Consider the following 57,671-nt stretch of genomic DNA (forward strand, 5'->3'; position numbering starts at 1 on the left):
TCGCCATAAAAAAATATCCCCTCCAAGTCTCACTTGAACCCTCATGATAACATGAAGGTTTTTTTAAGTGTCTACTTAAAGGGGATAATACCAATAGGCAGTTTTTTTGTATGCTCTTCTTAGCTGAGCTTGAGACTTCGAGAGAGCTACTAGGGAGTTATGATGTAATCGTAACTGCTGTAAAAGAGATTCAACGAAGTGTATGATATAATATGGACTAAATATATACATCGGAGGTCTGAATTGGATAAAAACATAAAGTGGGGATTAGTCATTTTGGCGATGGGGGCAGGTAGTTTTTTTCTATCGCGAACTTCTTATGATGTGTTGAATGTGATCTATGATGTTGCTGTTATTATAACGATTATCCTTATTTACATTTTGGTTTTTAGGAAGAAAAAATAACAAGAACCTAGGGCAAGAACCTAAAGGGTTCATTAAATGGATGATAAATATAATTAGACGCAGGACGGAAATGATAATAAGAGAGTGAGGTTAGACATGTATCTCATCGCGCTAGTAACACTTGTTATTACAGGCCTAGTAGCCATATCTCATATCGTATTTGATCTCAAGGCGCTGGGCGACGGCATCGCTCTATTAGTGAAAATGTCTAATTTGTTGTTCTGGCTATCCTTATTATTCTTTGTTCATAAAATGCCCACAAAACCAAGGAAAAGAAATCCAAAAAAATCTTAAAATTCGCTTTATTTAGTTAGAGTTAGGGAGTTATATCACCGTCATATGAGCGAGATAGCGTACTTGAATTTGGATTATTGGATTACAAAAGGGTGACGAAGAGATCCTCTGCATAATAAGTATACTAAACACAACAACTAACAGGCTCCACTGTTCATAAACAGGAAGCCTGTTATTTATGTTGTTCAGTTATTCATATAGTAGATATCCGTTCTTGTAGTAAAGTTCCTACTGTCCTACGGATGCATCGTTTTATTCTGAAAAGAAGCAATATCAGCATATTCTTCCTCGAACTTACGGGATATGCGGATGAAGATCGGCAGCAGTTCCCGATACACCCGAACATGCTCCTGATCTGGCTTATGCCGATGTGTCGAGCCAATCATATTGGATACAACGCTGAGAGAATCAATCCTTCCAAGAGCATACAGTCCCAGCACCGCTGCTCCAAGGCAAGAGCTCTCAATGCTCTCGGGAATAATTACATCCTGATCGAAGATATCTGCCATCATCTGACGCCAGAGCTCGGAACGAGCGAATCCGCCAGTGGCTTGAATTTTGGTGGGGCGACCAATCTTCTCTTCTATGGCAAGCATAACCGTATATAGGTTGAAGAGAACGCCTTCTAGTGCAGCGCGAATCATATGTTCCTTCTTGTGATGCAGCGTCAGCCCGAAGAAGGAGCCTCGTGCACTTGGATTCCAGAGCGGTGCGCGTTCACCTGTCATATAAGGATGGAATAGTAACCCCTCCGAACCTGCAGGTACATTTTCCGCAACACGGGTTAGCACTTCATACGGATCAATCCCCAGACGTTTCGCTGTCTCAACTTCAGCAGCGGCAAACTCATCTCGAATCCAGCGGAAGATCACGCCGCCATTATTCACAGGGCCACCAATCACCCATTGATCCTCCGTCAATGCGTAACAGAAGAACCGGCCTTTCGGATCGGTTACCGGTTGATCCACGACAGTGCGGATCGCCCCGCTCGTACCGATAGTTACAGCTACAACCCCAGGATCAATGGCATTTACCCCTAGATTAGATAGCACCCCATCACTAGCTCCAATGACAAACGGTGTGGTCACCGCAATCCCCATTTCTTTAGCATACTCTGGGTGTAGTCCCTGACGGAGCACATGTGTTGTCGGTACGAGATGGGATAGGTGCTTCGGCGTAATGCCCGCCACCTGTAATGCTTCCTCATCCCAATCCAGTTTCTCCAGATTCATAAGCCCAGTCGCTGAAGCCATCGAATGATCAATCACGTATTGGGAGAATAATTTATAGAAAACATATTCTTTCATGGAGATCAATTTGTGTGTCTGTTTAAACAGTTCCGGTTGATCACGAGTGAGCCACATGATTTTAGTCAAAGGCGACATCGGGTGAATGGGTGTTCCTGTTCGAAGATAAATGTCATGACCATTCATATCGGACTGGAGCACTTTCGTCCATTCGGCACTGCGATTATCCGCCCACGTCATGGCTCGCATCAATGGTTTACCGTGTGCATCCACAGGCAGAATGCTGTGCATGGCAGAACTAAATGAGACAAATAGGATCTCATCCGGCTTCACCTCCGCCTTGGAGGTAGCCTGTTTAACCGATGTGATGACGGCTTGGAAAATATCCTCCGCATCCTGCTCTGCGATGGCAGGTGTCGGGGTGTGCAGCGGATAATTCGCACTGCCTTGAGATACAATGGTCCCATTTTGCTCGAACAGAACCGCTTTGGTAGAGGTTGTGCCGATATCTACGCCGATCATATAGGGTGAAGAAGCCATGTTGTCATCCCTCTTTCTCGCATATATAGGTGAAAATGATTGCCTGATTTTTATCTATAGATAAGAATATCAGAGTTGAGGGATGGATCAAAATGTCATACGTATTAATCTTTCACCGCGCCTGCGGCAATATCGGAAATAAACTGACGGCTGATGAATAGGAACATAATGATCAAAGGGATGACAGCAAGCAGTGTCCCTGCAATGACCATGGCATAATCCGTGTTGTACAGACCGTTCAATTGAGAAAGGGCGATCTGCAGTGTGTATTTTCGCTCATCTGTCAGTACGATCAAGGGCCATAGATAATCATTCCATACCCCAATGAAGGTGAAGGCGCCAAGGAAAGCAAAGGCAGGCCGCAAAATGGGCAAAGCCACATTCCAATACAAGCGGAAGAAGTTGCAGCCGTCAATTCGACCAGCATCCAGCAAGTCGTTCGGAATAGACTCCGTCGCATACTGGCGAATCCAGAATATACCGAAGGCATTCACCATGCCCGGAATAATGAGTGCTTTGAAGGAACCGACCCAGCCAAACGTCGCCATGAGCACGAAGGATGGAACCAAGGATAGCTGTGAAGGCACCATCATGGTGGCGATGAGCAGCACGAAAAGCCATTTTTTGCCCGGAAATTCGAACTTCGCAAACGCAAACCCTGCCAAAGAATCAAAAAACAGTACCAATATCGTGACCATTCCAGCTACAAATAACGTATTGAGAAAAGCACCCCAGAAGTCAATCTGCTGCAATACGCGCGTAATATTGCTCCACATCTCGCCCCCGAACCACAGCTTTGGTGGGAAGCTATAAATATCCGACGTTGTCCGTGTAGACATCACGATTAGCCAATAGAACGGGAACATGGAAATGATCATGCCCCCGATGAGTCCGATATACAACACTACCGTTTTGAGAGATCTGGACGTCATGAGCACTACCCCCTTGTCATGGTCACATCAGGATGATTTACCTTGAACGAGCTTCCAGTTCACAATCGAGAATAGAGCGATAATAAGGAACATTCCCCAGCCTACAGCAGCGCCATAGCCAAAGTAATTGTTGATGAACGATTCGCGGTAGAGATAGAGGACAATCGTCATACCGGCAGCGCCTGCACCACCATCGTTGCCTACGAGAATCTGCGGTTCGGTAAATAGCTGCATGCCCCCAATAGTGGAGGTGATCACGGTAAACAGAATGACAGGTCGTAGCATCGGTATAGTGATTCGGAAAAAGGATTGAATTCCAGAAGCTCCATCGATCTTGGCAGCCTCATATAAAGTGTTGGGAATGCTCTGTAGTCCAGCCAGGTAGATGACGGCATTGTATCCTGTCCAGCGCCAGACAACCATGGATGAGATGGCTACCTTAATGCCCCATGGTGCATTTAGCCATTCGACGACTGGAAGTCCGACCGATTGCAACAAATAGTTGAGGAAGCCATAGTTGTTGGCAAATAACGCGCCAAAGATGATAGCGACAGCAACAATAGACGTTACGTTGGGAAGGAAGTAGCCCACCCGGAAGAGGGTTTTGAACTTCACAAACGGTGCATGTAGCAGGAAAGCTATGATTAATGCAAAGAAAAGCATCGGAATTGTCGAGTAGATCCAGATCATGAACGTATTGCCCACCGCTTGCCAGAACTCCACATCGGTCAGCAGATATTTAAAATTGTTCAGCCCGTTATACGTCATGATGCCGATACCATCCCATTTATGGAAGGCCAGGTATAATGAAAAACCAATCGGAAATAAGCCAAAGACAGCAAACAATAGGTAGAATGGAGAGATGGCAATATATAGTGCCCGATGCTGCCAGATGCGTGACAAGAGTGACTTCTCTTGATTCAGATCTGGACGTGCTGCTCCAGGGTCTGGGTTCATTCGCGTCGTTTCGGTTGCGGCCATATCAATTCCTCCTTTGCGGATCACAATGACTTGGGTAAGACGATGATGTACCTTCAACGTTGATCAACGTGGTCAACGGAACCGAGCCGATTTATCGCTGCAATTCTCGTTCAACGCGCTGTACCGTATCTGTCCACACTTGCTGAGGATCACTATTTTGCTTCGCAATGTCATTCAACCGCCGAGTAATGATATTGTGTACCGATGGATAACGCTCCCCGAAGAAAGCATCCGGAACTTGCTGCGCTGAGGCAGCAAATACAGGCCCTGTCGCTTGCCCACCGAAGAAAGGCTCCTCCTCCTTCATAGCTGGTTGATCAAATACCCCCGGTGCCGATGGGAATAAGTTTAACGTTTGATATTGTTCAAGCTGATTTTCAGGGCTTTGCAGCCAGCGAATAAGTTCAAATGCTTCTTGGGGATGCTTACTGGATTTCAAAATAGATAGAAATGAGCCGCCGTTATTCCCATCACCGCCAGGTGCTCGCGTTACACGCCATTGGCCTGAGGTGTCGGGAGCAGCCTCCTGCAACACCTGCTTCATCCACACCGCACCGACAAATGAGGCAATCTCACCATTATTCATTGCTGCATTCCATGTTGGAGTCCAGCCATCTGCATTGGCGAGCAGAGCTTTTTGCTTGAAGGCTACCGCAGTATCCCAGCTTTTACGCACGAGAGGGGAGTCCATGCCGATAAATGAACCATCAGGTCGGAAGTAACGCTCCGTACCTTGGGACAACACTTGGTTGTAAACGCTTCCAATATTATCGGTCAGAAAAACCTTGCCTCCGAATGCATCCTTAATCTTCTCTCCCGCTGTAGCGTAAGCATCCCAGCTATCCAATTGACGAGCAACCTCTTCCGGTTCTGAAGGGAGCCCAGCTTCCTTGAATAGATCAGCTCGATAAAATAGAGCGGTCGGTCCGGTATCCATAGGGAACCCAATCATCTGTCCACTTGGTGTGACGCCTTGTTTCCATTTCCACTCTAAATATTGATCTTCTATCTCACCTGCTCCAAGGTCATACAAATTATAAAAGCGATCTTCACTGGGGAAAAGCTCCATGATCCAATCGTTTAGGGCTACGATATCCGGCTCGCCTGAACGAGCAGCAAGTGTCGTCTTCAGCTTGGCTTTGAAATCACCGCCAATTTTCTGAGCAGTCAGCTCGATATTAGGGAACTTCTCTTTGGCCTTGGCAATCAGCTTGTCGTCGATGGATCGATTCCAATACCATAATGTAAGCGCTACCTTTTTGTTGTTCGCTGAATCGCTTGGTTCCGACCAGATGGAGCATCCGCTCACCAGCAGGACGCAGACCAAGATGACAGCTACCCAGCATGTTCTTTTCCGGCGGATCATGTGCATAACCCCCTTATCGATATGTTCAAGGCATGATGTTACTTTGGACTACAACATAAGTGTATGAGTAGTTTCTAAACTCATACCCAATATTCCTCGAATGAAACAATATTTTGTGACGATATAAGAAGTTATTCGGAAAGTTCATTGCACTTATTTTTATCAGTTACTTTAAATTTAAAAGTTACTTGACACATGATAATTTTTATTCTAAACTAACTTACATAAAGTAACTAATGATGATAACAAAAATATAGATACGTACTGTATAATTTTCTAGTGATCCATTTCGGGATCGGTTACGAATGACTAAATACGACGAGATGGCTTAACAGGAGGAACGACAATGATTAATTCACATATTATAAAGCTACTTGCCCCTAAAATTCAGACTTTTCCGAGTGGAAAAGAATTTATATACCTCGTAGGGCCGATTAAGCTTCCGGTCAACCTGGATGGAGAGACGCAAACATTCCAGTGGTATAGCTGGTTGAAATCCGATCGAGCGATGGAAAGTGGCGAACTGATTGAATCACTTGCCTCGGCAGAGCTTGCAGAGCGCCAACAATCCAGTGTATTGGTGTATGGCGATTTTGCAGAAGCACAAGAAGCCTTGATTCGGATGCATAGCATTTGTCATACAGGCGACATTTTTGGCAGCAAACGTTGTGACTGCGGCTTCCAATTGGAGCAATCTATGAAGATGATCGCTGCTCACGGTGCAGGTGCATTATTCTACCTTGCTAACCATGAAGGTCGCGGTATCGGTCTGTTCAGCAAAGCTATGGCTTATCTGTTACAAGAAGAAGGCTTGGATACGGTCGATGCGAACCTGCAACTTGGATTTACTGACGATTCACGTAATTATGATGATGCCATTGCTGTACTGCGTGCGCTTCGTTCAACACCGGTTACCTTGATCACGAACAATCCTCGTAAGCTTGCTGCACTGCAAGAGGCGGGATTGAACGTAGGGGGACGTGTTCCGCTGTGGGGCGATCGTTCAGCCTTTAACGAAAAGTATCTGCAAACCAAAGTGAGCCGTTCTGGTCACTTGGCTGAAGTAGATACACTGCTTCCGCACGCACAAGCTTAACGTTTACGTTTAGGCTAGTGCCGTTTAGAAATGATCGACAAGGGTTTCGATAATAGAATGCTTATCGTTAGAGCAATGTGAGTTAGATAAACGCTGCTGTCATCACCTCTTCGTGAGGGGACGGCAGCTTTTTTGGGTCTGAACAACCTGCATCGCTTGCCGTTAACAGAGCATGGAATATACAATATAGGCATCTGATTTATGTAGGGGGAGCCGCATGCCTTTTCAGGGACAGCGTATTTTGCCAGCTGCCAAGAGTATGAAGCAATTTGAAGCAATGATTGAAGGTCCGTATCGATATGGAGTAATGTTAGATACCCATATTGCGCAGCTTCAGAGCTTGCTGGATGAAGCACGGCGGCGAGACAAGCAAATATTGCTGCATGCTGATCTGATCCAGGGACTCAAAAACGATGAATACGCTGCAGAGTATCTATGCCAGCACTTTCGCCCAGCAGGGCTGATCTCAACACGAGCAAGTGTGATACAGAAAGCAAAGCAAAAAGGAATTACGGCCATTCAGCGAATATTTTTGCTCGATACCAATGCTTTGGAGAAGAGCTATCATTTGCTGACGAAGACTCAGCCAGATTTTATAGAGGTGCTGCCCGGCATTATTCCGCATATTATTACGGAGGTATCTGATCGAACAGGCATACCGATCATTGCAGGTGGATTAATTCGTTCGGCTCACGAGGTGGAGCTTGCACTACAAGCCGGAGCAACAGCCGTTACGACATCCAATACGGACTTGATCCGTCATTTTGGGGAATCGCTTACATAGTCATTAAACAGGAGGTTGTTTCGATGGAAAAATATATTATGGCGCTGGATCAGGGGACAACAAGTTCCCGAGCCATTTTGTTTAACCACAGCGGAGAGATTGTGCATAGTGCTCAGCAGGAGTTTCCGCAATATTTTCCTAAGCCCGGGTGGGTCGAGCAAAATGCGAATGAAATCTGGAGTTCAATCCTAGCAGTTATGGCATCATGCCTCGCAGAGAGTGGAATCAAACCAGCCCAGATTGCTGGAATTGGAATCACGAATCAACGCGAAACGGTCGTTGTATGGGACAAAGAAACGGGACGTCCGATCTATAACGCAGTTGTGTGGCAGTCCATACAGACAGCTGAGATCTGTGATGAGCTAAAAACGAAGGGGTTAGGCGATCTTTTCCATCGCAAAACAGGTCTGCTCATTAATCCATATTTCTCGGGAACTAAAGTGAAGTGGATTCTGGATCATGTGCCTGGTGCACGGGAGCGTGCGGAACGGGGAGAATTGCTGTTTGGCACGATTGATAGTTGGCTGATCTGGAAACTTAGCGGAGGCACACACATCACCGATGTGTCCAACGCTTCACGTACACTCATGTACAATATTTATGAATTACAATGGGATGAGGAAATATTGGATATTCTAGATATCCCTAAGGTGATGTTGCCGGAAGTACGCGGATCATCCGAAGTGTATGCATACACGACAGAATATCATTTCTTCGGTCATAAGATTCCCATTGCAGGTGCGGCAGGTGACCAACAGGCAGCGTTATTCGGTCAGGGCTGCTACACCAAGGGCAGTATGAAAAACACTTATGGCACAGGCTGCTTCATGTTGATGAATACAGGTGAGGAGCCTGTGCAATCTGACCATGGGCTTATTACAACGATTGCCTGGGGGATTAATGGTAAGGTGGAGTATGCCTTAGAGGGGAGCATATTTGTTGCAGGCTCAGCAGTGCAATGGTTGCGAGATGGGCTTAGAATGCTTCGTTCATCTCGAGATAGTGAAGATTATGCTGTGCGTGTTCCATCGACGGATGGTGTATACATGGTGCCTGCCTTTGTGGGGTTAGGTAGTCCTTACTGGGATAGTGAAGTGAAGGGAGCCGTATTTGGTCTGACACGTGGGACGACGAAGGAGCATTTTATCCGGGCTACGCTTGAAGCACTGGCCTACCAGACCAGAGACGTGCTTGCTGCAATGGAGACCGATTCAGGAATTATAGTAAATGAGCTGCGAGTAGATGGCGGAGCGGCAGCCAATGATTTCTTAATGCAGTTCCAAAGTGATATTCTGGGCATTCCTGTCGAACGTCCTACAGTGAATGAAACGACTGCGTTAGGTGCGGCCTATTTGGCAGGGCTTGCTGTCGGTTATTGGAATAGCACGGAGGAATTGAAGGATCATGAGAATACGGAGCGAGAATTCCAACCGGTGATGGTACCTGAGCAACGAAATGAGCTATATGCAGGTTGGCAGCGTGCAGTAGCGGCAGCAATGGCTTTTAAATAAGTGGCAGTAGGGAAAAAATACATTTGCACTTTGTCATTAAACATATGGAATAACTTCTATTTTCTAGTGGAAAATGATGCATAAATTACAGGGGATATCTTCCTGTGTAACGAAAACCATATACCCACAATTAGGAAAAGATAAGCCTTAGTGGATCAGATTGAAAATCCATCCTTGTCATTATGAAAAATTTAAAATTTTTTTGAATAATGTGTCATTTCAGGACTTCACGCCATTCAAAATGTGTGATAGGATTGGGTTACAAGTTAAAAAATGATGTCTGGAGATCGGGAGAGACCACGTACCGCTCAGCAATTGCTGTAGCGAATGACGTGGTCTTTTTTTTGTTCTTATGCGGCTAAAATATAGGGAATGAATGGGAGTGTAACAGATGACGGCTTCTTTCTCAGCAATAAATCGTACGGAATATTTGCAAGACATGGCGAATGCACAATTTGACATCTTGGTCATTGGAGGTGGCATCACGGGGGCAGGTATTGCACTAGATGCAGCTTCTCGTGGATTGAAGACAGCCGTTGTGGAAATGCAGGATTTTGCTGCGGGAACCTCTAGTCGCTCCACCAAGCTGGTTCATGGCGGTCTACGGTATTTGAAGCAGTTTGAAGTGAAGATGGTCGCTGAGGTAGGTCGTGAGCGAGCCGTCGTTTATGAAAATGGACCCCATGTGACCACACCGGAACCGATGTTGTTGCCGATCTATACGGCAGGTACTTTCGGTCGGTTCAGCACCTCCCTTGGATTGATGGTGTATGACCGATTGGCTGGGGTGAAGTATAGCGAACGGCGCAAGATGTTAAATGCCGGGGCAACAGCAGACATGGAGCCTTTATTGCGTAAAGAGGGACTGCTGGGCAGCGGACTTTACGTTGAATATCGCACAGATGATGCAAGGCTGACCATCGAGGTAATGAAGGAAGCGGTACGTTATGGGGCACAGGCTGTGAACTATGTGAAGGCAGACGGATTCATGAAAGAAAACGGTCAGATCATCGGCATCCAAGCGACGGATCAGATTCATGGCCAGACCTATCAGCTTCGGGCAAGCAAGGTCATCAATGCTTCTGGGCCATGGGTGGATGAGCTGCGTAAGACGGATGGTTCACGTGAAGGCAAGACATTGCAGATGACCAAAGGCATTCACTTAGTGTTCGACAGTTCACGATTTCCGTTAAGGCAGGCGGTTTATTTTGATACACCTGACGGACGGATGGTATTCGCGGTTCCACGAGATGGCAAAACTTATGTCGGCACAACAGACACTGTTTATACGGATGATCCGGCACATCCATTGATTTCTGAATCTGACCGAGACTACGTCATCCATGCGATCAACGGTATGTTCCCTCAGATGAGCATTCGTGCAGAGGATGTAGAATCTGGCTGGGCAGGGGTGCGCCCGCTAATCCATGAAGAAGGTAAAGATCCCTCTGAAATTTCTCGTAAAGACGAGGTTTGGGTATCGGCTTCAGGGCTAATTACGATTGCTGGAGGCAAATTAACGGGATATCGTAAAATGGCTGAAATGGTCGTAGATTTGGCTGCCCGACAGTTGGAGAAGGAAACAGGTCAATCGATTAAGGTATGCTTGACCAAAAAGATGCCGATCTCCGGAGGCAATGTGGGTGGATCTGCTGGTTTCGAGTCCTATGCAGAACGTAAGATTAAGGATGGTGTTGCACTTGGGTTAGAGCGTCGTGCGGCTGAACGGCTGGCACGTACCTATGGCTCGAATGTGGATGCTCTCTATGATCGGATGCCCGATCCACGAACGAAAGCCGAGTGGCATGGGTTACCACCGGAGCTGTTGTTAATGCTCAAGTATGCAATAGAAGAAGAAATGACTGTGACTCCTGCCGATTTCTTCGTAAGGAGAACGGGAGATTTATTTTTCCGTATTAACGAGGTCCGAGAGTGGAAGACCACTGTTATTCGTTATATGAGCCAACGTTTATTGTGGACAGATGAACAGACGGAAGCATATAGGCAGGAACTGGACCGCTTGCTGCTGGAGGCATCTGGCAAAAAGTAAGGCAGGATTTCGACACTGGGGGTCGAATGGAACATGTAAGCGCGTAATTTAGAAAGGGGCTACATCCATGACATTGCAGATCGGAATCATTGGAACAGGCTGGTTCAGTAAGGTTCATGCAGATATTCTGGCAAGAATGGAAGGTGTACGTGTCGCTGCGGTTCTTGGCACAACACAAGAGAAAGCGGAGGCCATGGCTTCCGTATATGATGCTGCTGGTTATGGTGAGCTAGAGCATATGTTAGATGGGGAAAAGCTAGATGCTGTCTACATCTGTGTGCCTCCAATGTCTCATGGTTCAATAGAAGCTGAACTGATCCGTCGTAACATCCCATTCCTAGTAGAGAAACCACTCAGCACAGGCATGGATATCCCGAAACAAATCTTGTCACAGGTACAAAATACGGGATTACTAACTTCTGTAGGCTATCACTTCAGGTACCAGGAGGCAGCTCAGGTACTACGGGAAGCGATCCAAGAGCAGACAGTCGGTATGGCGCTTGGACGCTGGATGGGCGGTATGCCTGGCGTGGCTTGGTGGCGTAGACAAGAGGGCTCTGGAGGACAATTCGTAGAACAGACGACACATATTGTGGATTTATTACGCTATTGCGCGGGTGAGGTGACTGAGGTGTATGCTGTTGCCGCTCAGCGTGTTATGCATGAGAAGCATGACCATGTTACGGTATCGGATGTAGCTAATGTATCCATCAAGTTGCAGAGTGGTGCGATTGCCAGTATTGCGAATACTTGCTTACTGCCCGATGGTGAGGGCGGTGCAGGGTTGCAATTTTACACAGAAGCAGGTGTGTGGGATTGGACACCGGAACGTCTTCTGCTTCCGAGTGCGGCTCGTCATGCCATGGCTGGACAGGAAATTCCAGCAGGGCATAATCCATATGAACGGGAAAATGAAGCATTCATCCATGCTCTTCGCACAGGGGATCGTTCACGCATTCTTTCCGATTATGCAGATGCATGTCGCACCCAAGAGATTACGACTGCAGCATTAGCGTCAGCTGAGTCTGGCTTGCCTGTGCAATTACAACCTTTGAAGGAGCTTTCTCATTAAAGCGCAGGTAGAACTCGTTAAAGTGTAATTCATATTCTTTGATTATTAATTAAGTTACATCTGTGAATATAAAGGTAATGAAAGACGCCTGACAGCGGAAGTGATCCGAGGATCTAGCCGCAGTCAGGCGTCTTTGTGTTACACATATTCATTCAGCCAATCACTAAGCAAACTCAATAACGATAATTGCTTTAACGGAAAAGCTGGCTTATCCCGCTGGATGATGTTAACGTTTCAACCATTCAGAAGACCATCCGTAAATCTGGTCGATTACGGGCTCAATGGCTCTGCCTTTAGGTGTCAGCTCGTATTCAACCCGAGGAGGAATTTCAGGAAACATATGCCTTGTGACAATGCCTTCCGTCTCCATCTCTTTCAGACGCTCGGACAATAGTCGTCCGCTAATAGCCATCTCCGCTTCAAGCTCCGTAAACCGTTTAGGCCCAGATAAGAGTTGATACATGATCAACAGCACCCACTTCTTACCGATAATATCCATGGCTTGGGTGATCAGACAGGGACTTGGCGACTTCACTTTTCTCAATTTCAACGTGTTCACCTCGATTCAAGGAAGATAGATGACATAGTTCATGTATATAAAGAATTGGCTCTCTGCCACTCTAACCAAAATAAAGGACAATCAAGTCAACGCAAGTTACTACTAATAATACTGTAACATACCTTTTGTACGTATTATACACTATTTATCAAAAAATTACTTGATTAAATAATCTTATTATTATATACTAACTTCATAAAAGTAAGTTAATGATTTTTAGTCTGTATTGTATGTATACATATAATTATGCTGTGATGTATCACCTTTAGCTGAAGCGAAAGATAGAGTTACCTCGGTAACCTTTACATAGAATGAAGACGAAGAGATCTTTAGATTGAAGTACGATTAGTACAACATACAACATGACATATTAAAACGGAGGAACATACATATGAAAATTTTAGGTTACATTTTATTGGTTGTGCTTGCAGGTATATTTGTAATGACAGGGTATAACAAGGTTGTGGGTGCGGATATGATGGTACAGACCTTTGATAGCTTCTCTTATCCAAAATGGACCATGTATCTGATCGGTGGCGTTGAGCTTCTGAGTGCCGTAGGACTGTTAATTCCACGTATTCGGGTTCTGGCTGCCGGCTTGCTGACGTTTATACTGATCGGGGCTGTAGGGAGCCACTTGATCTATGGGCAATATGGAGCTATTCCTTTCCCAGCGGTGCTGCTGGTAGCTAATATTGTTGTTCTGATTGTGAGTCTGCGTCAGATGGAAGATACGGATATTGAAGCGGTACAGGCGTAACCTTCGGTTGCAATTGTGCAATGATTATGTGCAATAAGTTAAGAGGATCACTGTTCATACGACGGGATCCTCTTTTTTGTGCGCGCAAAAAAAAAGAACCCACAGTAATCAACGGGTTCTCTTGCAGCGGGCTTTCGAAATCGGAAGGTCTCCAAACAATATTAATAAATATGCATTATATTTAGTGCAGAATCAAAAAAATATACAACCTCTTATAGCAGTTTCTTGAGCTGAGAGACGCGCCCTTGGCTAATGCCTAACTTCTCGGCAATTTGCTGTTGGGCTAAACCTGGATTCTGTTCAACAATTTCCTTCATTTGTTGCAGCATACGTGCCGTTTTTGGACGAAGATCCGGGTATTCGGTTCCTGTAGCTGCTTGGCCTTCTTCCCATTCCGAAGATGAGTTAGTAGCGGGTTTGCCAGCAGGACGCTCCACGGGTGCAGGAGCCTGTTTAGTCTGAGGTACGAACCAGTCGGGAGTGTCATCTGGGTGCTTTAATTGAATTGCACAAGTCCGGCAGATGAATTGCTCTTTGAAATACATTTCCGTATCCACGTCACCGCAAAAAATACACAATGTTGATTTGTACTTTCTCAAAATCAACTCTTTCCCTTCAATGAAAAACTCGAGAGGATCGCCGATATGGATTTCCATCGTATCCCGCATTTCTTTGGGAAGGACAATTCGTCCAAGGCGGTCCAGAGATCTCTTCATTCCGGTTCTTTTCATCGCATCTCCCCCGCAATATTAGCAATTAAAACCTGTCCTTATTGTAAGGAAGAAAGGGCTTTAATACAACAATAATATTTCAAAAAATAGGGATAATTCCATCTATTATGGGAAAATAAGACTGGAAAGAATAGGCGCAACGGCTAAAGTGAACAATGCGGCCAGCACCATGGAGATACTTGATATGGTTCCAGTCAACGAACTAAGCTCAAATGCCTTCGAGGTTCCCGTTCCATGGGCACCGGTTCCAAGGAGTGTTCCACGAGCAATTTCTCCATCAATGCGAAGCATTTTAACAATGGAAGGTCCCATAATCGCGCCAAGCAGCCCTGTGATAATCACAAATACGGCGGTCACTGCCGGAATTCCACCAATGGTAGCCGAGACATTCATGGCAATCGGTGTGGTGATGGATCTTGGGATAAGGCTATGCACCAGCCCGGGATCAAGACGCATCCATTTGGCGAGCAGAGCAGAAGAGAGAACGGCAACGACAGAGCCTGTCATGACACTGAAGACAATCTCAGAAATATGTTTTTTGAGAATATGGAAAAAGGTATAGAGCGGAACCGCAAAGGCAACCGTTGCAGGCTGTAATAATAAACTGAGCCACTTACCACCACTACTGTAGGCGGCATAATCTGTGCCGGTTGCAAGCAGTACACCAACGACGAGAAGAGGCGTAATGAGCAGTGGAGACAGATAAACTTTGGGCAGGCTGCGATACATTCGTTTGGCAACCCAGTAAATTCCGACAGTTAACAGCAAGCAGAGGAATCCAATCATCCCGTGTGACGCTCCTTTCGTTTAGCAATTCGAGTGGCAACGAGGCCTGTGCAGACCATGACCAGAAATGTGCTAAGCAGTACGATAAATAAAATTTGCAATCCATCATGCTCTAACATAGGCATGTAATTCATAATTCCAACGGCGGAAGGTATGAAGAACAAAAGTAGCTCACCCAGCAACCAGGCGGCTCCGACCTCGATCCAGCGCAGTTTCACAACTCCGGTCTGAAGCAGCAGGAAGAGGACAACCATACCAAGGATTGAGCCGGGTATAGGCAGATGGAGAGCACCAGCAAGCTGGTTCATGAGCAGTGAGAAGGCCATCAAGATGGCAACTTGGAGAATACCGAGGCCCCATTTCTTCACATGAATCCCTCCTTATATGATCAACGTGGGTGCATTCGTATTCTTATGAAAATAAATGAAACATGACTTGATATCACAAATTTTACATTGCATTCTTTCATGAGTAAAATGCATATTAAGAATGTTTTCTATTCCATTTATCTATGAGAGGCTGGAATCAGACGATGGATATCCGCCATTTGCAATATTTTCTTGAGGTTGCTCGGCAACAGAGCTTCACCAAAGCCGCTGAAGTCTTGTTCATTACACAACCGACAATTAGTAAAACGGTCAAAAGCTTAGAAGATGAATTAGGTGTAACCCTGCTGGATCGCTATGGCAAAAAGGTTCAACTGACAGATGCGGGTCATGTTTTTTTCCGTCAGGCCGTGGAGATTGAGAAGTCGTTCCGCAGTCTATCGTCCGAATTAGACGATCTGATGAACCTGAAGAAGGGACATTTGCGGATTGGACTACCGCCGATGGTTGGATCCAGCTTTTTCCCGATGATTATTGGTGAATTCCACAAAGCATATCCGCAAGTAAGTATTCAATTATTCGAAGACGGAGCGAAAAAGGTTGAGGCTGACGTAATAAGCGGTGCACTTGATATCGGGGTGGCTGTATTGCCTACGATGGATGAGGTTTTGGATCATTTTGTGTTTGTGAAAGAGAAGCTGAATCTGTTGGTGCATCCTACACACCCACTTGCGGGTCAACCATCGGTTGCACTTCGTGAACTGGAACAGGACGCATTTGTGTTGTTCCGAGAGGATTTTGCGTTACATGATCGCATTATTGCCGCTTGTCAGGATGCGGGCTTTCAGCCACGGGTTGTCTATGAAAGCTCCCAGTGGGATCTACTCAGTGCGATGGTGGCAGCCAACCTGGGCGTAGCACTGCTGCCTGAGACCATCTGCCGAGAGGTCGATCATATGCGTGTTCGAATCATCCCCGTGACGGAGCCTGTGATCCCATGGCAGCTTGGCATGATCTGGCGGAAGGATCGGTATCTTTCTTTTGCCACGAGGGAGTGGATTGGGTTCACAAAGTCTATGCTGAATAAGTAGGGCGCTCGTACAAATCAAAATAGAAATTAGGGCATTTCGTTGTTACAATGAGAGCAGAATAGAATCCAAATCATAATACCCTCAGCAGCGTCAATTAAGGCTAGCTATAGATCAAAGTGGTTCAGTTTGTTTATAGCTAGGTGCATCACACTTATGTTGATACGTTATGAAATGGATTTAACTAATCTTGGAGGTGGCGTCATGAAACTGCGGGTATCCGCTGTACAGTATCAATTACAGACCATTGGCTCGTTTGAGCAGTTCGCTGCACAGGCAGAGCATTACATACGGACAGCTGACGAATTCGGAACCGAATTTGTGCTGTTTCCCGAATTTTTCACCACCCAATTAATGTCCATTGGGGACGAACAAGGAAATGCATTAACGATTGAGGATCTACCAAGCTTTACAGAGCAATATGAGCAACTGTTCACGTCGCTCGCTGCCAAATATGGCATGCATCTGATCGGCGGAACACACGTTATCCGTCGTGAAGGTAAGCTATATAACACGGCTCACATGTTCTATCCAGATGGTCGTATCGCCCGCCAGGCGAAGATTCATATTACGCCAACAGAAGTGGAAGAGTGGAATATGGCTGCTGGAGATGGACTTGAAGTGTTCGACACGGATAAAGGTCGCATTGCGATGCTAACCTGTTACGATATCGAATTCCCAGAGATCGTGCGTATGGCTAAGGCGAAGGGTGCCGATGTGATTTTCTGTCCTTCCTGCACGGACGATCGTCATGGATTCTACCGTGTGCGTTATACAAGTCATGCTCGTGCGGTAGAGAACCAAGTCTATGTGGTGCTGACTGGAACGGTGGGTAATCTGCCAACGGTAGACTTCATGCGTGCCAACTATGGACAAGCTGCAATCATTACACCGAACGATGTACCTTTCCCACCACGCGGCATTCTGGCTGAAGGTGAGATCAATAACGATATGATCGTAACCGCTGATCTGGATCTTGATTTGCTGTATGAGGTACGTGAGCGTGGCTCAGTAACCACGTGGCGTGACCGCCGTACAGATCTGTACACCGATTGGGAATAGATTGAACTGCCTGAGAGGAGGAATCGGTCAGCATGTATAACAAAGAAATACGAATCACCGGCCCGGATCGCCAGCGTAAGCCGGTGAGAGCGGTCATTCGTACTTATGCGGAAGCGGACTTTGATGAATTGATCCGTATTCAGGCAGAGAGCTTCCCTCCACCCTACCCGGAGGAGCTGCTCTGGAACCATGAACAACTGGCGAGTCATGTTGCGCATTATGCGGACGGAGCCATCTGTATTGAAGTGGATGGAGAACTTGCAGGATCCATGACGTCACTTCGAATGCAATGGAACCCGGCTCAACCAGTTAATCATTCGTGGACTGAAGTAACAGATGATGGTTATATCCGTAATCATCAGCCCGATGGTAATACGTTGTACATCGTGGATCTGTGCGTTCGTCCCAAGTATCGCAAATGGGGGCTTGCCCAGTTAATGATGCAGGCGATGTATCAATTGGTTATTCATCAAGGGATGGAGCGACTGCTCGGTGCTGGTAGAATGCCGGGATACCATCTCGTGGCAGAGCAGATGTCTGCTGAGCAATATTTGGAGCAAGTCGTTGCAGGGGAACTGCATGATCCCGTGATATCTTTCCTGCTCCGTTGTGGACGGATGCCGGTAGGTGTCACTGCTAACTATCTGGATGATGAAGAGTCCTGTGATTACGCCGCATTAATGGAATGGAGCAACCCATTTATAGAGGTTGTTTAAAAAGTCCGCTTTTGATTACAAAGGGTGCCTGAGGGCATCTATATTAAGGAGGCAAACTATCATATGGAATTTACACGTATAACATCGATCAAAGACCCATTGTTCGCTCAGATGCACAAGCTGATGCAAGAGATTTTCCCGGCGGAGGAAGTGTTGGATTTCCCGCTCTGGGAAGAGCCACTGGAAGATCCGGGCATTCGGGTGTTCGTTGCTGTTCATGAAGGCAATGTAGTTGGCGCTACAGAATACCGCTACTACGAGGATTGGAATGTGGCCATGACTGATTTTACGATTATCGGCCGTGAAGGGTTGGGTATCGGCAGTTTCCTTGCACGCCATCGTGAGCGTGATCTGAAGAGTCTCGCAGCGGCGAATGGCAAGGAGCTATTCGGTATGTTCGCTGAAATTTACAATCCTTATCTAGATCAGGATCATGAGTTTGGTGGCATTAAACCGATGAATCCGTATGTTCGCCGTGAGGTGCTGTCACACCTGGGTTACCAACGATTGGACTTCCCTTACGTTCATCCTTCTTGGCAAGGCGATGGCGAAGCTGTAGGCGGACTCGATCTATGCTTCATGCCAAGTGATGAGAACCAGGGTGAACTGCCAGCGAACTTAGTGGCTGATTTCTTAAATCGTTACTATGCGGTATTGCCGAACAAACCGAAGGAATGGCTGGAAATGGTGGACAAACTGTCTGCACGTACAACCGTTCCATTGTTGCCTTTGTAATTGTAATGAGTTGAATAACCTGAGCCCTGACTTTATCGGGTTCGGGTTATTTTTCACTTTTCAAAAGAACATCATTCATTCCCCGCTGTAATCTATAATACGTTTGAATAATAGATAACAAATACGAAGAAGCGCTCTGGCTTTGCTCTATAAAATAAAAAAGCAACCCATCCCCCATGAACGGAGGGAGGGTCACTTATACATAAGCTCTGTATCAAAACTGTTTAGTTATTGCGCTGCATGATGCTCGGGTAACTGGATCAGATAACTATTGGATAAATGCATAAGCTGTAGTGCGCGGTCATATTGATCCTTGGTTACATATCCGGCAGAAGATGCAGAGGATAACTCGTTAGAGCTGGATGAGCCACTTAGCGTGGTCGAAGCTTCATCCGTTCGATGATGGGACGCTTCTTCGCTCGGAATATTCCATTGAGGTGCATCATGTCTACCTGCGTTTGCAAGGGAATAGTGTACCCCATCCCCATACCCTGTAGCCGGAACGAATAAGGAAGTATCATTCAGGACAGAACCGGAAGGCAGGTAATATCGCTCTGGCAGCAGATTTCCTCCTTCTCGAAGCAGATCTTGTCCAAAATGAAGCTGATCTTGCAGAGATACGCCAGTAAGTCCCGCAATCGTTGGCAAAATATCCACTTGTCCCCCAAGCTGTTTGAGCTGCATAGCAGGGGTGATACCAGGTGCATTAACGATGAGCGGAATATTAATCATGTCCACAGAAGTATAGGCTCGTCCATAGATTTCTTCCATTAACACTTCGTCCTCTGGATCTAAGGAATAGATGGGAAGTCCCAGGTGATCTCCATAGACCACGAGCAGACTATGATCCCACAGTCCACGTTCCTTGAGCCCATTAATAAATTCCCCAACCGCTTGGTCAGCATAATGCTGGGAGATCAGATAATCGCCAGGCAGCGTATCTTGATATCTTGCGGGCAATGTTATACCAATCTTGCTGTCTGGCAAATGATAGGGATGGTGCGCCGACATGGAAATAATATGAGCGTAATAGGGTGAGCCAGTGGACTGCATAGCCTCCAGTTGATCCAGCGTCTTGTCATATAACACATCATCTGAAGCAGAGAAGGCAATGGTATCATTCGTACCGAAGGTTTTAATATCATAATAGTTGTCGAAGCCTAGAGCCTGATAGAGCTGATCTCGATTCCAGAAACGGACGTCGTTGGTGTGAAAAGTAGCCGTTTGATACCCACTTGCAGACATGAGTTTGGGTAGGCTGGGTAGTGCTTTGTCTGCATACACCGTAGCTGCTGCACCATTGGGAGGGATGTAGAACGACGTGTTCACCACGAATTCTGCATCTGACGTATTCCCTTGCCCCACTTGTTGATAGAAATTTGGAAAATACATGCTATCCCTTACCAACTGGTTGAGATGGGGCGTGATCTCTTGTCCATCCACTTGAAGTCCAATCAGGAAATTCTGAAACGATTCCAGCTGCAGCATGATTACATTACGGCCTTGGGCTGCTCCTGATAGATTGATCGCCGGCAAGTCGGTTGTCTGCTTCAGTTGCTCAATTCGATCTTGAGTAATCTGGTTGATGGGCACAGGCTGATCTGGACGATCTGCCAGAATGGTAAAGGCTTCGTAGCCGAGAATGCCCATCTGTTCTGCTTGAGTAATCTCACTCATGCTCGCCCGGTTAGGATAAATGTTAAGCATGCCTATGACGAGTGACATGACTAGAATAACGGACGCAATCCGCCTTCTTGTTTTTCGCTCCACCAGCTTCTCAGCGGGATGTTCCGGTTTACCGAATTTCATACGACGACGGATTAACAAGCCACCAATAAAATAACGATATCTGTGAAAATAAAGAGATAATATGGATCAAGAAGAGAGAACATGCTGCTCTTAACAGATGTAACTTGGTTCACCTGTGCCAGGGCATGATAGTTGACGATGACACCGTAATATTTGTAATACATAATAGCGGCGAAGAAGATGCCTGACAGCAGTAGATTAAGCCCGAGGTATAACCACATTCGCCGTTTGGCTGCAAACCATTCAATCAGACAGAAGCAAGCCCAGATCATGGGTAGTTCCGTAAGCAAGGGTTTCCACAGTGGGATATCATCGAAGATGACGATCCAGGCGAGCGAGCTTTTGAGGATCATAATCAGGGTAAACCATATAAACGGTCCCTTTAGAAACCGGGTGAGTGAACTGCGTGACAAACGTACCGCCTTCCCTTCCGAAGTTTCGTTTAACCAGTATTATCCTATCTTGAGGGTTCCTGTGTCAAAAAAAGGATCTGGTCTACATAACCCGAAAAAACCCCATCCGAATAGGATGAGGTCATCAGGACAATGTGCGTAATATATATCTGGTTCTAGTTACGTTATGGTATAGGTGGTCACAAAGGAAGGTCGCGGAAACATGTTAGGCTTCTGGGCAGTGAGCCCTTCGCTTGTGCTCCGGTTACGATGGGCATGGCTATAGGCTTGAGACTCCTGCCAACCTTTGAAATGCGCTTCGGATTGCCAGAGCGTAAGCACAACATATGTGTCATCTTTAAGTGGACGAAGCACACGAATACCGACAAAACCAGGCTCTTCTTCTACCTTGCGCGCACGGTTTTTGAATCGTTCCTCGAAGTCGCCGCGTCCGTCTTCGGTTACAGGGATATTATTCAGCACAGCAAATCCACCGCCTGTCCAGCTTCCTGCGGCATCAAACGCCTCATAGGCTGCAACGTGATCATCAGATTCGATGTTCACCATTCGTTCGGATGACTCCAGCGCGATTCGAACCTCATCTTCACTGCGCAGCGTGAGGTGTGGATATGCAGCGAGAGCATCTGGGATCGGGGAAGGAACCAAATAAATGTACATCGTAACGGCCTCCTTATTATAGGGCTTGTACCAACACGCCCTAGTCATATCTTCCACAACATAGCACATCGAAACAGGACGAGTCCAATGATGGGATAGACGGGGACGTGTCTATTTATGATAAAGTATAGAGAATACTATGAGAACGGGTGATCGTATGACAACTACTATTCGAATATCGGTGCGTCCTTTGGTGGAATATGTGTATCGTAGTGGCAGTATCCGGCCAGGATTCCGCACCAATGCATCCATGCAGGAAGGAACAAGAATTCACCAGCGAGTTCAGAAGGGGTACACCGAGGAGGACCAGAAAGAAGTGGTGCTAGAGGCAGAACTTCAACATGGTGACCTGACTTATATTGTTGAAGGACGCTGTGATGGCATCATCCGCCTTGAGGGGCAACTAACGGTGGATGAGATCAAGTCTACGGCTGGCCCTCTGGATGAGCTGGGTGAAGGTCTTCCGGTGCATTGGGCACAGGCGATCATGTACGCTTATATGTATGCAAGGGTGAATGATGAGCCGAGAATGCAGGTGCAATTAACATATGTGCACACAGTGAATAGCGAAGAGAGACGATTAAGGCGCATGATGGAGCGACATGAGCTTGAGCAATTTGCGGCAGAGGTTATCGCTGGCTACGCTCCTTATGCAGAGATGATTGCTGCGTATGAAGAGAAGCGTGATGTTAGTGTACGAGCGCTGGGATTCCCTTTTCAGAAATACCGGGAAGGACAACGAAAGTTAGCAGGAGCCGTGTACCAGACGATCCGTGAGGGCAAGGGATTGATGGCGAAGGCACCCACGGGCATTGGCAAAACGATGTCGGTGCTTTTTCCTGCGGTCAAAGCCATTGGAGAGGGCGAGGCGGAAAGGCTGTTCTACCTGACGGCAAGAACGACAACAAGGGCAACCGCTGAAGAAGCCTTTGTACGAATGCAGGCTCAAGGGTTAAACATGCACGTCATAAGCCTGACCGCCAAGGACAAAATTTGCTTCAAGGAAGAAGAGTCCTGTGATGCAGGGCAGTGTAGCATGTGCGAGGGCTACTATGATCGTATCAATGGAGCAGTACTGGACATGCTGGAACATGAGACGTTAATGACGCGCCGTGTCATTGAGCAGTATGCTCGCAAGCATCGCGTCTGTCCGTTTGAATTCTCACTCGACGCAGCCTATGCTGCTGATGCAGTCATCTGTGATTACAATTATATTTTTGACCCACGGATCTCGCTGAAACGCATACTGGAGGAACAGAAGCGTAGAACCGTCGTTCTGGTGGATGAGGCGCACAATCTGGTGGATCGTGGCCGGAATATGTTCTCGGCTGAGCTGGTGAAGTCTGTTTTTCTTGAACTAAAAAGAGAATTCAAAGAATTAGCCAGCAGTGTTCCTGCGGCAAAAGCCATCTCTGACCGTGCCGGTGGTGTGGATACGTACCTTCTAACCATCCGCAAGAATGGCGGAGATGAGGATAAATTGTATAACCAAGAAATGCCTGAAGAGCTTATTGAATTGCTCGAAACATTTGTGATGGCTGCCGAGCAGTGTCTCCTGGAGGGAGGATCGGGGCATGCTGAGATAGATGAATTGCTGCTGGATGGCTATTTCACCGCTCAAAATTTCCTGCGCATCGCCAAGTTGTATGATGAACGGTTCATGACTTATGCAGAATGTGAGCGCAGTGAAGTGCGAATTAAGCTATTCTGTCTGGATCCGTCCGCTCTGCTTCGTCAGACGGCGAAAGGTTTCCGCAGCGTCGTCCATTTCTCAGCAACGCTATCTCCGATGAGCTATTACCGGGATATGCTGGGAGCGGAGGAAGAGGACTATACGTTACAGGTGCCTTCCCCATTCTCTCGCGAACAGTTGGACGTTCGCCTCATGCCATTGTCTGTCCGTTATAAGGATCGAGAAGCTTCTCGTCTTGCCATTGCGCAGCTACTTGATCAACTTGTCGCTGAGCGTCCACGTCATAATCTGTTGGTCTTTTTCCCTTCCTATCCGTACATGCGTGAAGTGCATGAAACGTATATGCGAGTGTTTGCCGGGAGCCAGGTGGATGCTGTCATGCAGGAACAAGGCATGAGTGAAGCGGAGCGGGATCAGTTCTTGAACGCGTTCCAACCAAATCCGGAGCGAACTCGACTGGGCTTTGCTGTTCTTGGCGGCGTATTTGCCGAAGGTGTGGATTTACCTGGTGATCGACTGAACGGCGTTGTGGTGGTCGGTGCAGGGTTGCCGCAGATTGGTCTAGAGAACAATGTGCTTAAGGACTATTTTGATCGCACAGGGCGAAGAGGGTTCAACTATGCTTATATTTTCCCAGGTATGAACAAAGTGCTGCAAGCAGGCGGCAGGCTCATTCGTACCGAGCAAGACCACGGCATACTGGTATTGATCGACGACCGGTTCACTCAGGAACCGTATCATTCGCTGTTGCCGGAGGAGTGGAGAGACTACACGTTGATTCATCCGAATAAGGCCAGGTAAGCTGAGATGAAACAAAATCAAGAGGCAACACTGACCATTACATGCGCTCTGTCATAGCATGGTTAGCGTATATATTTTTCTGCTTGCGTGATTGAATAGGGGGTCTAGCGGGTTATTACTTGGTTAGCAACCGAACGAACTACGGGATACGTATACACTCCGAGGTCCGCTTCGTAAGCATTAAAGGAGGTCTGTTTGTAATGAAAAGAAACCATACGATGATGCAGTTTTTTGAATGGCATCTTAGCGCAGACGGAAACCACTGGAAGCGATTGGCCGAGATGGCACCTGAGCTAAAGGCCATAGGAATTGACTCGGTGTGGGTACCCCCTGTAACCAAAGCAGTGTCGGCCGAGGATACTGGATACGGCGTTTACGATCTATACGATCTGGGCGAATTCGATCAAAAGGGCAGTGTACGCACGAAGTATGGCACCAAGCAAGAACTGGTGGAGGCGATTGCCGAGTGCCAGAAGAATGGGATTGCCGTCTACGTTGATCTAGTGATGAATCATAAAGCAGGCGCGGACGAGACAGAAGTATTCTCAGTCGTTGAGGTCGATCCGAATGATCGGTTGAAGGAGATATCTAAGCCTTTTGAGATCGAGGGTTGGACCAAGTTTAATTTTCCGGGGCGGGGAGACCAGTACTCCTCCTTTAAATGGAACTATACGCATTTCAATGGAACGGACTTTGATGCAAGACAAGAACGCACAGGTGTATTCCGTATTGCCGAAGAGGGCAAGAATTGGAATGAAAATGTCGACGATGAGTTTGGCAACTACGATTACCTCATGTTCGCCAACATCGACTATAATCATCCGGAAGTCAAAGACGAAATGATCGAGTGGGGCAAATGGCTGATTGATACGTTGCAATGTGGCGGGTTTCGCCTGGATGCGATCAAACACATCAATCATGAGTTCATCAAAGCGTTCGCTGCCGAGATGATTCGGAAACGGGGTCAGGATTTCTACATTGTAGGCGAGTTCTGGAACTCCAATCTGGATGCTTGTCGGGAATTCTTGGATACGGTGGATTATCAGATCGATCTATTCGATGTGTCCCTTCACTATAAATTACATGAGGCTTCTCTGGCGGGAAGAGATTTCGATCTCTCCAAAATATTCGAAGATACATTAGTACACACACATCCTACGCATGCTGTGACATTTGTAGATAACCATGATTCCCAGCCGCATGAGGCACTTGAATCCTGGGTTGGGGATTGGTTCAAACCAAGCGCATATGCACTGACGCTACTGCGTCGTGACGGGTACCCGGTAGTCTTTTACGGAGATTATTACGGCATCGGTGGCCCTGAACCTGTTGAAGGGAAAAAAGAGATCTTGGACATTTTGCTCTATGCACGCTGTCATAAGGCGTATGGCGAGCAGGAAGACTACTTCGACCATGCCAATACGATCGGTTGGGTAAGGCGTGGCGCGGAGGAGTTCGAGGGCTCTGGCTGTGCTGTGGTGATCTCCAACGGAGACGATGGTGAGAAGCGTATGTTCATTGGTGAACATCGGGCTGGTGAGGTCTGGACGGATCTTACGCATAGCCGCGAGGAAACTGTAACGATTGAGGAAGATGGCTGGGCGACGTTCCATGTGAACGGTGGAAGTGTAGCGGTATGGGCTCTGCCAGACGAGGAACACACCCCAACGTCATCCTAGTTGTTAGTATTGTAATAGCTTTACTTTTGGATTATAGCTCAAGTGTAGAAGGGGGTTGCGCGTTAGTCTGAATGGCTGGCGTGGAAGCCCTTTTTGTGCTGGGTACGTGTGAGCTAGAGAAGAAAAGAGGAGTTATCAAGATCGAGAATAGGAACAGGATAGGAGAAGGTATAGGAAGGGGTCATACGCATAAAAAGTAACCCATCCTTATCTATTTGTGATAACCTTAATTGGTATTATAATCCAAAAGTATAAATGGATTAAATTTTTCGATGGTCGTTCGATCGGCTTAAGTTATATATAAATGAACACCAATTGAAGAAGCGAGGTGGAATGACATTGAGTAGGCCAATATGGACAATATTATGCATGATTATGCTCATACTTTGCTTAACTGCATGTACCTCTGAGTCGGCGATGGGCCAGGTGAAACGCACCGACTCCTATACACTAAATAGTGAAAGGAGAGATCTCGAAGAGCGCATCAAGAACAATCGAGATTCCTTTCAGCAGACTATACCTGAGAAATACAAGCTGACAGCGACCGTTAATGTCAGTCATGAGGCGGATGGAGATCGGATCACCTATGATGTTCTTATGAATGATGTGCAGACTCCACTTGCCAACGTCATTCAATCTTTCACGCTTGCACCTGCTATGATGAAGGTGATTGATGCACCGGATCTGCTTAACAGTAATACAGCGAACGATTATGAGACCAACCTAGAACCGAACAATGAACCGCTCGGATTAAGCTTAGGTCGGAGTTATGTTTTGAAGCCTAAGACAGATATCAGTCGGAGCGCCCTTACTGACTATCAGAATATGTACATTAAAATTTCGTATGGCTCAGATGACGAACGAACGGAAGATTATTTTTATATCCAAGCAGAACCATCCACCGAGACCCAGGCATACATAGAGTCACTCTCTAATGAATAAGAAGAGACACTTGTCTCGCTCCAGTATAGCATTGGAATGGAAGACAAGTGTCGTGTCGGTGTAGCATGTATTTAAATAAGCAGGCTGGCATGTTGACGTATAGAGAAAGTAAGTTTGCGGAAAAACGCAATCGTCTATCCTTATCTACGTATCAAGCTCGAAAGATTCCAGTGTACCCGCCATTCGTAGGTCATGCTGTTGATTGAATTCAGCTCGCTTATCGGCATTTGCGTATTCATCGTGATAATGCATGAGCACAGTTTTTGCTCTAACGTGAGCAGGCAATTGTTCCAGATCGTTCAATGAGGTATGTGATTTGATAACGAGGTCGTGCATATGGCATTCATGGAATATAAGCTGTACATCCTCGGCAATCTCTTCTACACGTTTCTGATCAAGTGTGCTATCTGCACTGTAGTAGAAATAAGGTTTAGCCATCAGCCCATTGCTGACCATCCCCGGTACATGCTTCGTACGGAAAGTTTCAAACGTAACATCGCCCAGCTCGAACGTTCCTCCATCGGGTAGTGGAACCACATCGTAATAATCACTCATCGTACGTTCTCCATCTGTCGTATAACGCATACCAGGAGAGAGAATGCTCCACAGCGGATCGACTAGCTCTTCATGGATAAACAGACGTGGCTTCCGGTCACCTACAATCTGAGCATAGTACCCAAGCATCTGTACTCCGTTAATATGGTCTTCGTGTAGATGCGTAATGAAGACGTTATGTATATCTGTCATCGGCAAGCCGTATTGCTTCAATGCCTTCGCGTTCGATTCTGGAAAATCGATCACGAGATGGGTGTCATCGAATTCAGCCAATGCACTGTTATGGTGTTGGTCTACACTGAACATGTCTCCTGTACCGAGAAATGTAATTTTCATGTCTTCATCTCCTTACATGTGATCTTCAGATCAGCATAATTGTGATTAAAACCAGTATACCTTGTTCAACCGGATATGCCTAAATCAACCTTTTTTGATAACGCTATCATTTTATATTGAACTTTGGTGTCAAACAGTGTAGCGTACAAGGTGGGAAGTGAACCCATATGAACGTAAACTCACCTAAAGGGAGCGTGCATGATGAATGAAATCTTTTCTGGATGAACAATTTCTGCTGCACAACGAAACGGCGGTAAGGTTATATGAGGACTACGTCAAAGACATGCCGATTATTGACTATCATTGCCACCTCAGTCCTCAGGAGATTTATGAGAATAAGACTTTTGGCAACATCACAGAAGCCTGGTTATATGGAGATCATTACAAATGGCGTCTCATGCGCGCAAACGGAATTGAAGAGCAATATATTACCGGCGGCGAGGGTGTTACGGATTATGATCGTTTTCTGGCATATGCCAAAACCGTACCGATGATGATTGGCAACCCATTGTATGCTTGGTCTCATCTGGAGCTACAGCGCTATTTTGGTGTCTACGAAGTGTTGAACGAGAAGAGTGCCCCATCCGTCTGGGAAAAGGTAAATGCGAAGCTGAACAGTGAAGGGTTTGGTGCACGAGACTTAATCACGAAGTCCAATGTAACGGTGGTTTGTACAACGGATGATCCGTGTGACTCCTTGGAATACCATCTCAAGATTAAGGAGATCGAAGGATTCGAAACGGCTGTGTTACCATCCTTCCGTCCTGACAAAGGTCTGGAGTTAAATCGGGATACGTTTACCGAATGGGTGGGCAAGCTATCTCAGGCTTCAGACACCACAATTGAAGACTATGATTCCTTCCTTGCCGCACTAGAATCCCGAGTGGAATTCTTCCATTCTGTTGGCGGCCGTGTGTCTGACCATGCGCTCGATTATGTTCCATTTGGCGAAGCAACACGTGAAGAGGCAGGCGCGATATTTGCCAAAGCACTTGCGGGTCAGAAAGTCACTCGTGAAGAAGAAGATAAGTACAAGACGATGACGCTAACCTTCCTAGGGAAGCTGTATGCCGATCGGGGCTGGGTGATGCAGTTCCATATCAATGCTGCCCGCAACAATAACAGCCGGATGTTTGCAAAGCTGGGACCAGATACCGGATATGATTCCGTGAATGATACACCACTTTCTTCAGCGGTGATCGGTCTACTGGATGCGCTTGAGCAAGAGCAGGCACTGCCCAAAACGATACTGTATTCTCTGAACCCACGTGATAATGAAGTGCTCGCTGCAATTATGGGCAGCTTCCAAGGTGGAGGTATTCCAGGTAAAATCCAGCTTGGTGCAGCTTGGTGGTTCAATGATACCAAGGATGGCATGTTAGCTCAGATGAGAGCACTTGCGAACGTGGGCTTAATCAGCCGCTTTGTCGGCATGTTGACCGATTCTCGTAGCTTCTTATCCTACACTCGGCATGAATATTTCCGCCGCTTAGTATGTAATCTAGTCGGTGAGTGGGCTGAGCAGGGCGAGGCTCCGCAAGATATGGAGCTATTAGGTGAGATTGTACAAGGCATTGCCTACAACAATGCTAAGACGTATTTCCCGTTCTCCCCTGCATTGCAAACTGCTTCGGCTTCCCAGAGCTAATTTGAACACATACGATTAACGCAATCAATCAAAATTACATTTCCCAACCACGGCGATCTTTTGCCGTGGTTTTTTGGTGTTTTGGAACAAAATAGAACGGTATTGACTTTCATATTTGTCGGAAATATAATTAGGTGACCTAATTAATTGGTTATCTATTTAATTGTATTCCTATATAATAGGTATACTACGGTAATTGAATTCAACAGGCATATCGCCTTATAAGGAGGAAGACCATATGGCTGGCATAGATCCGGTCGCTCAGAAGCTTTTATATTCCATCATGCAGTTTAATAAAGGCAAATGGAGACAACATAAACCGCATGGGCGCAATCACAATGAAATTATGGTGCTGGGTTGTCTGCTTCACGGCATGCACCCGGGAGAACGGCTGAATTGGCAGGATAATCCGCCTGATTTCAATCACTCCTTCGAATCCAATCATCCTGGACTGAAGGTTTCGGAGATCAGTGCTTTGCTACGCGTGAAGTCACCAACCATTACACCCGTCATACGGGGACTCGAGGATGAAGGGTTAGTTGAACGTACGATGGATCCAGAGGATCGACGTGCAGTGCGCATTACGATTACTGAGGCAGGCCGGGCAATCATTCGGGCTGCTCATGAAGAGCGCATGGAAATTTTCAACAAGCTTGTCGAGCATCTTGGCGAGGAAGACAGCCTTCAGTTAGCAGCGTTGCTTACGAAGGTGTACACCTTCTTTGATAGCAAAGTTCCCCAGGAATCAGAAGCAAACGCACAAGGAGATGATACGCCATGATGAAACTGTTTCGTATGCTGAAGCCATACCAAATCTCCGTCTATTTCATTCTAGGTCTGGTACTGATGCAGTCTCTGGCTGAACTATACCTGCCTACCCTGATGGGAGACATCGTGAATAAAGGGATCATTAGGGGAGACATTCCTTATATCTGGAAAATTGGCGGCTTTATGCTACTCATCGCTATTGCCGGAACCGCCTGTTCCATTATTGCCAGTTACCTATCTTCACGCACGGCAGGTGGGTTTGCCAAACAACTTCGTAGCAGAGTGTTCCGCCATGTAGAGAATTTCTCCCTGCAAGAGTTCGATAAGATGGGTACAGCTTCGCTCATCACCAGAACCACGAATGATATTACACAGGTTCAGAACGTGTTGACGATGATGCTGCGTATGATGATTATGGCTCCATTGATGTGTATCGGTGGTATTGTCATGGCGATATCCCAGGATGCTAAACTATCTACCATTTTCCTCGTTGTGCTTCCTGTGTTGGGTGGTGCAATTGCACTGATTGGTTCAAAGGGACTGCCACTATTCAAACAAATTCAGAAGAAGCTTGATCGACTCAATCTGGTGTTACGTGAGCAACTAACGGGTATTCGGGTTGTTCGATCTTTCAATCGTGGAGCACATGAGCGTGCTCGCTTTAATGGAGCCAATACCGATCTAAGAGATGTCTCCATTAAGGTCAATGTGCTTATGGCAACACTGATGCCTGTCATGATGCTTGTCATGAATTTCTCGATGATCGCCATTCTATATTTCGGTGGTATGCGGATTGATAGCGAGAATATGAATATCGGTTCACTGATTGCGTTTATCCAGTATGCGATGCAGATTATGTTCTCTCTCATTATGGTTTCCATGATCTTTGTCATGATTCCAAGAGCATCAGCTTCAGCAGAGAGGATCAACGAAGTGCTTGATATGCAGCCAGATCTGAGTGATCCGACGCAGCCACGTAAGATGAATGCACTTCAAGGAACGATTGAATTCGATAATGTTACTTTCCGTTATCCAGGTGCGGAGAATGCTGCGTTGTCCAATATCTCTTTTACGGCTCGTCCTGGCGAGACCACGGCAATTATCGGTGGTACGGGTTCAGGTAAATCAACATTACTCAGCCTTATTCCTCGATTCTATGACGTTACCGAAGGTACTGTGCGAGTGAATGGGACGGATGTGCGTCAACTGAAACAGGAGAATTTACGAGCAGTTATTGGATTTGTACCGCAAAAGGCAGTGCTGTTTACCGGAACCATTGCAGAGAATATCCGTCATGGTAAGGATGATGCCACGATGGAGGAAGTAGTGCATGCGGCTCAAACGGCGCAGGCAGAGAACTTCATTTCCGAGATGAAAGATGGCTATGACAGTATGATTGCACAAGGTGGTAATAACGTTTCAGGTGGACAAAAGCAACGTTTGTCCATTGCACGCGCATTAGTGCGTCGTCCTGAGGTGTATATTTTCGACGATAGCTTCTCTGCACTTGATTTCAAAACAGATGCTAAGCTCAGAGCTGCACTGAAATCAGAAACGACCGAAGCAGCAGTGCTAATCGTCGCTCAACGGGTGAGCACCGTTATGGATGCGGATCGGATTCTTGTCATGGATGAAGGTCGAATTGTTGGTTCAGGAACACACCAAGAGCTGCTCGCGAACAACGAAGTGTATCGTGAAATTGTATCGTCCCAGCTTACAGAGGAGGAGATCGCATGAGTGAACGTACAGAACGCAAGGCACCTAAATCCGGTGTGCCTGGCCCTCCTGGTGGCGGTATGGGAATGCGTCCCCCAGTGGAGAAAGCGAAGGATTTCAAAGGTACACTTCGTCGGTTGGTTCGCTATCTGCATCCACACCGTTTCCGGCTCCTAGGGGTTCTTATTGCAGCTATTTTAAGTACCGTCTTCAGTATTATCAGTCCAAAAATCATGGCAGAAGGTACAAATATATTAAGTGAAGGCGCTATTGCCATTTATCAGGGTGTACAAGGCGCAGGTGTTGATTTTCCTGCATTAATCAAAGTGTTGTATCTGCTTGTGGGGTTATATCTGTTCAGTGCTGCATTTATGTATGTACAGCAGTATTTAATGGCTGGCGTGGCACAACGTGTTGTGTATGACATGCGTGAGCAGATCAGTGCGAAGGTCGGACGCTTGCCTCTCAAATATTTTGATTCCCGTACTCACGGGGAGACGTTAAGCCGGGCAACGAACGATGTCGATAACATTAGTAATACGTTACAGCAAAGTTTGGCGCAGTTTATTACCTCTGTCGTTACGATTGTTGGGGTCATCATTATGATGCTCACCATCAGTCCGTGGATGACATTAATTACTCTTTTGACTCTGCCGCTGAGTGTAGTTGTGGTGGTTGCTGTAGCTTCCCGTTCACAAAAGCATTTTGCTGGACAACAGAAATCACTCGGTGAGTTGAATGGTCATGTAGAGGAAATGTATACAGGACATAAGGTCGTCAAAGCATTTGGTCGTGAAAACCAATCTGTCGAACAATTCGAAAAGGTGAATGAAGAACTGTATGAATCAGGCTGGAAAGCCCAGTTTATCTCGGGGATAATTATGCCGCTAATGTCGTTTGTCGGTAACTTAGGTTATGTTCTGATCTGTGTGGTCGGCGGGATCTTTGTTACACGAGGCGCAATTACCATCGGGGATATTCTTGCCTTCACGCAATATTCGCGCCAATTCACACAGCCGATTAACCAGATTGCCAACATCTCGAACATTATTCAATCCACCATTGCTTCGGCAGAGCGGGTATTCGAATTGTTGGATGAAGAAGAAGAGGTGCCTGAGTCAAACAAACCTGTGGCATTACAGCAACCAGAAGGTGCTGTAGCTTTCCAAGGTGTGAATTTTGGATACAAAGACGATGAGTTACTCATCCGTAATATGAACATTAATGTGAAACCAGGTCAGACGGTCGCTATTGTTGGGCCAACGGGTGCAGGTAAAACGACATTGATTAACTTGCTCATGCGTTTCTATGAAATACAGGACGGGCAGATTAAGATTGATGGTGTGAACATTCAAGATATGGAGCGCAGCAAGCTGCGTAGCTTTTTTGGGATGGTGCTTCAAGACACATGGTTGTTCAACGGAACCATCCGTGACAACATTGCTTATGGACGTGAAGGAGCAACGAGTGAGGAAGTATATGAGGCTGCAAGAGCCGCGCATGCTGATCATTTCATTCGAACTCTGCCCGATGGGTATGATACGGTGTTGAATGAGGAAGCATCGAACATCTCCCAAGGACAGAAGCAATTACTCACGATCGCTAGAGCGATTCTGGCTAATCCGGCAATCCTCATCTTGGATGAGGCAACAAGTAGTGTCGATACACGGACAGAAGTGTTCATCCAGAAAGCAATGAATGATCTGATGCAGGATCGCACCAGCTTCGTTATTGCCCATCGATTGTCCACCATTCGTGGTGCGGATCTCATCCTCGTGATGGATCACGGGAATGTTATCGAGCAGGGTAACCATGAGGAGTTAATGGATCGACAGGGCTTCTATGCGGATCTGTATAATAGCCAGTTCACGGAGCAGCAGCCGCAGGCGATCTAAGAGAGTTAAGTTAGATCGTTGATATCCAATGAAACACTCTAAACAAACAAGACTGAGCATTCCTAGTGGGAGCTCAGTCTTGTTTTGCTTTTTATGCAACTTATAATGTGTTCTAAAGCTCCATTCAACCTGAAACATACACATACATACATGAATTCGTTGGTCAGACTATTGATATACTAGTCTTGATTGGCTTTGCCCGTAACTGCGCTATTCTTAGCACTGTTCTCTTCCGTGTCCTTTTTGGAGTCATCTAATGGAAGAATAGCTTCATCCTTATCCGATGTACTCAGCGCAGAAGGGGGCATTTCCCCCGGAATGGCTTCGCGTTGTTCAATCATACGTTTAACGACCTCATAGCAGTCATCGACGTGTTTGTTCCCAACATAGCGCATTCCTGTATAGCTGAGCGTTGCAGCCAGTCCTTGACCGGCGAGCGGCACAAATTTGGCGACCGATTTGGTAGCTACACGTATGCCAATGCGCTTCAGGACTTGGACGACCAGTTCTTTGGTAACCATTCGTCCAATCACTTTGGAGCCGATGGACATCACGAATCCGTAGATCATGGATTTGGTCTCTGGATCCATGCCTTCAAGCTGTTTTTGTGATAACCCGAATTTATTGTTAATGGCAGGCAAGAGCTGCATGAGCATTCCTACATCGGCGAGCACATCTGTACCAGGCAACGGAACGAGTGTTGTGCCGAAGGAAGCGGTGGCTCTTTTTCGAACCATGGTGCGGCATTCTTTGCGAACTTGCTCCAATTGTTCCAATGTTGCTGGAATCATAGCAATCCCTCCATTCGTTTATGGTATACATATAACCGTTTTGCACGAGTTTGAATGGTACTTCTATCACTGTAAATTATAGTAATGCAATGAAATATCTTATTTCCAATAAGTTGCGGAACAAGCATTGTTCTCATACATGAGCATAGCAAAAAAAGTAGTGCTTATCCATTGCAGATAAGAGTTCTCCATTTTGCACACACACGATAATCAGTGTATAGCTGAAGTTACACTTTTCATCTCAACGGGTAAAGGGTTAACAAGTCGATACATATCCTAGAATGGGGGAAACAGCGATGGAGTTTAACAAAGCCTTGTTAATTCATCATCAGCACGCGGGGAAGGCTAGCCGGGTTGATTCATTAGGCATTGTATCAGGCATACTGGCTCCAGCGGTTCGGGAGCTTATTATTATTCGAACGGATGAGCCTGGTGAGGGTGAGCGTCTATGCCGAGAGCGCGGGGAAGAGTTCGATGTTGTGTTTATTCTTGGGGGTGACGGTACGGTTCACGAATGCGTGAATGGATTGGCGGATCTTCAACAACCCCCACTTGTGGGCATACTACCAGGAGGCACTTGTAACGACTTCGCCCGATCTCTGGGCATTTCACCAGATGTGGTAACAGCCGCACGGGAGATGTTGAGAGGACGCCAGATGTCTATTGATCTGGGACGAGCTAATGATCGAATATTCACTAACTTTTATGGTATCGGACTAATCAGTGATACATCACAAAATATAAATGATCAATTAAAAGGTGCACTCGGCAAGATTAGTTACTTCATCAGCACCTTACAAACGATAAGTCATGCAGAGCCATTCCGCTATCAATTGGAGGCAGACGGGGAGAAGATGCAGGGTGAAGCGGTTATGATCTATATTGCGAACGGGCGTTTTCTAGGCACCAACGCGTTGCCCTTTGCACTCAACTCTCTCCAAGACCGTAAACTGGATGTACTCATTATCCATGATACAGGTATCCCTTTGCTAAGGGAGATCTTAACCCATAAGCCAGAGGGAGAATGGCAGCCTCAGCATGAGAGCATCAGTTATTTCAAGGCAGCCAGCTTGAAGCTGGAGACTGCAATGCCTATGCTTGCGGATACCGATGGCGAATTATATATGAAGACACCCGCCGAACTGTCGGTGTTGGCGGGTCATCTGACTTTTCTGACCGGAGATGAGTATTAATATCCCGGTTTCTTTCTTTTGCACATTATGGGGGCTAATCTAAGCTTGATCTGCGCAGTATCTTTCTCGGTATTCATCTTCCAGCATGCTCATGCGTATTGCATCATGATACTGATGGTTGTAGAACAGCACGTCTCGGCTGATTCCTTCGCGCAGGAACCCCAGCTTTTCATACGTCCGAATGGCACGTTCGTTGAAGGCGTACACCTCAAGCTCAATCCGGTGCAGATTGCATATGCCAAAACCATAATCAAGCATAAGCAGCATAGCTTCGCTACCATAACCTTTACCTTGATGTTTTGCGTTGTCGATGGCAATTCGAAGATGTGCGCTACGATTTTTGCTATGCATGTCCATCAGGACGATGTCACCGATGACTTGATCCGTTTCTTGTAAAGCGATCAACAACATGAGCCTGGAATCATCCTGGGCTGTATTCTCTACATAACGTTCGACTTGTGCACGTGTAAAACTATTCTGTGTTCCGGTGAGCCGACGAGCCTCACTGTTGAATAAGCCCGGGAAATAGGTATCTACATCGCTCTGCTCGAATGGACGTAGATAGACACGCTCACTCTCTAGAAGACGTGGGATATATGTAGATGTTTGAGTTGATTGGGTGGACTGGGACATGGTTATTCCTCCTATTTGTGAAATCGCTCCTCTGATTATAGTCTAGTACTGTATACTGCAAAATGTGCAGTTATTAAAATTCGAGCAGGACAGATGAGGGATGAGGTGTATGAAATCATGAAGCAAATGCCGACGTTGGAGGAGGATACGAGTAGACCCGTCTACGTTCAACTCTCGGATCATATCAAACGGGAGATTATGCGCGGTGAATTGGCTGAGGATGCCAAACTACCTTCCATTCGTAAACTGGCCGAAATGCTGGGAATCAGTTCGACTCCAGTGGAATGGGCATATCAGCAATTGATTGCAGAAGGATATGTGTACAGCCAGCCACGTAGAGGCTTTCGTGTACGAGCTTTGATGGATGGTTACGGGGCGATTCAGCTTCCAATGGATAACAAGCTGCATCATAGGATCATGCCGGAGCAGCCCCAGTATCCGGATACGGATCAGTCTGCAATTCGCCCAATCAAGAATATGGCGTATGACTTTCATATGTCGCGTAATGACTTTAGTCTATTTCCGTATGCCAAGTGGCAGCAATATACGAATCGAATCTGGCGCGAAGAGGCGGATGAGTTGTTGTTTTATGGTGATCCCCAAGGAGAATCGGGGTTACGATGTGAGATTGCCAACTATCTTGGACAGTTCAGAGGTGTGAGATGTTCACCAGAACAGATTGTGGTGGGTGCGGAGCAGCATTTGTTAATGACGTTGCTTGTACAAACGTTACTTAAGCTTAAGCTGGGTAGTGTGCATTCGATCGGAGTTGAACGTCCTGGTTATCGCTTGCTGCCGGGTACATTCCGTCATTACGGTTATCAGGTTGTGCCCATTCCACTTGATGAGGAAGGCCTGGATCTCACAGCATTGGAACGTGCGGGAGTGAAGCTAGTGGGTGTGTCGCCCTCCCATCAATTCCCGATGGGCATGACGATGCCCATTGCGAGAAGATTAGCATTGCTGGATTGGGCGGAGCGTGAACAAGCATACATCATTGAGGATGATTATGACGGCGAGTTTCGATACCATGGACGTCCGATTCCATCGATGCAAGGATTGCGCGAAGATAGTCGTGTGATCTATATGGGTGGTTTCTCCCAAGTGCTTGCCCCTGCCTTATGTGTGCACTACATGGTGCTTCCAATGGAATTAATGTGTAGCTTCCGAGAGATGTACCGAGACGTCCTGTTTGAACAGTCGACTTCACGGTTCATCCAGCGGACGTTAGAAGTATTCATGCGTGAAGGGGAGCTTGGCAAGCATATCCGCAAAATGCGAAACCTCTACAAACGAAAACATGATCTTCTCGTTCAATCCATACGCAGACATTTTGGCGAGCAAGCTGAGATTAGCGGACAGAATGCGGGCTTTCATCTGGTATTGCGCATTACGTCATCTCAAACAGCCACTACGTTGGTACGTGCAGCGGCTGACAAGGGTGTACAAGTGAGTTCCACAGAGTATCTATGGGGAGAAGCTGGCAGTCCGAAGGATAGCAAAAAGGAATTTATCATTGGTTTTGCTGGCATGGATGTAGCCAAGATCGATATGGGTATTGAAGCTCTCGCGAAGGCGTGGGATTGTTCTCGCTCATACTAGTCCTCTTGAAGAACAGCACCATTCAGAAATAGAGCAACCAATTGCTGCGCAAGCTCTGCAATATTTGCATGCATGTTGCGTACATCTTCCCGATTCGCAAGCATAAGCAGGGACGTAAATGCATGAGCGAGCAGCATGGAGTTGGCAGGGCGTAGGTAACCATGATCCATTTCTCGCTGAAAATGTACAGCCAGCACCTCATAGATTTGTATCTCCGCCCCGCGGATCTGGGCGAGTTGTTCTTCGTTCAGATACGTTTCGGCTTCGCGCATCATCGTTTCCGTATCAATATGAAATTGCTCCATCTTCACCTCGGCTACATTCTCAAGCCGTTGCCGCAGCGATCCGGGCTCATCTAGCCGACGTGCGGTCTGCTGCATCGCCATAGCCATCATACGTGTGATGGCTGTCGTGAACAGCTCCGGTTTGCTGGAGAAGTGGTAATAGATAGATGCTTTGGTTACCTGACATTGGGACGCGATCTGTTGCAGGGATATAGGTTCATATCCATGTTCCATAAATAGCTTGGATGCCGTCATCAGAATTTTCGACTGAGTTGATGCTTGATCAGAGCCAGCTTTTGGTCTGCCTGGTGAACGGGAATTACGTTGTTTAGAATTCATTGTGTATACCTCTTTTTACGTAAATTGTTACTGTTTAAAATTGTTCATAAATTAAGTATTGCAAAATTAACCTTCCGGTATATATAATTAATTCGATTATACAATGACCCACGGTTCATTTCTATAATAAGTTCTTTTTAGATTGAGCTAATATTTACACCAGAACGGAGAGGACAGAAATAATTGAAGAAGCGAAGCTACAAGCTTTCTGTAAGAAAGCTACATGGGAAGCATAAGCTCGCCTGTATCACGGGATTTTTCCCTTTTGAGAAGGGAATCAAAAAAATCTGGGGATAACAGCGATCGGAACATTATTCTGTCATCGAAGTGGCTAGTGTAAATAGTTTAGATCAATCTATATATATCAGGATAGGGAGATGAAAAGACAATGCAAGAAGGTTCGGGATACGGCCGCTGGGTTGCTGGCAAACGGAGTAAGTGGGTAACACTTCTGGTATGGATCATCATAGCGGTAGTACTCGGTCTAGTTTGGCCGGCTGTGAATGATCGGGAAACGAATAATGCTCAGGATCTGAGCGATTCCAAACCATCTGTTCAAGCTGCTGCAGTAGCTCAGAGAGAATTCCCTGGCGGGGAAGGCTTGCCAGCATTGATTGTATGGCATCAGGCTGGTGGACTCACGGATGAACATATTAAGCAGATTCAAGCGCTGACAGAGCGACTGGATCAAGACCCTGTGGAAGAGCAGCAAGCGGTCGTACCGCTATATCAGTTGCCACCACAGGCAATTCAAGGGCAACTGTCCGAAGATGGTAGCACGCTTGTTATGCCGCTCTTCTTCAACGAAGGAGCCGATGCGGAGCAGCTGGAGAAGGGCATCGATGCACTGAAGGAGAAAACGGAAGAAATCTTCGGAGTGAACCCGTTTGAAGTTGCGGTTGATGATACAAGTTCACTCAGCGCACGCGTTACAGGGCCAGTTGGTATATCGATTGATGCCAGCGGATTATTCTCTTCTGCTGACGTATCGCTGCTCATTGCAACAGTCATACTCGTACTTGTGTTGTTGTTACTGATATATCGTTCCCCGGTACTTGCGATTATTCCAATTATCGCAGTAGGGTTCGCATATATGGTGACCAGTCCGATTCTGGGATTCATGGCAGATCAGGGATGGATCACTGTTGATGCGCAGTCTATTTCAATTATGACGGTACTCTTATTCGGAGCGGGAACGGATTACTGCCTGTTCATGATCTCTAGATTCCGTCAAATTCTCTACCATGAGCCGGACAAAAAGAAAGCTCTTTTCCAGGCAATCACGGGTTCATCCGGTGCCATTGCCATGAGTGGTTTCACTGTTGTTGCGGCCTTGCTTGTACTGTTACTTGCTGAATATGGGGCATATCACCGTTTTGCCGTACCATTCAGTTTGTCCATCTTCATCATGTTTATTGCAAGTCTAACGCTGGTTCCAGCCCTACTCGCTATCTTCGGTCGTGGGTCGTTCTACCCGTTCATACCGCGTACACATGAGATGGAAGTAGAACGTGCTAAGAAAAAAGGCAAACCAGCTCCAGCTCCACGCAAAGTGAAAGAAAGCTGGATCGGGCGTACAGTTGTTACGAAGCCATGGACTGTGCTGGCAGTAACTCTGGTACTCCTGGGTGGACTAGCGGTGTTCTCTACACAGATTAAATTCACATATGACTTGTTATCTTCCTTCCCGGAAGATGTTCCTTCTCGCGAAGGCTTCACCGTTATTGGAGAACAGTTCTCCCAAGGTGAATTGGCTCCAGTGAAAGTTATCATTGATGCTGAGGGTCAAGAGACGGATCTTCAATCCAAACTTGAAGCACTCGATTATGTAAGCAAAGTTGGCGATGCCCAGCAGGGTGCGGAAAATGCGAACATTACAGCCTATGATGTAGAGTTCAATCTGAATCCGTACTCCATGGAAGCCATGCAGCACATTCCTGATTTGCGAGCTACTGCTGAGCAGGCATTGACAGATGCGGGAATATCGAACGCCGACACGCACGTATGGATTGATGGCCAGACGGCTGAGCAATATGACATTGAAGTAGCTGGAGAGCGCGATGCTAAGATCATTATTCCAGTGGTCATCGGCATGATTACATTGTTATTGCTGTTGTACCTGCGTTCTGTAGTCGCTACAGCATATCTGATTGCAACTGTCGTTCTATCCTTTTTCTCAGCATTGGGACTGGGTTGGCTTATTATCCATTACGGTCTTGGCGCCGATGCCATTCAGGGAGCAATTCCACTGTATTCCTTCGTATTCCTTGTGGCACTAGGTGAAGACTACAACATCTTCATGATCTCAAGCATCTGGCAGAAACGCAAAACGATGCCGCTTCGCCAAGCCATTAAGGAAGGTGTAAGCGAGACAGGATCGGTCATCACCTCTGCAGGTCTGATCTTGGCAGGAACGTTTGCGGTACTCGCAACACTGCCGATCCAGGTATTAGTGCAGTTCGGGATTATTACGGCTGTAGGCGTTATGCTGGATACGTTCCTGGTGCGTCCATTCATGGTACCGGCAATTACAACATTGCTTGGCAAATGGGCGTTCTGGCCAGGCAAGTATGTTCCGATTGCGGAGAAACAGGAAGAGAAGCAGGTCTAGTCTCTCTATCCTATGATTCGGTTATATAGCATGGATGGCGGTTACGATCTAACCGCTGTCCATGTTTTTTTGAAATGATAAATAGGTTTTGTCCAGTTTCTATCACGGAATCTGTGATGGAATGGTGGAACTGTCAAATATGCGGTAGATCTAAGGGCGAGTAGTCTTCTCTTTGGGCAGGAAGGTTTACGTACACACAAGTTTTGGGACATAATAGAGTGAACGTTGGTCTAGAATGGGCCGAATGTAATCAACATCAATGAGACAACCAGGGGAAGGATGAAAGCTAGCATGACGAATCAACTTAATGTGTATTTTAACCATGACGGCGGTGTGGATGACCTCGTATCGCTGTTCATGCTTCTGCAGATGGACAATGTGAATGTGACCGGGGTATCTGTTATTCCGGCAGATGGATATCTGGAGCCGGCAACGGACGCCAGCCGCAAAATCATCGATCGTTTTGGAACATATTCCGTAGAAGTGTCCAAGTCGAATTCAAGAGGGAAAAACCCATTCCCGGCAGCATGGAGATTGCACTCCTTCTATGTAGATGCACTTCCAGTATTGAACGAGTCGGGCAAAATGGAAGCTCCATTGTCCGCCCTTCCTGCACATAAGCACTTGATTGAGAAGGTTCGCAATACAGAAGGCAAAACATTGCTTCTGTTCACTGGGCCGTTAACTGATCTTGCACGTGCGCTGGATGAAGCACCAGATATCGAAGAGAAAATCGACAAGCTGGTGTGGATGGGCGGTACGTTTGAAAAGGGTAACGTCGAAGAGCCAGAACATGACGGTACAGCAGAATGGAACGTATTCTGGGATCCAGAAGCAGCATATCGTGTGTGGGAAAGCGGTATTCAGATTGATCTAGTTGCACTCGAAAGCACGAACAAAGTGCCTCTCACTCCAGCAGTTCGTAACCGCTGGGCAGCAGAGCGTCGCTTCGAGGGTGTGGACTTCTTGGGTAACTGTTATGCAGGTTGTCCTCCACTGGTGTACAGTGAGACGAACTCCACGTATTATCTGTGGGATGTACTGACAACAGCTTCCGTAGGTCGCGAGGATATCGTGAAGAAGAAAACGGTGAACTGTATCGTGATCCCAGACGGACCCAGCCAAGGTCGTACTGTAGAGCAGGCAGATGGACGTCCCGTACAATTGGTGTACGATACGGATCCAGAAGCATTCTTCACATATATGACGGATCTGGGTAAAAAAGCTGCTCCGCAGCGTTATTAATCCAGTCAGCCGATAGGCTAGACTTGATCTAGACGTAATAAGCCGCTTCACTGAGAGGAGAACATTCCTATCTCTGCGAAGCGGCTTATTTGCATTCAGGCACCGGCTTCTAAGTGATGTCTAAGTGAACCACCAAGTGGCGTACCAAGTGAAACTTACCGGATACACATCTACATCGTTCCTCCGCCTTGGCGAATCGAGGCTGGGATCTTTTCTGGTCCTTGATTGATATATTTTTGGATAAAAGCACCTACCTTCGCATCATCAAACGTGGCAAGTTTCATTGTCTTCGTCCAGGCGGTCACAATGACCTCGCTGCCTTCGGGAATGTCCTTGTTAGGAACGGCAAGAATTCCTGCCCCTGCTTCACGAAACTTGGTCAGGTACTTCAGATGCTCTTTGAGCTCGTCGCTCGCATTTTCACGATAATAAATAATGATATCCCCATGCTCTAGATTGTGCACCAGATAAGGATAACCAGGGAAGTTGGTATAGAAACCAAACTTGATATCATGTGGATTATGAGGCCCAGAGGTCGGAATGGTCATCTCATAGTTAATTGGGTCTTCCGTATGGCTAGCCCCATAATAAGGGTCATCCGTCACATCAATGGTGGCATTGGCGTTCAGATCAGCAATATTGTATTTGTTGAATGCGCCCTGCATGAAGAAGAGAGCGATTACCACGATGGATACTCCGAGCATAGCGTGCGCTGTGATCCGAATGGTTCGACTTTTCTTTTTCACAATGGCTCGCTCAGCCTTCTTCATATGGGCGACGATGGAGCCTTGCGTGCGTGAAGCCCAGACGTAGGCGACGATAGACAACAACAGAATGACTGCGCCGATGATGAGCCACAGGTAGGATGTACCCGCCTCGTGATTCATCTGCATGTGATCCATATGTGGATCCATAAATATCCTCTTCTTTCTTCGTTAAAATAAAATCATTAGCCATTAACACTACAATATGTAGTGTTAATGGCGTTACACATGCTATTTCCGATCCATTACACAAGGAAGTATCGCAGATTAGATGTGAGAACGAAAGGTGGATGGGCATCCTCCTTAGCTGTCCAATACGTAAATAAAACCATATCTAATTTACACTACACATTATAGTGTAAGCATATGAATCGTGCAATCTTTGTGCGAGATACATGACATGTTTTTCAAAGTGAATTCAAGTTTCAAGTTCATCCTATGTCCTGTTCCACAGTATAGTTGCTCTATAGCTTATAACAAAAAGGCTCTCGTTGCCTAAGCAAGAGAACCTTTCGGAATGTCATATTGATGATCAATTACTTCGAGTTGACGACTACATACGCCAAAACGATGAGTAGAACAGGCTCAGGATGCTAAGCAATGTCTCCAAGAGCAAACGATATACGACATAGACTAGCACGATGTTCGCAATGAGCACCGTATAGATGCTGTCGATTGCAGCTTTGGAACGATTCAATGGATATTGGAACACAACCGCATTCATGCCTACAATGACAATGATATAAGCAATCGCGACAAAATACAGTGAGAAGGAGAAGGAAATGATCGTGAACACGTTCGCCAGAACGAGTGCAGCCACTGCAGGAACCAATAATGCGCCGTACTGGGCTACGAGTATTTTGGGACGGAACGTAAGCTTCTCTACTTTCAAAATGATATACATTAAGGCTACTGCAATAATTAGCATGATGGCTGTAAGCAAGAGAGGTCTGATGAACCCACTTACGAATATGCCGGGAATTTCCATAGAGCTAAAGGCAATTAAGAAGTATGTAGAGGATAAAACTGCGATTAAAGCCATAGTCAACCATCCATTGAATGAATGCTGTTCACCAACGCTCTTCATCGCTTGGTAAGGACGAACAAGAACGCTAAGGAAATAAGATGCATATTGTTTGCTTACTTCTTTGGCTTGCTGAACTTTCTCATTTTGCATCATGTTGTTCCATTGATTGTTCTGTGGATCACCGGACGCCTGATTTTCGGTAGTCTGCGCTTGTTCTTGCGGTTGCCGAATTGGCATGGGTGTTGATGTGTTCGAGCTGGAATCCTGAGGTGCATGATTAGGAGAGTCTTGTTTACTGGACCAACGCGTATATTCGGACTCCGATGCAGCAGCAGATTCGTGATCTGGTGAAGTGCCAGCAGGGGAAGAAGTCGAAGCAACCTCGGTTAGGTTCGATCCGCACCTCTCGCAAAAGCTAGCATTTCCATTTTCATGATTACATACTGGGCATTTCATGATATAAGCCTCCATTTCATTTATTTAGACATTTTGTCTTATTTTAAGGGTTAATGTGGAAGTTTGTCCATGACTTCCATTGAATTCTACAAGGGATTTATGAAAATGAAGTTTGTATTTATGATCATATTTAGCTCTGACTCTGTTTATGTCCGTCGTAAGTATAATGGTTCTTTTCTGTAGCGAATGTAATGGATAGAATACGTAGTATGCGGGCATACTTTTACCACTTCAATCCTTTGTTAAGTCACGTTAAGTACAGATATAAATACGTTTCAATTCATGTAATGTTCGCTTTTATGAGATATTTGTAGGTGAAGTTCATCTTTTGGGTTGCTCAATACAGAACATTTATGTATAATCAGACGTGTTAATACGTTTAATGTACGGTAGTAAATGATGTAGGTGAGTTCATGGAACTGCTGGACAGTAATGAGAGCAAGAAGAAGATGTGCCAATACTATAATGAAATTTCGAAGGAACTATTCGGCTTCGGGACAACTCTCCTGAGAGTAACCGTAGATCAGAATATTGTTACCTTCTTCGCGAAGCACCGACGTTCGCCGCGTTCTGACGCCCTGGAAGGGGAGGCCCCCGGCTTGAAGCTGGAAGTGGACTTCCGCATGTCTGTCTTATATAAGAAGAAATTCAGGGAGAAGTTAGAGCAACACATGGGTTTGCCAATTGAAGCTGTTTTAAGGGATTATGATGCGTCCACGCAATGGGCCATTACCAATGTGATTTTGGAGCAAGCATAGATGGATTACCGGGATATCCCTGTTGATGCATACAATTATTGCGTCTGAGATTCATATGGATTCTGACAATTTCATACGATGGCGTCTGTCTTTGGATTGATTCTGGAGCAGAAACCGATGATGTACCGGCTACGGGTGTCGCTTTCCTTTGTTTACGAAGAAAAGTGTTCTTGTTCACACAAGAATGCTTTTCTTTTTGTTTTTTTAGTTGAATTAGCCATTCATAACACAAATGCTCCGAAAACAGAAAACCTTTCGATCGTCGTTATCCCCCGATTCCTATGAATACTCTTGCTGGAGGCGGAATCTGGTGATAAATACGAACGCTTTGCTTCTTCAGGTCCTTTCTGATTTCTTCGTTAAATGTGTTATCAAACTAATTCAACTTCATAAATTGCGTTATAAATCACACATATCAGGGGGATTAAGATCATGATGAAAAAATGGATTAGTGGTTTGGCGACAGTAGCGATGACTTCGGTATTACTTGCAGGTTGTGGCAGCAGCACGGATGATGCAGCAGGTGGATCAGGTACGGGGGGAACAGCACCAACGAAACTCGTTATCTCCACATGGGGTTTCTCGGAAGACTTCTTCAACCAAGAAGTATTTGGCCCATTTGAAAAAGAGCATAATGTGGATATCGTGCTCGAAGTCGGCAATAACGCAGAACGCTTGAACAAAATCCGTCAGGGTACATCCAGCGTAGATGTGATCTATCTGTCTGACTACTATGCACAGCAAGGAATTGACGAAGGCCTGTTTGAGAAAATTGACCGCTCCAAAATTCCGAACATCAATGATATTTATGAAATTGCCCAAGCTCCACTTGGTGAAGATTACGGCCCTGCGTACACCGTTGGACAATTGGGGATTGCGTATAACCCAGACATGGTTGCCAGAGAAGTTACTTCTTGGAGCGATCTGTGGGATCCCGCTTTTGAAAATAACCTGACGATTCCGAACATTACAGCAACCGCTGGCCCAATGGTATTGGATGCAGCCTCCCGTGTTGCAGGCAATGATACGTTTAATGAAGATGCTGCATTTACGAAGCTGAAAGAGCTTAGCGGGAATGTCGTGAAATTCTACACGCAAACTTCGGAGTATGTGAACATGTTCTCCCAAGAAGAGATTGCAGGCGGACCGATCATGGAGATGTACTTCAAAGATTTGAAAGCAGCTGTGCCTAATGCAAAGTTCGTAACGCCTAGCGAGGGTGCTTATGCCGTTATGAATACAATCAACGTAGTTAAAGGCAGCAAAAACAAAGAACTTGCAGAAGAATTCATCAACTGGCAGCTCAGTCAGGACGTTCAAGCGAAATCAGCTAAAGCTAAAGTGGATTCTCCAGTAAACACAAAAGTAGAACTGAATGCTGAAGAAGCAGAAGGTGTGACTTACGGAGCCGATGTAGTTGAGAAGCTGAACAAGCTGGATATGGAGTTTGTTAACCAACAAGCTAAAGGCTGGACAGATCGTTGGAACCGTGAGATTGCTCAATAATTGTAATAAATAAGCTAAACGTACAAGCAACTATATACCACAGCAAAGGAGTGGAGTGTAGATGAGTAAAGCTTCTAATCCCATCATCTTGGATGTAGATACAGGCATTGATGATGCGCTGGCGATTCTACTGGCTGTCAAAAGTCGGAAGCTAGACATTCTCGGTATTACGACCGTTTGCGGTAATGTATCGCTAGAGCAGGCAACGGAGAATACGTGCAAAATATTAGAGCTGGCAGGTGCGCCTGCCATTCCGGTGATTGCTGGAGCTGCGGGTCCGCTGACCCGGAAGTCTCATTATGAACATCGCGTGCATGGTCAAGACGGATTGGGCGGTGCGCTGCCTGATCCGGCCGTGTCCAAGCAGGCAGACCCAGGATTCGGCCCAGACTTTATCGTGGAGCAGGCTAAATTACATCCTGGTGAACTCACTCTGATTATGACGGCACCACTTACGAATTTGGCACTAGCGCTTATTAAATGTCCGGAGCTACCTTCTTTATTGAAGGAAGTCATCTTCATGGGTGGCGTTGTGCGGGGTCACGGCAACGTGACACCAGTAGCAGAGTACAATACGTACGCCGATCCTGAGGCTGCACGCATCGTCGTGCAGGCAGGAATCGAGAAGCTCACACAAGTCGGATTGGATGTTACACGCCAGACGTTGCTGAATGAAGAAGCTATTGCACGGTTAACTGATCCCGTGCTGCGCGATTATGTAGCACAGAGTACAGCGATTTATATTAAACGGTACGAAGAAATGAATGGTGTACGAGCATGTGCGCTGCATGATCCACTGGCTGTTGGCGTAGCACTCGCTCCGGAACTGGTTGGACGCAAGTCGTATTACGTGGATGTCGAAACCGCAAGCCGTTTGTGCGACGGTCAGATGGTGTGTGATTTCCAAAACCGTTTGGGTGAGCAGCCCAATACCCTCGTCTGCGAAACGGTAGATGCGGAAAGTTTCCTAGAACTGTTTATCAACGCATTAAATTCGTAAATATAGAGGTTGTTCAAAAAATCCGCTTTTGATTACGAAGGATGCCTGTCGGCATCTCGGCGCCCGATATGGGATTCAGCCGAAATAGGTAGATGCTTACGAAGGTTGTTTCCTTTGGAAACAATGTAGTTGCTCACGTAGGTTTGCCTACGCTCCGCTACTTCATTTCTATCTTCATCCCATCTTCTCGGTACTGAAAACCGGATTTTTTGAACTCGTAAATATTTTTATCCAATGAGGAAAGTTAAGTTCAATATTAAAATAAGTTCTTAACTTGATTCCCGCCTTGTGGAGGAGACGAAATCGATTCTGAAGAAGCGAAGCCCTCGCCTAAAAGCTTTCTGTCAGAAAGCTACTTCGGAAGCATACGCTATCCCCGGATTATACCCTTTAACAAAACATCAAAATAAATCTGGGGATAACAGCGATCGGAAGAACGATTCGTATCCGGAACGACTGGTGCGACAAACGTAGAACGTTATTTACGAAATGTACACCAATGAAACGTGGGAATATAACCATTTTAAAAGTCAGGAGTAGAACGATGAAAAAATCAGTAATCTACTGGCTATTGCTGCCGGGATTCATATTTTTGGCGGCATTCATGATCATTCCGATTGTCCTGACGATCGGGTCGACCTTTTTTCAGGAAAACTCCTTCACGTTTGAAGGATACATGCATTTTTTCAGAGACCCTTACTTTTTGAAAATATTGCTTACCACCCTGCAGGTCAGTGTGGTCACCACGATTGTCTGCGTGGTGCTCGGATTTCCGACAGCTTATTATATTTCACGGAAAGCGCCGCGCCGCAAAGGCATTTTGCTGGCACTAGCGATATTCCCACTCTTGACGAGCCCGGTTGTGCGCTCGTTCAGCTGGATGATTATCCTTGGACGTAAAGGGCTGATCAACAACGCACTCGTTGGTCTGGGGATCGTGGACAAGCCGCTGGATATTTTGTACACGCCGGCAGCGATGATGATTGGTCTGACACATCTGTTCTTGCCGCTCATGATTATTTCCTTGGTCGGCGTACTGGAGAACATTGATGGTGACCTACTCAAAGCAGCTCAAAGCTTAGGTGCATCCCGCTTCACTGCGTTCCGCCGAGTTGTCTTCCCACTGGCTGTGCCAGGGCTTGTCATCGGAGCCGTGCTTGTATTTGTCGGCAGTCTGACGGCATATACAACGCCTGCCCTCCTTGGAGGCAAACAGCGGGTAATTGCCACGTTCCTGTATCAAAACGCCATGACTCTCAACGACTGGTATCTGGCCTCAGTTGTTGCCGCGATTATGATTGTGATTACATTTGTCGTGGTCGGTGTCATGAACAAAATGGCCAAAACTTTAAATCCGAAGGGGTAGACATATGCGGGAGAAACATATCGGGCTGGGCCTGTTCAGTCTGCTGGTCTTTATCTTTCTGCTGGGCCCGCTTCTGATCATATCGGTCACTTCGTTTGAACCGGGAACGGTACTCAAATTCCCACCGGAGGGATTCTCCTTCCGCTGGTACGAAAATATTTTTAACACAGGCGGTTTCCTCCGCACATTCCAGACGTCCATCATGATCTCTCTTCTAGGGAACTTGCTGGCACTGGTGCTAGGGATTCCTGCTGCGTATGCACTCAGTCGTTACGACTTCAAAGGCAAGTCGGTATTAAATGCGGTCTTCCTATCGCCGGTATTGATTCCGGGCATCGTGCTTGGTTTTACGTTAATGAAATATCTCATCGTAATCTATCATCTTCCCATGTACCTGGGATTGCTGATTGGACACACGATTATTATGCTTCCGTTTATCATTCGTGTTATTGCTTCAAGTCTGTCGAGCTTTGATTTTGCAGTGGAGGAAGCGGCACTGAGTCTGGGTGCGGGACGTCTAAGAACGTTCTTTCAGGTGGTGCTGCCTAACATTCGCTCCGGTATTCTCGCGGCGGTGCTGATTGCCTTCCTGGAGTCGTTCAACAACGTGGATATTTCCGTGTTCATGACTGGACCGGGTGTGAGTACATTGCCGATTCAGATGCTGACGTACGTGGAGAATTATTTTGACCCAACGATTGCAGCCATTTCCGTGCTGCTGATGGTACTGACAGGACTCTTAATTTTCGTGATCGAACGGATCATGGGCGGATTTTCATACTTTACTAAACGTTAATAGGAGGCGCAGAACGCTATGGCATTGCTGACACTAGACCACGTATCCGTGGCATACGATAAGCAGACAATCCTGAAGGATTTTCAGTTGGAGCTGGAAAAAGGTAAGCTGCTCTCCCTGCTCGGACCGAGCGGTTGCGGCAAAACAACTACGCTGCGCCTCATCGCCGGATTCCTGGAAGCATCACAGGGGAAGTTTATGTTCGGCGGCAAGGATTATACGAAGGTTCCGGTGAACAAGCGGAACTTCGGATTTGTATTTCAGAGTTATGCGCTGTTCCCGCATCTGTCTGTCTATGACAATGTGGCCTTCGGCCTGCGGATGCGCAAGGTGAAGGACAAGGATATCTCCTCACGTGTGATGCGCATCCTTGAAGTGGTTAACTTGATTGGATTCGAGAAACGCTTCCCGACAGAACTGTCCGGTGGACAGCGTCAACGTGTGGCGATTGCCCGCGCACTGGTGATTGAACCGGATCTGCTTCTATTTGATGAACCCCTTAGTAATCTGGATGCTAACCTGCGGCTCAACATGCGGGTCGAGATTCGCCGGATTCAGCAGGAGCTTGGCATCACTACGCTCTATGTGTCTCATGATCAGGAAGAGTGTTTCTCGATTTCCGATCAGGTAGCGATCATGAACAAAGGCGTGGTTGAGCAGCTCGACCGCCCAGAGACGATTTTTAAATATCCGGCAACGGAGTTTGTAGCACGCTTTATCGGATTCCATAACTTTATTGAGTTTGCAGATCGCACGGATGCAGGGGATATGATTACACTGCATGCCGGAGGCCGTACGTTTAATGCTACTGCACATCCGGGTACGGCTCGTGCCGGTGCTCGTAAAGGCGCGATCCGCCCGGATGATCTGATCGTGAGTGGAGAAACATCCGCGGATCTTGCAAATGCATTGCCAGGCATCGTGAAGGTGAGTACGTATCTCGGTCGTAGTTACCAGTATGTCATTGAGACGGAACTTGGCGACTTCACAGCCAACCAAGAGATGGAGACGCCTTATCTTAGCGGACAGCGAGTAAGTCTTATTTTCCCACAGGATAAACTTGTGCTGGTGGAGTAGTCATTGAATGTAATCGACAGCAACAGGAAGTAGAGCAGCAAAGAAGGCATGTTGTGCAGTGAATCCGGTTGGGGCAAGGTGTACCGTAGGTGCGGAACTGTAGCTAGTCGTGCAGTGCAGCACGTTGCAGGTGGACTGCTCATCCGGATCACGCTGAAATGCCTGTGAAGAAGGAGATTATGCCGATGCGTGCAGATCAACTAATTGTGAATGTAAATGTGTATAACAGTTATTATAAAAGATTCGAACAAAATAACGTCGCTGTATTGGACGGTCGATTCCTATATATCGGTTCAGGTGGATCGGAGCTCATTAACGCGGATGAAGTCATCGATGCACGAGGGCGTTATATGATTCCAGGATTGATTGATATTCATCTGCACATTGAGAGTACGATGGTAACGCCAGCTACATTTTCACACGGACTGATCCGCTCTGGGGTGACTTCCATTGTGCCTGAACCACATGAGATGGCTAATGTGTTCGGTCTGGAGGGTGTACAGGAGATGATGGCGGCAAGTCGGGAGACGCTGGTGGACATGTTCTATGCGATTCCAAGCTCTGTGCCGGCGACTCCAATGGAAACAACAGGTGGTTCCATCGAGATCGAAGATATGGATACATTATTGGCAACGGGAGAGATCATCTGTCTGGGTGAGATTATGAACTATGTGGATGTCATTCGCGACCCGGACTGCAAAACCAATCAGATTCTTCGCCACATTCGGAAGAACTACCCCGAGCTTGTTATTGAGGGGCATACACCGAAGCTACTAGGTCTGGATCTACACCGACTCATTTATGCTGGGGTTGATTCGGATCATACACATCAGAGTATTGAGGGATTACAGGCTCGTATTGCTGCGGGGATGTTTATTGAAATCCAAGAGAAATCCATGACACCAGAAGTGATGGAGTATCTGATTCAGCATGATGTGAAGGAGCATTTCTGTTTTGTAACAGATGATGTGATGCCGGACAGTCTGGTGGAGAAAGGGCACTTGGATCATCTTGTGCGAAAAGCGATTCGGATGGGTATGCGTCCAGAAGACGCAATCTACGCAGCCACATTTACTCCTGCAGCTCGGATGAAAATGACGGATCGTGGCATTATTGCACCAGGTAAAGTAGCAGATTACGTGTTAGTGTCCGATCTTGAAAAGGTGCATATTGACCAGGTCTACAAAAAAGGTCGTAAGGCTTACGATGATTACGAATCGTATAAGCAAGAGCGAACAAGTGGGCAGTTCCCGGCTCATTTCTACCAAAGTGTAAAATTGAATCAGCTTGGTGAAGAGGACTTTGCGATTCGTTTATCCGATCCCAAAGTTAGTGGATCAGAAGCAGGTACGGATAGTGTTCTAGATGCTGTTCAGGCAGAAGACACACCGAAGGCGAATGAAGACCATGATGGTGAATCTTCGTACCCATGCCGGGTGATGATGGTGAAGGACGGCTCAACCTTTGTCGAGGAACATATTGCGCAGATACAGGTAGCGGGAGATGAGCTCTTGTGGGAAGAGAGTGAATATGGACAGATTGCCACCTTTGAGCGTTATGGGGTGAACGGTAATCATGCACATGGTCTGATTGGTGGAGATACGATTAAACGCGGTGCCATCGCGACAACGTACTCCCACGATAATCACAACCTTCTCGTCGTTGGACGTAACCGTCAAGATATGATTATCGCAGCTAACAAGGTGATTTCGAGCCAAGGGGGATTCTGCGTCGTTGAGGATGGCAAAGTGCTCAGTCATCTGGAGCTTCCGGTGGGTGGCATTCTGACCGAGGAACCGCTGGCTGTTGTATCCCATCAAGTGAAGGAATTACGGGCTGCAATGTTATCGCTCGGTTATGTGCATTATAATCCGATTATGTCAATTAGCACCCATTCCCTTGCCGTGAGCCCAGCGCTCAAAATTACGGATCACGGGCTGATTGATGTGAACGCAGGTAAGGTTGTACCACTGATCGTGCAATAGGGATTGTTCGAAAATCCGTTTCTAAATATAAAAAAACCAGTGAATCAGCATCGAATATGAAATTCATTTGAAGCTTAGTAACTGGGTTCTGAGGAATATACAAAAAGGTAAGTGCATGGTAGAGAGAATACAGTGTACTTACCTTTTTTGACGTCCATGTATGATAAGATGATATCTATAATTCGGATGTAGAACTCTGAGCGGTTCTCATTTTCCTGAGCTTTATGGCATAGTATACTGATCTTACGGCACTACCCATCATTGGTATGGCAATGAGTACATAGTTGAATGTTGAAGCAGAAGGAAATTGATAAAAAGCATAGACCATCACTACAGTGGCAAATAGCAGAAGACTGCAGTTTAGAATTAGATGGTACACGATGCGCTTATATTCAGTAGGGTATGAGAAAAATTTCATGAGTATACCTCCTTTGTAGGATTCCTGGAAGTCGTTATCTAAGGTATTCATAAAATTTAATTATAACATTCAGCAGGGCGTATTCCCACATTATTCTAATATGTTAATGAATTCGTTCGCTGTTCTGTAACCTTATTATAGAAGGAATATTCTTCCATATATTTATCTTTAATTATAGAGAGACAAGAGAAGGAGTCTTAATAATGACATCTAATCCTAATGCTAAGAAGGCAGTATTTTTCGATGTGGATGATACGTTATATGATCATCTACAACCATTACGCGGGGCGCTTCAGGATATTCTTGGACTGCCGGACGATTTTCCGTACAGCGAGACATATCATCGCTTCCGCTACTATAGCGATTGGTTATCGGAACAGGAGGGATTGTCCGCTGTACCGGAGCCGGCAGCTATGGAACGGATGCGTCGTCGCCGGTTCGAGCTGACGTTGGAAGAGTTCGGCGTGTCACTACAGGCAGGACAAGCAGAAGCATTGCAGCACCAATATCTAAGCTGTCAGTTTCGGATACTACCTTTTGAAGGAGCGTATGATCTGATTCGGAAACTGTCAGCCGAAGGGCATGTTGTGGGCTTGATCACAAACGGACCTGGAGCACACCAACGTACCAAGCTGGAAGCATTAGATGTATTCGGATTGATTCCAGAGGAGCGAATCTTCATCTCGGGCACCATTGGTTATGCCAAACCAGATCGGCGACTATTCGAACATGTAAATGAGTTAACAGGTACATCGGCTTCTAACAGCTACTACATTGGAGATTCATGGCGTAATGATGTCGTAGGTGCAGTAGATGCCGGATGGAGCGTGATCTGGTTCAATCATCGTGAAGCCATGCCTGAATCGGATCACCAACCACATCATGTTGCGCAAACGTATGAGGACATAACAAGAATTCTTTTGTCTGAGATTAAATGATAGATATCATTGCACCTTATCTTTAGATACCATCTAATGAGGTTGGAAAATGAATTGAATGATACACAGCAGTCCAATCGATAGCATACGAGGGGCTGTTTTTTATATGCTCAGAAGATGAAGTTCCCTTCATAGAATCTTCATTTCATAACATAGCCGAAAGCCTAGCCAAGTGAGCAAGCTGGTGTTATAATTAAAACAAGATTTAGATTAAGTCTAAATTAAATAAGTAGCAACGACAACAGTAAGCAACTCAAATTTTCACTACACATGAACTTAAAATAATGAATTCGAGAGGGGATTAATTCCATGAGCACAATGCAAACTAAAACCAACCCATTTGTAACTGAAACAACTGAACTTCACGAGGTACTTAATCGTCAGATCGCAGGCTGGTCTGTACTGTACACGAAATTGCATCATTTCCACTGGTATGTTCAAGGGCCACACTTCTTCACATTACATGCGAAATTCGAAGAACTGTACAACTTGGCTACAGCACACATGGATGAAGCAGCAGAGCGTTTGTTAGCTATTGGTGGACGTCCGGTTGCGACAATGTCAGAGCAGCTACGCTTGTCTCCTATTGAAGAAGCACAAGGACAATTCAACGCAGAGCGTATGGTAGAGGCTGTTGTTGCTGATCTACGCATTATGGTAGATGTGATTAATGAGGGTATTCAAGCAGCAGGTGAAGTGGATGATAAAGCAACCGAAGACATGCTGATTGGTTTCACGGCTGGACTGGACAAAGAGCTATGGATGCTGAATGCTTTTCTGGGTAAATAACGGTTATTTGAAGTCGTGATCCCTACAAGGAATCTCTACAGCGAAATCCTAACTTGTCTCCAATAAACTGCTAAACGGTGCAAGGTTATCCTATAGCCTGACAGCGATGTGTAGAGTCCGTGAACAAAGTGTCTGTTCGCTTACAAATTGAATTTGCTTACCGTATAATGAGGGCATTCAAGATGGATGGAATGGTGGAGTGAACGATGCGGACAGACCTAGGAGAACTGAAGGAAGAAGCAGAATACTTTATATATAGATGTTACGATGAGCTGGGCTATTCGCGTGAAGACGCGGAGACCCGGCTTATTGCTGTCCAACATGAAATTGAGGAAAAGGGCACATACACGCACACTATAGAAGAACTGGAACAAGGGTGCAAAATGGCGTGGCGTAATAGCAATCGCTGTATTGGACGATTATTTTGGGATAGCTTGCGTGTCATTGACGCTCGTCATGCAGATACAGTCGCAACAGCTGCCGATGCCGTGCTACATCATATTCGGGTGGCTTCCAATGGCGGTAAGATTATACCTACGATCACGATTCTTCCTCCAGCTGGACCACAAGGAGCACCTGTACGCATCTGGAATCATCAGCTGATTCGCTATGCTGGGTATGAAACTGCCGAAGGTATCGTAGGTGACCCCGCTTCTCTGGAGCTAACTCGTGCTGCAATGGAGCTTGGATGGCAGGGAGCTGGTACGGCGTATGATGTGCTCCCCATCATTATTCAAGCCCAGGATGGACATCCAGAGTGGTATCCGATACCCGAAGAGGAGATCGTAGAAGTCACTATTGAGCATCCAGAACGTCCTGAAATCGCTGAGCTTGGTATGCGTTGGTACGGTGTACCGATGATTGCTGACATGCGGCTGGAGATTGGGGGAATATCCTATCCGGCCGCACCATTTAACGGTTGGTATATGGGAACGGAGATCGGTGCGCGTAACTTGGCAGATACGTTCCGTTACAACAAGCTACCTGAAGTGGCGAAGGCACTAGGCCTAAGCACGAAAAGTGAGACGACACTGTGGAAAGATCGGGCACTCGTTGAACTGAATGTTGCTGTGTTACATTCGTTCAAGAAAGCTGGCGTAAGCATTGTGGATCACCACACAGCGGCCGCACAGTTTGCTTTATTTGAACAACGGGAAGAAAAAGCTGGACGAGAGCTGACGGGAGATTGGGTATGGCTCATACCGCCAGTATCGCCCGCGACAACGCATATTTTCCATAGCTCATACCGTAATGAGATTGTGAAACCGAACTTTTTTCGTCAAGATCCAGTGATACATCTAACTGGGGCTACTAGTTCTGAGAATGCATTACACAACCAGGATAGACCCGCTAGATCATCTGGGGAAGAGCAGCTACCATCCAATCATTCCCCGAAGTGCCCGTTTGCCCATTAATATGGTGCGAGCGGGTTTTTTTTGTACAATTCATAGAATGACTACCTTTAATGCACACGATAACGGCTGCGCATGACAGCTTGAACTCCAATGGCAGCGGCAATCAACAGCAGATTGAACACAAATACGGCATATAGGGAGCTATACTCGACGAGTAATGCAGCAATGATTGGAGATACGATGGAGCCGATCTCCGCAGCAGACACAATCTTCCCAATCACGTTACTTCGATTCTTTTCCGGGATATGGTCACCGACGTGCGCAAAGAAAGAATCCATGTAACATGCGCCGCCCACGCCTCCAATCAACATGCCCACATATACCCATAGATAAGATGAGGTGCTTAGAAATACAATGACTTCAATACCGATCATCAGCATTCCGAGCATACATAACAATAAGCGATCGCCCATGCGGTCGGACAAATAACCTGCAAAGGGTGCTGCTGCCAGTGTGGAGAGACCTGCAACGGTGAAGGCCAGACTGGTCTGAAGTGGGTTCCACTGCATAATATGAGCCGCGTACAGAGCGAAGTAGGTCAGGAACACGGCATAAGCACTCATCTCAAGAAAGTGAACGGTGGCATAACCGATAAATTGTTGTCTCTGCGATAGTGCCGGGTTATCTGTGTCAGGGAGGTTACTTTGATCAAGATCAGGGTTTATGAATGCAGTAGCATTGGTGGGGATAGGGGGTGGATCTGTAGTAGGAGAGGAAGGGTTATG

The 57,671-nt window shown here is 46.4% G+C and carries 49 protein-coding genes (1 of these 49 running past the window's edge); 31 read left to right on the plus strand and 18 right to left on the minus strand.

The features are described 5' to 3' along the window. Positions 1-935 precede the first annotated feature (935 nt). The 4 genes from gntK to J2T19_RS25835 form a co-directional block, all read right to left on the minus strand. Complete coding sequence (gene gntK, locus J2T19_RS25820; RefSeq protein WP_307221036.1) at positions 936-2,486, minus strand: gluconokinase; 1,551 nt, start codon at positions 2,484-2,486, stop codon at positions 936-938. A 104-nt stretch (positions 2,487-2,590) separates the two neighbouring features. Further along, complete coding sequence (locus J2T19_RS25825) at positions 2,591-3,418, minus strand: carbohydrate ABC transporter permease (RefSeq protein ID WP_307221039.1); 828 nt, start codon at positions 3,416-3,418, stop codon at positions 2,591-2,593. Positions 3,419-3,445: 27 nt separating this feature from the next. Beyond that, the gene (locus J2T19_RS25830) at positions 3,446-4,375 is read right to left on the minus strand and encodes a carbohydrate ABC transporter permease (RefSeq protein ID WP_307221170.1); all 930 of its coding nucleotides are present in this window, start codon (positions 4,373-4,375) and stop codon (positions 3,446-3,448) included. A 115-nt stretch (positions 4,376-4,490) separates the two neighbouring features. After that, positions 4,491-5,765 carry an ABC transporter substrate-binding protein gene (locus J2T19_RS25835; protein ID WP_307221042.1) on the minus strand — a complete coding sequence of 425 codons (1,275 nt, stop codon included), beginning with the start codon at positions 5,763-5,765 and terminating at the stop codon, positions 4,491-4,493. Positions 5,766-6,111: 346 nt separating this feature from the next. On the opposite strand from J2T19_RS25835, the gene J2T19_RS25840 reads away from it, so the two are divergent. From J2T19_RS25840 to J2T19_RS25860, 5 genes are all read left to right on the plus strand, one after another. Next, complete coding sequence (locus J2T19_RS25840) at positions 6,112-6,861, plus strand: GTP cyclohydrolase II (RefSeq protein WP_307221045.1); 750 nt, start codon at positions 6,112-6,114, stop codon at positions 6,859-6,861. A gap of 217 nt (positions 6,862-7,078) precedes the next feature. Further along, a complete protein-coding gene (locus J2T19_RS25845; RefSeq protein WP_307221048.1) occupies positions 7,079-7,645 on the plus strand; it encodes a glycerol-3-phosphate responsive antiterminator in 567 nt (188 codons plus the stop codon). 23 nt (positions 7,646-7,668) lie between these two features. Beyond that, positions 7,669-9,156 carry a glycerol kinase GlpK gene (gene glpK / locus J2T19_RS25850; protein WP_307221051.1) on the plus strand — a complete coding sequence of 496 codons (1,488 nt, stop codon included), beginning with the start codon at positions 7,669-7,671 and terminating at the stop codon, positions 9,154-9,156. Between the two features lie 391 nt (positions 9,157-9,547). Next, positions 9,548-11,206, plus strand: a complete 1,659-nt coding sequence (locus J2T19_RS25855; RefSeq protein ID WP_307221054.1) for a glycerol-3-phosphate dehydrogenase/oxidase — start codon at positions 9,548-9,550, stop codon at positions 11,204-11,206. 67 nt (positions 11,207-11,273) lie between these two features. Further along, entirely contained in the window at positions 11,274-12,278 is a 1,005-nt protein-coding gene (locus tag J2T19_RS25860; protein WP_307221056.1) for a Gfo/Idh/MocA family protein, read from the plus strand. Positions 12,279-12,504: 226 nt separating this feature from the next. On the opposite strand, the gene J2T19_RS25865 is transcribed toward J2T19_RS25860, so the two are convergent. After that, the gene (locus J2T19_RS25865) at positions 12,505-12,777 is read right to left on the minus strand and encodes a winged helix-turn-helix transcriptional regulator (RefSeq protein ID WP_307221174.1); all 273 of its coding nucleotides are present in this window, start codon (positions 12,775-12,777) and stop codon (positions 12,505-12,507) included. Positions 12,778-13,228: 451 nt separating this feature from the next. Between J2T19_RS25865 and J2T19_RS25870 the strand changes: the two genes are divergently transcribed. After that, positions 13,229-13,597: a DoxX family protein gene (locus J2T19_RS25870; RefSeq protein ID WP_307221059.1), complete on the plus strand. Its 369-nt coding sequence runs from the start codon at positions 13,229-13,231 to the stop codon at positions 13,595-13,597. A gap of 212 nt (positions 13,598-13,809) precedes the next feature. On the opposite strand, the gene J2T19_RS25875 is transcribed toward J2T19_RS25870, so the two are convergent. From J2T19_RS25875 to J2T19_RS25885, 3 genes are all read right to left on the minus strand, one after another. After that, positions 13,810-14,328, minus strand: a complete 519-nt coding sequence (locus J2T19_RS25875) for an AbrB/MazE/SpoVT family DNA-binding domain-containing protein (protein WP_128103952.1) — start codon at positions 14,326-14,328, stop codon at positions 13,810-13,812. Between the two features lie 105 nt (positions 14,329-14,433). After that, positions 14,434-15,114: a CidB/LrgB family autolysis modulator gene (locus tag J2T19_RS25880; RefSeq protein ID WP_307221063.1), complete on the minus strand. Its 681-nt coding sequence runs from the start codon at positions 15,112-15,114 to the stop codon at positions 14,434-14,436. After that, entirely contained in the window at positions 15,111-15,482 is a 372-nt protein-coding gene (locus J2T19_RS25885; protein ID WP_307221066.1) for a CidA/LrgA family protein, read from the minus strand. The genes J2T19_RS25880 and J2T19_RS25885 overlap by 4 nt, the downstream gene beginning before the upstream one ends. Before the next feature lie 164 nt (positions 15,483-15,646). Here J2T19_RS25885 and cidR point away from each other — a divergent pair, with 164 nt between their 5' ends. The 4 genes from cidR (at position 15,647) to J2T19_RS25905 (ending at position 19,041) form a co-directional block, all read left to right on the plus strand. Further along, complete coding sequence (gene cidR, locus J2T19_RS25890; RefSeq protein ID WP_307221177.1) at positions 15,647-16,531, plus strand: cidABC operon transcriptional activator CidR; 885 nt, start codon at positions 15,647-15,649, stop codon at positions 16,529-16,531. A 201-nt stretch (positions 16,532-16,732) separates the two neighbouring features. Beyond that, a complete protein-coding gene (locus J2T19_RS25895; RefSeq protein ID WP_307221069.1) occupies positions 16,733-17,590 on the plus strand; it encodes a carbon-nitrogen hydrolase family protein in 858 nt (285 codons plus the stop codon). Between the two features lie 32 nt (positions 17,591-17,622). Beyond that, positions 17,623-18,306: a GNAT family N-acetyltransferase gene (locus J2T19_RS25900; RefSeq protein ID WP_307221072.1), complete on the plus strand. Its 684-nt coding sequence runs from the start codon at positions 17,623-17,625 to the stop codon at positions 18,304-18,306. A gap of 63 nt (positions 18,307-18,369) precedes the next feature. Then, positions 18,370-19,041, plus strand: a complete 672-nt coding sequence (locus J2T19_RS25905) for a GNAT family protein (protein WP_307221075.1) — start codon at positions 18,370-18,372, stop codon at positions 19,039-19,041. A gap of 228 nt (positions 19,042-19,269) precedes the next feature. Here the strand turns inward: J2T19_RS25905 and J2T19_RS25910 are convergent, their stop codons facing one another. The 3 genes from J2T19_RS25910 to J2T19_RS25920 form a co-directional block, all read right to left on the minus strand. Further along, positions 19,270-20,850 (minus strand): LTA synthase family protein, encoded by a 1,581-nt coding sequence (locus tag J2T19_RS25910; protein ID WP_307221078.1) that lies wholly within the window; start codon positions 20,848-20,850, stop codon positions 19,270-19,272. A gap of 11 nt (positions 20,851-20,861) precedes the next feature. Then, a complete protein-coding gene (locus J2T19_RS25915) occupies positions 20,862-21,263 on the minus strand; it encodes an LTA synthase family protein (RefSeq protein ID WP_307221080.1) in 402 nt (133 codons plus the stop codon). Positions 21,264-21,422: 159 nt separating this feature from the next. Then, a complete protein-coding gene (locus tag J2T19_RS25920) occupies positions 21,423-21,920 on the minus strand; it encodes an antibiotic biosynthesis monooxygenase family protein (RefSeq protein ID WP_307221083.1) in 498 nt (165 codons plus the stop codon). A 157-nt stretch (positions 21,921-22,077) separates the two neighbouring features. On the opposite strand from J2T19_RS25920, the gene J2T19_RS25925 reads away from it, so the two are divergent. The 3 genes from J2T19_RS25925 to J2T19_RS25935 all read left to right on the plus strand — a co-directional run bounded on the left by J2T19_RS25925 (position 22,078) and on the right by J2T19_RS25935 (position 27,035). Continuing rightward, positions 22,078-24,414, plus strand: a complete 2,337-nt coding sequence (locus J2T19_RS25925) for an ATP-dependent DNA helicase (RefSeq protein WP_307221085.1) — start codon at positions 22,078-22,080, stop codon at positions 24,412-24,414. Positions 24,415-24,614: 200 nt separating this feature from the next. After that, complete coding sequence (locus J2T19_RS25930; RefSeq protein ID WP_307221088.1) at positions 24,615-26,093, plus strand: alpha-amylase; 1,479 nt, start codon at positions 24,615-24,617, stop codon at positions 26,091-26,093. 417 nt (positions 26,094-26,510) lie between these two features. Further along, positions 26,511-27,035, plus strand: coding sequence for a hypothetical protein (locus J2T19_RS25935; RefSeq protein WP_307221091.1), 525 nt, complete (start codon positions 26,511-26,513; stop codon positions 27,033-27,035). A gap of 144 nt (positions 27,036-27,179) precedes the next feature. Here the strand turns inward: J2T19_RS25935 and J2T19_RS25940 are convergent, their stop codons facing one another. Beyond that, entirely contained in the window at positions 27,180-27,926 is a 747-nt protein-coding gene (locus J2T19_RS25940) for an MBL fold metallo-hydrolase (protein ID WP_307221094.1), read from the minus strand. A 205-nt stretch (positions 27,927-28,131) separates the two neighbouring features. Here J2T19_RS25940 and uxaC point away from each other — a divergent pair, with 205 nt between their 5' ends. The 4 genes from uxaC to J2T19_RS25960 all read left to right on the plus strand — a co-directional run bounded on the left by uxaC (position 28,132) and on the right by J2T19_RS25960 (position 33,953). After that, positions 28,132-29,574 (plus strand): glucuronate isomerase, encoded by a 1,443-nt coding sequence (gene uxaC / locus J2T19_RS25945; RefSeq protein WP_307221097.1) that lies wholly within the window; start codon positions 28,132-28,134, stop codon positions 29,572-29,574. A gap of 238 nt (positions 29,575-29,812) precedes the next feature. Beyond that, complete coding sequence (locus J2T19_RS25950; protein ID WP_307221100.1) at positions 29,813-30,355, plus strand: MarR family winged helix-turn-helix transcriptional regulator; 543 nt, start codon at positions 29,813-29,815, stop codon at positions 30,353-30,355. After that, entirely contained in the window at positions 30,352-32,079 is a 1,728-nt protein-coding gene (locus tag J2T19_RS25955; RefSeq protein WP_307221103.1) for an ABC transporter ATP-binding protein, read from the plus strand. Before J2T19_RS25950 ends, J2T19_RS25955 begins: the two co-directional genes overlap by 4 nt. Beyond that, positions 32,076-33,953 carry an ABC transporter ATP-binding protein gene (locus J2T19_RS25960; protein ID WP_307221106.1) on the plus strand — a complete coding sequence of 626 codons (1,878 nt, stop codon included), beginning with the start codon at positions 32,076-32,078 and terminating at the stop codon, positions 33,951-33,953. The genes J2T19_RS25955 and J2T19_RS25960 overlap by 4 nt, the downstream gene beginning before the upstream one ends. A 179-nt stretch (positions 33,954-34,132) precedes the next feature. On the opposite strand, the gene J2T19_RS25965 is transcribed toward J2T19_RS25960, so the two are convergent. Further along, positions 34,133-34,744: a hypothetical protein gene (locus tag J2T19_RS25965; protein ID WP_307221109.1), complete on the minus strand. Its 612-nt coding sequence runs from the start codon at positions 34,742-34,744 to the stop codon at positions 34,133-34,135. 296 nt (positions 34,745-35,040) lie between these two features. On the opposite strand from J2T19_RS25965, the gene J2T19_RS25970 reads away from it, so the two are divergent. Further along, entirely contained in the window at positions 35,041-35,937 is an 897-nt protein-coding gene (locus J2T19_RS25970) for a diacylglycerol/lipid kinase family protein (RefSeq protein WP_307221112.1), read from the plus strand. A gap of 39 nt (positions 35,938-35,976) precedes the next feature. Here J2T19_RS25970 and J2T19_RS25975 read toward each other — a convergent pair whose 3' ends face one another. Continuing rightward, complete coding sequence (locus J2T19_RS25975; RefSeq protein ID WP_307221115.1) at positions 35,977-36,570, minus strand: GNAT family N-acetyltransferase; 594 nt, start codon at positions 36,568-36,570, stop codon at positions 35,977-35,979. A 117-nt stretch (positions 36,571-36,687) separates the two neighbouring features. Between J2T19_RS25975 and pdxR the strand changes: the two genes are divergently transcribed. Then, positions 36,688-38,172, plus strand: a complete 1,485-nt coding sequence (pdxR, locus tag J2T19_RS25980; protein ID WP_307221118.1) for a MocR-like pyridoxine biosynthesis transcription factor PdxR — start codon at positions 36,688-36,690, stop codon at positions 38,170-38,172. Here the strand turns inward: pdxR and J2T19_RS25985 are convergent. Further along, complete coding sequence (locus tag J2T19_RS25985) at positions 38,169-38,795, minus strand: TetR/AcrR family transcriptional regulator (protein WP_307221121.1); 627 nt, start codon at positions 38,793-38,795, stop codon at positions 38,169-38,171. The genes pdxR and J2T19_RS25985 overlap by 4 nt on opposite strands. A 388-nt stretch (positions 38,796-39,183) precedes the next feature. On the opposite strand from J2T19_RS25985, the gene J2T19_RS25990 reads away from it, so the two are divergent. Further along, positions 39,184-41,406, plus strand: a complete 2,223-nt coding sequence (locus J2T19_RS25990; RefSeq protein ID WP_307221123.1) for an MMPL family transporter — start codon at positions 39,184-39,186, stop codon at positions 41,404-41,406. A 291-nt stretch (positions 41,407-41,697) separates the two neighbouring features. Then, positions 41,698-42,651, plus strand: coding sequence for a nucleoside hydrolase (locus tag J2T19_RS25995; RefSeq protein WP_307221126.1), 954 nt, complete (start codon positions 41,698-41,700; stop codon positions 42,649-42,651). Between the two features lie 170 nt (positions 42,652-42,821). Here the strand turns inward: J2T19_RS25995 and J2T19_RS26000 are convergent, their stop codons facing one another. Together J2T19_RS26000 and J2T19_RS26005 are read right to left on the minus strand one after the other, a co-directional pair. Next, on the minus strand, positions 42,822-43,565 hold the full coding sequence (locus tag J2T19_RS26000) for a DUF3105 domain-containing protein (RefSeq protein ID WP_307221129.1): 744 nt from the start codon (positions 43,563-43,565) through the stop codon (positions 42,822-42,824). Positions 43,566-43,968: 403 nt separating this feature from the next. Further along, positions 43,969-44,898 (minus strand): MFS transporter, encoded by a 930-nt coding sequence (locus J2T19_RS26005; protein WP_307221131.1) that lies wholly within the window; start codon positions 44,896-44,898, stop codon positions 43,969-43,971. A gap of 413 nt (positions 44,899-45,311) precedes the next feature. Between J2T19_RS26005 and J2T19_RS26010 the strand changes: the two genes are divergently transcribed. The 10 genes from J2T19_RS26010 to J2T19_RS26055 all read left to right on the plus strand — a co-directional run bounded on the left by J2T19_RS26010 (position 45,312) and on the right by J2T19_RS26055 (position 56,946). Next, positions 45,312-45,656 carry a Na-translocating system protein MpsC family protein gene (locus J2T19_RS26010; protein WP_056701897.1) on the plus strand — a complete coding sequence of 115 codons (345 nt, stop codon included), beginning with the start codon at positions 45,312-45,314 and terminating at the stop codon, positions 45,654-45,656. Between the two features lie 435 nt (positions 45,657-46,091). Next, positions 46,092-47,162, plus strand: a complete 1,071-nt coding sequence (locus J2T19_RS26015; RefSeq protein WP_307221180.1) for an ABC transporter substrate-binding protein — start codon at positions 46,092-46,094, stop codon at positions 47,160-47,162. A gap of 61 nt (positions 47,163-47,223) precedes the next feature. Beyond that, positions 47,224-48,162 (plus strand): nucleoside hydrolase, encoded by a 939-nt coding sequence (locus tag J2T19_RS26020; RefSeq protein WP_307221134.1) that lies wholly within the window; start codon positions 47,224-47,226, stop codon positions 48,160-48,162. 544 nt (positions 48,163-48,706) lie between these two features. After that, positions 48,707-49,528 carry an ABC transporter permease gene (locus J2T19_RS26025; protein ID WP_056701902.1) on the plus strand — a complete coding sequence of 274 codons (822 nt, stop codon included), beginning with the start codon at positions 48,707-48,709 and terminating at the stop codon, positions 49,526-49,528. A gap of 4 nt (positions 49,529-49,532) precedes the next feature. Continuing rightward, on the plus strand, positions 49,533-50,324 hold the full coding sequence (locus tag J2T19_RS26030; protein WP_307221137.1) for an ABC transporter permease: 792 nt from the start codon (positions 49,533-49,535) through the stop codon (positions 50,322-50,324). 18 nt (positions 50,325-50,342) lie between these two features. Then, on the plus strand, positions 50,343-51,401 hold the full coding sequence (locus J2T19_RS26035) for an ABC transporter ATP-binding protein (RefSeq protein ID WP_307221139.1): 1,059 nt from the start codon (positions 50,343-50,345) through the stop codon (positions 51,399-51,401). Between the two features lie 185 nt (positions 51,402-51,586). Next, positions 51,587-53,386, plus strand: coding sequence for an adenine deaminase C-terminal domain-containing protein (locus J2T19_RS26040; RefSeq protein WP_307221141.1), 1,800 nt, complete (start codon positions 51,587-51,589; stop codon positions 53,384-53,386). A 621-nt stretch (positions 53,387-54,007) separates the two neighbouring features. Beyond that, complete coding sequence (locus J2T19_RS26045) at positions 54,008-54,742, plus strand: HAD family hydrolase (protein WP_307221143.1); 735 nt, start codon at positions 54,008-54,010, stop codon at positions 54,740-54,742. A 309-nt stretch (positions 54,743-55,051) separates the two neighbouring features. Beyond that, positions 55,052-55,531, plus strand: a complete 480-nt coding sequence (locus J2T19_RS26050) for a Dps family protein (RefSeq protein WP_307221146.1) — start codon at positions 55,052-55,054, stop codon at positions 55,529-55,531. 206 nt (positions 55,532-55,737) lie between these two features. Further along, the gene (locus J2T19_RS26055) at positions 55,738-56,946 is read left to right on the plus strand and encodes a nitric oxide synthase oxygenase (protein WP_307221149.1); all 1,209 of its coding nucleotides are present in this window, start codon (positions 55,738-55,740) and stop codon (positions 56,944-56,946) included. Positions 56,947-56,993: 47 nt separating this feature from the next. On the opposite strand, the gene J2T19_RS26060 is transcribed toward J2T19_RS26055, so the two are convergent. Beyond that, positions 56,994-57,671, minus strand: partial view of an MFS transporter gene (locus J2T19_RS26060; protein WP_307221151.1) — the 3' portion only. It continues 591 nt past the right edge of the window; 678 of the gene's 1,269 nt are visible here — the last part of the coding sequence; its start codon lies off the right edge, out of view — the gene reads right to left on this strand; it ends in the stop codon at positions 56,994-56,996.

Source organism: Paenibacillus tundrae (genome assembly GCF_030812775.1).
GTDB lineage: Bacteria > Bacillota > Bacilli > Paenibacillales > Paenibacillaceae > Paenibacillus > Paenibacillus tundrae_A.

Coding starts and splice junctions, on each gene's coding strand:
- gntK (WP_307221036.1), bottom strand. CDS start 2,486: ATGGCTTCTTCACCCTATATGATCGGCGTAGATATCGGCACAACCTCT.
- J2T19_RS25825 (WP_307221039.1), bottom strand. CDS start 3,418: ATGACGTCCAGATCTCTCAAAACGGTAGTGTTGTATATCGGACTCATC.
- J2T19_RS25830 (WP_307221170.1), bottom strand. CDS start 4,375: ATGAACCCAGACCCTGGAGCAGCACGTCCAGATCTGAATCAAGAGAAG.
- J2T19_RS25835 (WP_307221042.1), bottom strand. CDS start 5,765: ATGATCCGCCGGAAAAGAACATGCTGGGTAGCTGTCATCTTGGTCTGC.
- J2T19_RS25840 (WP_307221045.1), top strand. CDS start 6,112: ATGATTAATTCACATATTATAAAGCTACTTGCCCCTAAAATTCAGACT.
- J2T19_RS25845 (WP_307221048.1), top strand. CDS start 7,079: ATGCCTTTTCAGGGACAGCGTATTTTGCCAGCTGCCAAGAGTATGAAG.
- glpK (WP_307221051.1), top strand. CDS start 7,669: ATGGAAAAATATATTATGGCGCTGGATCAGGGGACAACAAGTTCCCGA.
- J2T19_RS25855 (WP_307221054.1), top strand. CDS start 9,548: ATGACGGCTTCTTTCTCAGCAATAAATCGTACGGAATATTTGCAAGAC.
- J2T19_RS25860 (WP_307221056.1), top strand. CDS start 11,274: ATGACATTGCAGATCGGAATCATTGGAACAGGCTGGTTCAGTAAGGTT.
- J2T19_RS25865 (WP_307221174.1), bottom strand. CDS start 12,777: ATGGATATTATCGGTAAGAAGTGGGTGCTGTTGATCATGTATCAACTC.
- J2T19_RS25870 (WP_307221059.1), top strand. CDS start 13,229: ATGAAAATTTTAGGTTACATTTTATTGGTTGTGCTTGCAGGTATATTT.
- J2T19_RS25875 (WP_128103952.1), bottom strand. CDS start 14,328: ATGAAAAGAACCGGAATGAAGAGATCTCTGGACCGCCTTGGACGAATT.
- J2T19_RS25880 (WP_307221063.1), bottom strand. CDS start 15,114: ATGATTGGATTCCTCTGCTTGCTGTTAACTGTCGGAATTTACTGGGTT.
- cidR (WP_307221177.1), top strand. CDS start 15,647: ATGGATATCCGCCATTTGCAATATTTTCTTGAGGTTGCTCGGCAACAG.
- J2T19_RS25895 (WP_307221069.1), top strand. CDS start 16,733: ATGAAACTGCGGGTATCCGCTGTACAGTATCAATTACAGACCATTGGC.
- J2T19_RS25900 (WP_307221072.1), top strand. CDS start 17,623: ATGTATAACAAAGAAATACGAATCACCGGCCCGGATCGCCAGCGTAAG.
- J2T19_RS25905 (WP_307221075.1), top strand. CDS start 18,370: ATGGAATTTACACGTATAACATCGATCAAAGACCCATTGTTCGCTCAG.
- J2T19_RS25910 (WP_307221078.1), bottom strand. CDS start 20,850: ATGAAATTCGGTAAACCGGAACATCCCGCTGAGAAGCTGGTGGAGCGA.
- J2T19_RS25920 (WP_307221083.1), bottom strand. CDS start 21,920: ATGTACATTTATTTGGTTCCTTCCCCGATCCCAGATGCTCTCGCTGCA.
- J2T19_RS25925 (WP_307221085.1), top strand. CDS start 22,078: ATGACAACTACTATTCGAATATCGGTGCGTCCTTTGGTGGAATATGTG.
- J2T19_RS25930 (WP_307221088.1), top strand. CDS start 24,615: ATGAAAAGAAACCATACGATGATGCAGTTTTTTGAATGGCATCTTAGC.
- J2T19_RS25935 (WP_307221091.1), top strand. CDS start 26,511: ATGGGCCAGGTGAAACGCACCGACTCCTATACACTAAATAGTGAAAGG.
- J2T19_RS25940 (WP_307221094.1), bottom strand. CDS start 27,926: ATGAAAATTACATTTCTCGGTACAGGAGACATGTTCAGTGTAGACCAA.
- uxaC (WP_307221097.1), top strand. CDS start 28,132: ATGAAATCTTTTCTGGATGAACAATTTCTGCTGCACAACGAAACGGCG.
- J2T19_RS25950 (WP_307221100.1), top strand. CDS start 29,813: ATGGCTGGCATAGATCCGGTCGCTCAGAAGCTTTTATATTCCATCATG.
- J2T19_RS25955 (WP_307221103.1), top strand. CDS start 30,352: ATGATGAAACTGTTTCGTATGCTGAAGCCATACCAAATCTCCGTCTAT.
- J2T19_RS25960 (WP_307221106.1), top strand. CDS start 32,076: ATGAGTGAACGTACAGAACGCAAGGCACCTAAATCCGGTGTGCCTGGC.
- J2T19_RS25965 (WP_307221109.1), bottom strand. CDS start 34,744: ATGATTCCAGCAACATTGGAACAATTGGAGCAAGTTCGCAAAGAATGC.
- J2T19_RS25970 (WP_307221112.1), top strand. CDS start 35,041: ATGGAGTTTAACAAAGCCTTGTTAATTCATCATCAGCACGCGGGGAAG.
- J2T19_RS25975 (WP_307221115.1), bottom strand. CDS start 36,570: ATGTCCCAGTCCACCCAATCAACTCAAACATCTACATATATCCCACGT.
- pdxR (WP_307221118.1), top strand. CDS start 36,688: ATGAAGCAAATGCCGACGTTGGAGGAGGATACGAGTAGACCCGTCTAC.
- J2T19_RS25985 (WP_307221121.1), bottom strand. CDS start 38,795: ATGAATTCTAAACAACGTAATTCCCGTTCACCAGGCAGACCAAAAGCT.
- J2T19_RS25990 (WP_307221123.1), top strand. CDS start 39,184: ATGCAAGAAGGTTCGGGATACGGCCGCTGGGTTGCTGGCAAACGGAGT.
- J2T19_RS25995 (WP_307221126.1), top strand. CDS start 41,698: ATGACGAATCAACTTAATGTGTATTTTAACCATGACGGCGGTGTGGAT.
- J2T19_RS26000 (WP_307221129.1), bottom strand. CDS start 43,565: ATGGATCCACATATGGATCACATGCAGATGAATCACGAGGCGGGTACA.
- J2T19_RS26005 (WP_307221131.1), bottom strand. CDS start 44,898: ATGAAATGCCCAGTATGTAATCATGAAAATGGAAATGCTAGCTTTTGC.
- J2T19_RS26010 (WP_056701897.1), top strand. CDS start 45,312: ATGGAACTGCTGGACAGTAATGAGAGCAAGAAGAAGATGTGCCAATAC.
- J2T19_RS26015 (WP_307221180.1), top strand. CDS start 46,092: ATGAAAAAATGGATTAGTGGTTTGGCGACAGTAGCGATGACTTCGGTA.
- J2T19_RS26020 (WP_307221134.1), top strand. CDS start 47,224: ATGAGTAAAGCTTCTAATCCCATCATCTTGGATGTAGATACAGGCATT.
- J2T19_RS26025 (WP_056701902.1), top strand. CDS start 48,707: ATGAAAAAATCAGTAATCTACTGGCTATTGCTGCCGGGATTCATATTT.
- J2T19_RS26030 (WP_307221137.1), top strand. CDS start 49,533: ATGCGGGAGAAACATATCGGGCTGGGCCTGTTCAGTCTGCTGGTCTTT.
- J2T19_RS26035 (WP_307221139.1), top strand. CDS start 50,343: ATGGCATTGCTGACACTAGACCACGTATCCGTGGCATACGATAAGCAG.
- J2T19_RS26040 (WP_307221141.1), top strand. CDS start 51,587: ATGCGTGCAGATCAACTAATTGTGAATGTAAATGTGTATAACAGTTAT.
- J2T19_RS26045 (WP_307221143.1), top strand. CDS start 54,008: ATGACATCTAATCCTAATGCTAAGAAGGCAGTATTTTTCGATGTGGAT.
- J2T19_RS26050 (WP_307221146.1), top strand. CDS start 55,052: ATGAGCACAATGCAAACTAAAACCAACCCATTTGTAACTGAAACAACT.
- J2T19_RS26055 (WP_307221149.1), top strand. CDS start 55,738: ATGCGGACAGACCTAGGAGAACTGAAGGAAGAAGCAGAATACTTTATA.